This is a genomic window from Mycobacterium sp. IDUB_21 (genome assembly GCF_055419425.1).
Window position 1 is genome coordinate 115,343 of the sequence record NZ_JBVAXQ010000013.1, and the last position, 57,671, is coordinate 173,013.

Below are 57,671 nucleotides of genomic sequence, written 5' to 3' on the forward strand. Positions count from 1 at the left end.
CACCGGCGAGGTTGTCACCGCCCGGTTCTGCGTCATGGCCACCGGTCCCCTCTCGGCGGCGTTGACCCCGAATTTCCAGGGCCTCGACTCGTTCGGCGGCGAGATACACCACAGTGCCCACTGGCCGCACGACGGCGTCGATTTCACCGGCAAGCGCGTCGCCGTGATCGGCACGGGCTCCTCGGGCATTCAGATGGTCCCGGAGATCGCCGGCCAGGCCGAGCAACTCTACGTTTTCCAGCGCACCCCCAACTACAGTGTCCCCGCGGGCAACCGGCCGCTGAGTTCAGAAGAGTTGGCCGAGGTGAAGGCGAACTACGACGAACGCAGGCGGCTGTCCTGGCGCAGCGGCGGCGGCTCCCCCTACATCGGCATCAGCAAGAACACGATGGAGCACTCTCCCGAGGAACGCCGCGCGGCATTCGAGAAGCGGTGGCAGCTCGGCGGTGTGCTGTTCAGCAAGACCTTCCCCGACCAGATGACCGACCCGGAGGCCAACGAGGAGGCCAAGAAATTCTTCGATGAGAAGATTCGCGCCGTCATCGACGACCCGGAGGTCGCCGATCTGCTGATCCCCACCGACCACCCGATCGGCACCAAGCGGATCTGCACCGACAGCAATTACTACCAGAGCTTCAACAGGCCCAACGTGGAGCTGGTCAGTGTCCGCAAGACGCCGATCGCATCCATCGACGATGCCGGAATCAACACCACCGCAGCGCATTACGATCTGGACATGATCGTGCTGGCGACGGGCTTCGACGCGATGACCGGCACACTGGGCAAGATCGACATCGTCGGGCGCGGCGGTGCGATGTTGCGCGACGGCTGGGCCGATGGCCCGCGGACCTACTTGGGTTTGGGCGTGGACGGCTTCCCCAACCTGTTCCTGGTCTCGGGGCCGGGCGCGCCGGCGGTGCTGGCCAATATGGTGCTGCACGCCGAGGCGCATGTGAACTGGATCGCCGATTGCATCTCCTACCTCGATGAGCACGGGTACCTCGGTATCGAGGCCGAGTCGGATTCGGTGGAGGACTGGATCGCAGAATGCGCTCGGCTCGCCGACGCAACCCTGTTCACCAAGGCCGACTCGTGGTATCTGGGCGCCAACGTCGAAGGCAAGCCCCGAGTCTTCATGTTGTTCATCGGTGGCTTCGCCGTGTACAACGACATCTGTGACGACGTGGCCGACGCCGGGTATCGGGGTTTCCAGTTGATCAAGGCGTGCTGATGCGTCTCTTGGACCGGGTCGCGGTGGTGACCGGAGCCGGCCGCGGCTCCGGGCGCTCCCATTGCGCGCGGATGGCAGAAGAAGGCGCGGACATCATCGCCCTCGATACGCCGGCTGCCGCCGAGGATCTTCGCGTCACCGCCGCCGAGGTGCAGCGCCACGGTCGGCGCTGCGTCACCGGGCTGGCCGACGTCCGCGATCTCGACGCACTGGTCACCACGATCGATGCCGGGGTGACCGAACTCGGCCGGCTCGACGTCGTCGTCGCCAACGCCGGCATTCACCTGCCCGGCGCCCCCGCCTGGGAGTTGACCGCCGAGGCGTGGCAGCAGACCTTCGACATCAACCTGACGGGGGCCTGGCACACCGTCAAAGCCGCGGTGGGCCACTTCGGCCCCGACGGCGGGTCGATCATCATCATCAGCTCGACCTCCGGGCTGCGGGGCGAACCCAACGGTTCCCATTACTCGGCGAGTAAGCACGCGCTGGTGGGCCTGGCCCGGACGTTGGCCAACGAGTTGGGGCCTAAGCGGGTGCGGGTGAACACGGTGCATCCGGGCGCGGTCGGCACGGCGATGGTGTTGAACGAGGCCACCTTTGCGCGGCTGTGCCCGGATCTGGAGAACCCGACCGCCGAGGACGCCGCGGCCGTGCTGGCCGCGCGCCACCTGTTGCCGGTGGGTTGGGTCGACCCCGTCGACATCAGCAACGCCGTGCTGTTCCTGGCCTCCGACGAAGCTCGCTACATCACCGCTACCCAGTTGGTGGTGGACGCCGGACTGACCGAGAAGGTCTGACAGCGGATTCGGAGCCCAAGGTGCGGGCCGCGTCGACACCCGCGCGGCGCCCGCTGAAGATGCAGTCGGCGATGGACAGTCCACTGACGTAACTGTTCGAGCAGATACCCACCGCGTTGCGTCCCGCCGCGTACAGGCCAGGAATCGTCGCACCGTTGCGGTCAACTACGGCCCCGGTCCGTTCGGAAACGACGAGGCCTCCCAAGGTCAGGCCTGGAATGGGATAGAACATCGACGAATCGGCCGAGATGTTGATCGAGTAGAACGGCCCGGCCGACAACGGCGAACACAGGCTGGGCTCCTTGCGCGCTGGATCGCCGTCCCCACTGGTGATTCCATCGTTGAAGGCGTCGACGGTGCGGCGCAATCCCGCGGGGTCGATGCCGTTCTTGCGGGCGATCTCCTCGACGGTTGCGGCCTTCTTGTGTCCGGCGGTGAACAGATAGAGCAGTTGTAGGCGCTGGAACACCTTCGTCTGCTCACGAACCTGACTCTTGATCTTCTTCCAGGTGCGATCGTCGTAGATGGCCCACCCGGTCCCGCCGAACTCGCGCATCAGCACGTTGCCGTGGGTGGCTCCGTAAAGATCTTCATTGGCGATGCGCCGCCCGTCCGCGCCGACGGTGAGACCTTCCAGGAATGCGCTCGGCGGCGCCAAGAACCGCCACGCGGTGACGTTGCCCATCTTGGCGGCCACCCCGCCGGCTTCCAGGCCCAACGCGATTCCGGTGCCGTCGTCACCACTGGTGCCCAGCGGTGAGATCTTCATGAACTGCGGCGCATACTCCTGCATCCACTGCCGGTTGTACACGAACCCGCCCGCCGCCAGAACGACTGTGCGCCCGAATGCTTCGTTCTCTACCGCAGCGTCCGACCACAGTCGCTCGGCTCGGGCGACAACACCCCGGACGACCCCGGGCAGCCAGTTACCCACCTTCCCGGTGACTTTGGTGAGCGCTGAGTGCTGGCGCCTTTTCGGATGGCTGGGATCCATGCCCCGGTACCGGACACCGGTTATCCGGCCGTGGCTGTCCGTGATGAGACTGTGCACGCGTGCCAGCGGAATGACCTCAACCCCTTTGGATTCCGCGGACCGCCGCAGGTTCTCGAACAAAACCTTGCCAGAACTCATGCCGGGTGCCAGCACGCGATGGCCACGTGGCGCGGGCCGCGCGTGTTCGACGTAGGGATATGCCTTTTCGTTGCCGGAGTAGTACAGGTAGAAATCGTCGGTCGGGTAGGACGTCTTGTACGACGACACCGCACCGCCCCGGAACGGGACCCCCTGCGCTTTGAGCCACTCGATCAGTGCCGGGCTCTGCTGGCAGAATCGCGCGAGTGTCTCGTCAGAGACGGCATCGCCGACCTCCTGCTTGAGGTAGTCCAGCATGTCCTCGACACTGTCGGAGTAGCCCCCGGCATGCTGTTCTTCGGTTCCTCCGCCGGCGTAGACGATTCCTCCCGAAAGCGCCGTCGCGCCGCCGCCGTAGCCTCGGTCCAGCACAAGCACGCGCGCACCGTGGTCGGCGGCCTCGATCGCGGCCGCGGCACCGGCGGCGCCGAATCCGATCACGATGACGTCATATTCCGGGCTTGATGGCATCGGCTTTCCCGTCGGTGAGATCGGCTGGTGAGTGAAGCTCTCGTCGTCCGTAGTCACCGAACCGACTTGATCTGCTTGGCGACCAACGAGTGGTGCGTCGGGCGGATGTCCCCTCGCGACCGAGAGCAAGTCTGCTTCTGCCGTGCGGTGGGCCGCGACCCCGTGTCCCGGTCAGCGGTCAGCCGTCAGCCGTCAGCCGTCAGCCGTCAGCGGTCAGCTTGTTCGGCCTTGGTCTTGGTCTCGTATTCATCCCAGTATTCGCGCATGGGCCAAGGGGTCCCGCCTTCAGCGGCCTTCGTCGCCTCGGCGAAAGCCGCATCGGCTTCGTCGAGATCCTTGATCAAGGTCAGCGCCAACTCGCGTTCGGATGCGTAGTAACGCTCGGCCCATTGCAATGCAATCCTGGCGTAGGCCCAGGCCGGTTGATCTGCGGTCACCCGCGCTTCGATCGCCGCACTGCGCTGCATCTCGTCGACATTGGCGATGTGTTCCTGCAGGAGTTCCTTGAGCCGGCCGGGCTGGCTGAGATGCCCGAAGGTAACCCGCAGCAACGCGGTGTGTTTGAGCATCGGCGGCTCTAACGGTGCCTCGTTGGTCCATCGGGTGACGGCCGCCAGACCGGCTTCGTTGATCTTGTAAAGCCGCTTGCTGCGCATGGTGTCACCGTTGTGCACACGAGACGTCAGCAGTCCCAGCTGTTCCATCTTCTTCAGCTCGGAGTAAATCTGGCTGTAGGCCGGAACCTGATAATAGAATCGGACGACCCAGTTGATCCATTTCTTGATGTCATAGCCGGACAACTCGTCCCCACCCGACAACATGCCCAGCAGCGCCCAGCTCGTCGCAGACAACTTCGGCCTGTCGGGTGTTGCATCCACTACAAAAGGGTAGCAACGCGTACTGCCATCAGGCCCGCTTGCAACCGCTGACCGGGAGCAGTCGTTCCCGGACCGTGCCGCGGCGGCCACAGTAGGAACTACCGTGCACAGTGAAGGAGGAGCATGTCGGGCTACGACGAACTCGTCGATGTAGTGGTCGTCGGCTCCGGCGGCGGGATCACCGGCGCCTATACCGCAGCACGGGAAGGGCTTTCGGTTGCGCTGATCGAGGCAGCCGATAAATTCGGTGGCACCACAGCATTCTCCGGCGGCGGTGGGATGTGGTTTCCCTGCAATCCGGTGCTGAATCGCGCCGGCAGCGACGACGCCCCCGAGGCGGCATTGACCTACTTCCACGCGGTAGTCGGCGATCGCACGCCCCGCGACTTGCAGGATGCCTACGTGCGGGGCGGCGCACGGCTGATCGAATATCTCGAAGCCGACGCTCACTTCGAGTTCACCGTTCTACCGTGGCCCGACTATTTCGGTCGAGCACCCGGCGCGCGGTCCGACGGTCTGCGCCACATCGTGCCCGCACCCCTGCCGGCGGCCGCACTCGGCCCGCACGCGGATCACGTGCGCGGCCCGCTGGACACCGAACGGCTGGGGGCCCCCGCGCCCGACGTCCTGACCGGCGGGCGCGCGTTGATCGGCCGGTTCCTCGCCGCACTGCGCCAGTATCCGGACGCCTCAGTGCATCTGAGCTCTCGACTGATCGATCTGATCACCGAGAACGATGCGGTCGTGGGCGCTGTCGTGCAACGCGGCGATGACCGGGTGCGCATCGGCGCCCGGCGAGGCGTACTGCTGGCGGCGGGCGGCTTCGAACACAATTCACGGATGCGCACCCATTACGGTGTCCCGGGCCGCGCCGACGACACCATGGGGGCCCCGGCCAACACCGGCACCGCGCATGAGGCCGCCATCCGTGCCGGTGCGGACACCGACCTGATGGATCAGGCCTGGTGGTCGCCGGGACTCACACACCCGGACGGCCGCTCGGCGTTCGCCTTGTGGTTCACCGGCGGAATCTTCGTCAACAACCACGGACAGCGCTTCGTCAACGAATCCGCACCGTATGACCGGTTGGGGCGGGCGGTGATCGATCAGATCACCGTCGGCGCCATGGAGTTGCCGTTCTGGATGGTCTACGACGACCGGGAGGGCGAGGTGCCCCCGGTCAAAGCGACTAACGTGTCGATGGTGGAGACGGCACGCTACCGCGATGCGGGTCTGTGGCACACCGCCGATTCCCTCGAAGGCTTGGCCCGTGCCATCGGGGTGCCACCTGCCGCCCTGGTCGCCACCGTGGCGCGCTTCAACGAAGCGGTGGACCATGGCGTCGACGCCGACTTCGGGCGTGGCGACGAAACCTATGACCGGGCGTTTTCCGGCGGAAAGTCGCCGATGGAGCGCATCGTCAAACCCCCCTTCCACGCTGCGGCGTTCGGATTGTCCGACCTCGGCACCAAGGGCGGGTTGCGCACCGACACCCGCGCCCGTGTCCTCGACACCCGGGGCGAACCGATACCCGGGCTGTATGCGGCCGGCAACACCATGGCCGCCGTAAGCGGCACCACCTATCCAGGCGGTGGCTGCCCGATCGGGGCGTCAATGCTGTTCAGCCACCTCGCCGCCCTCGACATGGCCGCCGGGCACGCCGCCGGATGAGCGACCACTACGAACCACTCACCCAGTCGGTGCGCGACCTGATCGATGCCACCATCCGCTCCGAGGTGGACGCCGACGCCTTCGCGGCCGCCAAGGATCACATCGACCGGGCCAACGAATTGTTGCGCGGGCAGCTCATCCCGGACTCGTTCGGAGTCCGCGCCGCCGAAGAAGGCCGACCGGTTGCGTGGGGCAATGTCCTGATCGGACTGCGCAACCCGATCGCCCCTCCGTTGGACATCCAGCACGCCCCAGACGGCCGGGTCCACACCGACATCGATCTCGGCGCCCCCTACGAGGGCCCGCCCGGGCACGTCCACGGCGGGGTGGCCGCATTGGTCCTGGACCACGTGCTGGGTGCGACTGCACACCGGCCGGGCTCGCCTGCTTTTACCGGCACGCTGACCCTCCGCTACGTGCGACCGACGCGGCTGGGACGGCTGCGCGCCGAAGCCTGGGTGGATCGGGAGGAAGGTTCGAAAACCTTCGCGGTGGGCCATATTTCCGATTCCGATGGGGTGACTGTCGAAGCCCACGGCGTGTTCATCAGGCCGAGAAGAGACGCTGCCGGCAAGTGAGCGCCCACCGGCTTCCCGGAAACACCACCGTCAGATCGGGTCGAAAGCCGAGATAAGCCACGCGGCATCGACTTTGGACAGGCTGACATTGACAATGCTGGCTACCTGAACGGGGTCGGGCGCAGTCTTGGTCATCGTCGTCTGGTTGAGGAAGACCAACACCCGGGCCGAACCGGGGTGCAGCTCGGCGACGGCCGCCCGCGCCACCGACGCGGTGGTGTGGATCGCCCTCTCCCTGGCCGCCGGCTCCACAACCTCATCGACGAACTTGCTGTAGTAAGCCAGGAAGTCGCCCGTCAGGTGCGACTTCGCGGCCGCGAGATCGCCCTCCAGCTGATCCGGCGTGTACGACAACAACGCCACGCTACCGTCGGACGCCGCGGCGATCACCGCCTTCGCGGCGGTATCACCGGTATGTTGGTCGACTCGATACTGGCCGAAGTACAACCCGATGCTGGCGGCGGTAGAGGCCACCACCAACAGTGCCATGCCGATATTCGACCAATGGGACATCGCTCGCCGCGCCCAGCTGCGGCGGGTGCTCGCCGTCGCGTCCTCGATGCCCTGAATATCGTTGGTGGTCATGGGATGAACTCCATAGTCGACATCTTGAGCTGTCCGTCATCTCTGACCAGATGGACGCTCAGCCGCCAGGTGCGGGGCTCCTCTTCGGCGCCGGCCGCATTGGTGACGGTGGACTTGGCAGCCACGAGCACGACCGCCGTGTCGTCGGTCATCGAATCCACGGCCGCATCCTGCACGGTCGTCGTGGTGGAGACCTTCGCCTGCTGCGCCGTCTTGACGAAAGCCTCTGCCGCGTTCTGAAACTCGTCTCTGAACGCGCCGGTGGAACTGTCGATGATGCGCTGCGCGTCGTCCTTGGCGTTGGCGGCATCGATGGACATCAGCGTGACGACCACTTGGCGTGCCGCGGCGGTGAACTCCCCGGCGAGCTGTTGCTGATGCATGGCCTCTCGGTGGTGCCTGATCATCACGACTGCGAGGCCAAGCTGAACGGCCACGCAGAGGAGGGCGATCCCGAAAAGGACAGTCCTGCGTCTCGGACCCCGCCACCGGCGCGCCCCAGCTGCCGAAGACGACTCGGCCTCTGGTTCCTCCGGCTCCGCCGGCTCAGTGGCACCGGCCTGCTGTTGCAGCCGGATCGCCTGGGCCCGAGCACGAGCAGCATCGGCCAGCGCCTCGGCTTCGGCGGCAGCCGCCTCGGCTTCTTCGACGAGGGCAGCCACGTCGGCATCGATCAGAGAGTTCACTTCTGGCATGACATCCTCCCGTCCGTGTCCTTGTCCATCGCGGTGCCCGCTCACCAATGCCGTATCGAACACAGCGCACCCTTGGCGCCGCTGCTCGAATTCACCACGACACCGTCCACCGCGAGCGTGCAATGAAAGTTGGGTGTCTCCGGCGACAGCCCACTGGTGGCGGTGACCATTGCCCAATGATCCGGGTCGGCCAGCATGACGTCGTGGGTCCAGGGCTGGCCCGGCCCCACCCGAGCTTCGATCTTGGGGCTGAATTGGTACGGGTTGTGGCTGTAGTCCGCCCACGAGGGCGGGTCGGTGTCCCGGAAGTAGATGTCGGCGGTGAAGGCGCTGTCCGCCGTCACGACGTACTGCACCTGATGCGGCACGGCTTCCTCAGCATGCGCGGGCACTGACGCCAGTGCCAGCGGCGCCATCAGCATGATTGGCGCCAGCCACAGCACGGCCCGCCTGACATCCACCGTCACCCCGAGATTCATGTATCACCACGAACCCAGCGCGTCTCGCCGTCGATCGCCAGGCAGCTGAGAAACAGTCCGTCCGGTGCCTGCGCGACCCCGTTCTCGAAGCCCCCGCAGGTGGCGTTCTCGTCTTTGATCCCGTACATCGACGGGGAGCGGAAGTATCGGGGCTCGTACCGCCGCGGCGACCCGCAGAAGACCAGCCGGCCCCACGACGTCGTCCCGAACACGAAGTGGGTGGTTTCCGAGCACGGGGCCCCCAGCACGACGCCTCCGGTGATACCGGGGACGCATGACGGTTCGTTGCACGCCGACGGTTCGGCGGCCGCGGGCGCGAGAGGCGCACCGGCGAGCAACGCCACCACTGCCACCAGGGTCCATCGCACGGCGGCAGCTTAAGCACTGCGGCGACCGATGCGATCCGCAGTTCCCTCTGAGTGGACGATTTCGTTTCCGGCCCGCTCAGTGGACGGATGGGTGAGCAGCTCCCGTCGTGGGTGCTAACGTCCTGCACCCGAGTGGGCACCGCCCGACGTGTTGAGGAGCAGAGGAATGCGTAGACCTGGCGCGCTGGCGAGTGTCATGGCTGCGGCCTCGCTCGTGGGGATGGGCAGCTGCCCACCGGCTTCCGCGGAAGGGGACTGGGGCCTCAACGGCACCTATACCGCGACGTCGAACGGCGAATGGGCCAAGAAGAACGACATCATGCTCGACGAGGCGAGCGTCCGGAGCACCTGGACCATCACGACGGTGTGCAGCTACCCCACCGAGTGCACCGGGACCGTCACCAGCGACTGGGGCTGGAGCGCCCCGATCTACCAGAAGAGCGGTGTCTGGTATGTCAAACGGGCCGTGGAGAACTGGGAACCGTGCCCGGACGGTTCGGCCGGGCCCGGGCTACAGATCTTCAGGTTCTCCCGCCCGGGGGCCTACGACATCGGAGTCGATCCGACGTCGACCACCCTGGTCGGCGAAGATCAGACGACCGGTGCCAGCGGCACCTGCGGTATCAGCAGGCCGCTCTTCATCACCATGCCGTTCAAGCTCGTCAAAACGGGGTGACGGATCCGGCCGATCCATCGCATCCCGCACTCACGTCGGGAATAGCTCCTGCCACGACCGGGATTCGGCGCCGGTCACCAGGTCGGCCTGCCGGTACACCATGCCGTCGGGGGTGGCGTACTGGCCCGTTCGCGGGTTGTAGGTGGCGATCGCAACCGATGGACCCGAGGCTCCCCCGCCGCTGAACGAACTGGGCGCGGCAGCCGTACCCGGCGCCGGCGATGCTCCGTTCGGCGCGGCAGGAACTTTCGCGGGCATCGGCGTGCCCTCCGGCGGGCCGAAGATCTGGTCACCGAAGTCGACTCGGTCATCAGGCGGGATCCCCTGCGCGATGAGGTTCGGGTCGATCGGGTAGGGGCCGGTCATGTGCTGGCGCATCGCCAACGGCTCAAACGGCTTGTCGCTGTTGCAAATTTCAACGGTCGGCGCCCGCTTTCCGGGATTGCCCATGCACGGGTAGTTGCGGGCCCCGCGAACCCCGATCGGTGAATCCTGCGGCAGCTTGCAGTACAACCCGTCCGGTGTGTCTATCACCGTGGTGTCCTCCGGCGATCGCCACGAGGACGGCGGCAGGAACCCGACCGTGCATGCCGGCGGATCGCTCATGGAAAGCGTGAAGTCGCCCAACGACATTCCGGTCGGATTGTTCTTCGGTGCCCCGTACGACTGGGTAGATGCGACGACGGGTGGAAAGAGCACCAAGAGCTGCTCGATCGACGGGTGATAGGTCACCGCGACCTGCCCGATGGTGGTGAGGTTGGCCAGCAGTACGGGCAGCGTGGGTTTGATCTGGTCGAGGAGACGCGTCGCCTGATCTACGGCCCCCGGCGAGTTCTGCAGCAGAGTCCGCACCTGCGGGTCGTTGGTGACCAACTGTTCGCTGATCCCGGCGAGGCTGCGCGTCCACGTCCCGATCGCATCGACGGAATTCGCCTGGCCGTCCAGCAGCGGGCCGCTGTCGTCGATGAGCGCCCGCGCCTGATCGGCAGCGGCGCTCATGTCGCCGATAAGTCGCGACGAGGAGTCCAGCAGCGACCCGAACTCGTATCCCGATCCGTTGAACCCGTGGAATGTTTCGTCCAGCAGCGGGCCGATCCTGTCCTTGGGCACACTGGCGATCAGTGCGCTCACCTGATCCAGCATCGGGCCGACGGGCTGCGGAAGGGAGGTGTTGTCTTTGGTTATGACCGAGCCGTCGGCGAGGTACGGACCGGACCCGGTGCGGGGCATCAGGTCCACATACTGTTCGCCGACCGCCGAGACGCTGAGTACAGCCGCCTGCAGATCCGCCGGGATCTTCGGGGAGGTGTTCAACGACAGCGTTGCCACCGCGCCCTCGCGCGTGGGCCGCACATCGGTGACTTTACCGACCTGCACGCCGCGGTAGGTCACGTTGGAGAACTGGTAAAGCCCGCCGGTGCCTTGCAGTTCCAGCTTCACTGTCATGCGGCCGATACCGAGCAGGGTGGGCACCTGCAGGTAGACGATGGCCATCACTCCCATACCGATGACCGATGCGATCGAGAAGACGATCAGTTGGATGCGTACGAGGCGGGTCAACATCAGCTGCCACCCCCGGGCGCAGGTTGAGCCTCGGCTGCCGACGGCGTGTCATCCAGGGGCGGCAAGGTGGCGACCGCGGTCGGCGGAGCGGTAACCGGTGCTTTCAGCGGGTCTTTGCTGTAGGTGGTGTACCACGGGTCTCCGGGCGCCGGCACCAGTTCGGCACCCTCCTTTCCCCACCTGGTGCCCAGCATCAGACCGCGCTTGAGCCGGGGAATGGTGAAGTCGAAGGTGATGAACTCGTTCAAGTAGTCCCCCCGGATCGCCCGGTCGATGAAGTTCTGCGGATAGGGATAGGTCGGGGCGTAGGCCAGGACGGTGCCGAGGTTGGGTCCGACGTCGGCAAGGGCGCGGATGGTCGGCTCCAAGTTCTGCAGGTTTTTGACCAGATCGGCTTGAGTGGCGTTGATCAATCCGGTGGCCGTGTTGCTGAACACGCGGAATCGGTCCAGCGCCGCGGTGATGGTGGGCCGCTCGGTGATCAACACATCCAGTGCGGGTGGGATCCGCTTCAAGGCCGCAGTGATGACGCCATGTTGGCCGGCCATGGTGGCGGCCAACCTGTTCAGCGCCGTGATGGACGCGTTGATGTCGTCACGTTGCGCGGCGAGCATGCCGACGAAGTCGTTCAGCCGCGTCAGCAGATCGCGGATGTCGCCCTCACGACCGTTCAGCGCCGCGTTGAACTCACTGACGATCTCGCCGACCTTCCCCAGTCCGCCGCCGTTGACGATGACCGCCAGCGAAGACAGCGTCTGTTCGGTGGAGGGATAGGTTGCCGAGCGGTTCAGCCCCAGGGTGGCTCCGGGTTCGAGCCTGCCGGTGGGTGATTCGCCCAGCGGCGGGTTCAATGCCACGTGCATCGAGCCCAGCAGGCTGGTCTGCCCTACCGCGGCGATCGCGTTGGCCGGTACCACGACATCGGGCCGCACCGAGATCTCGAGGTCGGCGTGCCAGTCCCGTATCGTCATCTTGCCCACGCTGCCGACGACGGCGTCGTTGATCAGTACGGGCGAATTCGACTCCAGGGTGCCGATATTGGCGATCTCGACATGGTAGGTCGTCGCGTCTGAGCCGCGCCCCACTGTGCCCGGCAGCGGCAGCGAGTTCAATCCGTCGAACGTGCATCCGGTCGCGCTCAACGCAACTGCCAACACCGCCGTCGTCATCCGAAACAGCGACCGACGGCCCATCACGATGTCCCTCCGGTGGACTGCGACGGTCCGGGCGAGGACAGCGCTGCGTCCGGCAGCAGCAGGTCCGGCAGACTGGTCGGCGTCTGGGGCGGCGGACTTCCCGCAGGCCCAGGTGCGGGCGCTCCCGGTGGAATCGGCGCATTCGGAAACAATGCCGGCGACGGGATCGCGGGCAAGCCGTTGGGTGCGTATAGTCCCGGGGCCCCGGGAGGCGGTGGGGCCGCCGGCGCGTTCGCCCCCGCATATGCGGACACCGCGGGCGGGATTCCCGGCGCCGGAGGACTGCTGCCGTCGCCGCCCGGTGCCAACCTCTGCTCCGAATACACCAGGTTTTCCGGGCTCGGCGACTTGCGCAGGTAGGCGTTGAACGGGAATGGCAGCCCGTTGAAGCTGATCAGTCGTAGTGCGGGCCCGAGGTACTGCGCGCACAGCTTGGCGGTCTCCGGCGCGGTGGCGTTCTTCACCGCTCCGATGGCCGAGCACACCAACTCCACCGGGTTGGCGAAGTTCGCCATCGCGAACGCCCCGACGGCAGTTCCGCTGTCCGGGCTGTAGATGTTGTAGCCGTTGGCGATCGCGTTCGGCGCGACGTGAAAAAGGTTCTCCAAGACCATGCGGTTGTCGGCAATGTTGCGGGTCACGTTGCCGAGCCGCTGGATCTGCTCGGCGGTCTGGTCCCTGCTCCCCGCGATGAACCGATCGACTTCGCCGACCGCAACCGACAGGTCGGTCAGCGCGGAGTCCAGATCGGACCTGCTGCCGTCCACGACGGTGGTCACGCTCGCGAGTCGGTCCTGGAACGCGACGATCTGGGTATTGCTGTCACGCAGTGCTGCGACGAAGACCTGAAGGTTCTTGATGATGTCGACGATGTTTCCGCTGCCATCTGCGAGCACCCGGCTCACCCCGGACAGTTGCGAGATTGTCTCCCGCAGCTTGGGCCCATTGCCGTCCATGGCATTGGCCGCACTGTCGATGAACTTTCCGAGGGAGGTGGCCGATACATCGCCGGTCGGCCCCAGATCCGTGGCCAGCCGCATCAATTGTTCTTTCACCTGGTCCCACTCAACGGGTATCGCGGTGCGCTCCACGCCGATCACCGCTCCGTCGGGCATGGTCGGGCCACCGGCTGCGCCGTCTGCTTCGTAGGCCGGCGTGAGCTGCACATACCGCGCTGAGATGAGGTTCTGAGCCACGATGACGGCGCTCGCGTCCGCCGGGATGGGCACGTCGTGGTCGACGGCGAGCGTCATCTTGGCCTGGGTGCCCTGCGGTTCGATGGACTTGACGGTGCCCACCTTGACCCCCAGGACCCGCACGTCGTCGCCGGGGTAAATCGCCGTGGCGGAGGTGAAATACGCCGTGATGGTCTTCTGGCCGAAGAACATCTGGTGCGCCACGAACACCGCACTCACCGCCACCAGCCCAGCCAGGATTGCCAACGCCACCCTGGTGGACCACAACCGACGGACGATCCTCATCGTCATCCTCCGGGAATAGCGTTGTAGGGGAACGGGAATTCCGCCCGCGGACCGGCATTGTCGGGTGGCTGGCCGGCGTTGACGCCGCGCCGGAACCCGAAGACGTAATCGAGGAACGGTTGCAGAGCTTGCGCAGGTAGCAGGTTGCCGACGAAGGCGTTGTAGTAGAAGCCGTTGTTCACCGACTCGCCCTGCGTCACCATGTACTTCGCCAAACCCTTCATGGCCTTGGCGATGTTGTCACTGTTGCGCTCCAGCATGGCCGTCACCGAATTCAGCCGCTCCAGGGTCGGCGCCAGCTCCTTTTCGTTGTCGGCCACCATGTTCGAGATCTGCTGGGAGAGTGCGGAGGTGTTGGCGAGCAGGTTGACGATCGCGTAGCGGCGTTGATTCAGCACACCCATAAGGTCGTTGGCATTGAGGATGAGCGCATTGACCTCTTGGCTGCGCTGCGACACTATTCGGCTGACCTCGGATGCGCTCTTGAGCAGACTGGCCAGCGACTCGTTCCTGCTGTTCAACATCTGCGACAGTCGGCCCAGGCCGTCGAATGTCGGACCCAATTGCGGTGCGATCCGGTCGATCGTCTCTGACAACGTGTCCAGAGATTGATTGATCGACCCGGTGTCCGTTCCCGCGGTGTTGGTGGTGAAGTCGGTGACCGCATCGGTGAGTGAGTACGGCGAGGACGTACGGGATACCGGAATGACATCCAGCGCATGCATGGTGCCGCTGCCCGCCGGTTCCAGAGTGAGCATCCGCTCGCCCAGCACCGTCCCCGTCCTGATGTGAGCGGTGGTGCTCGAACCAAGACGCACCTTGGTGTCGAGGCTGAAGGTGACCAGTGCTTTGCCATGGCGCAGCGCGACGTCGGAGACGTTCCCCATCGTCACACCGGAAACTTTGACGTCATTGCCGACAGTCAGCCCACCGGCTTCGGCGAACACCGCCTGGTACCGGATGGAGGTGGCCATCGACAACAACTGCTGCGGCCGCAGGCCGACGATGATGACGAGCACGACGAGCACCGACCCGATGAGGCCGGCCCGAATCAGATTGGATCCTTGGTATTTCAGCATCAGGGCTCGCTGCACCTTCCGGTGTCCTGCTTGATCCAGGGGAAGACGGCGGTCCGGCCTTCCAGGTCGCTGACCCGGATGGCTATTCCGCAGAGGTACTGGTTGATGAAGCTGCCGTACGCGCCGAGCCGGACGATCTTCCGATAGTTTTCCGGCGCCTTCTGCAGCGAAAGATCAAGGCGTTGCTTGTCCTCGTCGAGCAACGGCGCCAACCTGTTCAGTTGGTCGATGCTGCCGGCCAGCGGTGTACGCGCCTGGGTGAGTAGGCCCGCCAACGACGCCGTCCCCTTGTCCAGCGCTGTTATCGCCTCAGCGATGGGATCGCGCTCCCGGGACAGGTCGGTGACGAGGTGCTCGAGGCGTTGGACCGCACCGGAGAACTTGTCACCGTCCTTGGCGACCGTGGCCACCACCACGTTGAGGTTGTCGATCAACTGCTGCACCGTTTGTCCGTTGTCGGCCAGCTCCTTGGAGAAGGTCGAGGTCTTGAACATCAGCGACTCCACGTCGCCGCTCTGGCCCTGCAGGATGTGGATCAGTGAGTTGGTCAGCGCGTTGACGTTTTGTGGGTTCAAGCCCTGAACTACCGGCTTCAGCCCACCCAACAGCAGATCCAGATCCAGCGCCGGTTCGGTGCGGTCGACCGGGATCCGCGATCCGGACGGTTGGATCCTGGTCGGGCCGGGGCTGTCCAGCAACTCGAGGTAGCGGTTGCCGACCAGGTCGAGGTATCGCACCGCGACCTTGGTGGCGGTGGTCAGCCGAACCCGCTGGTCAGCATCGAAGCTCACCAGCACCGTGTTGTCCGACTGCAGCGAGACACGGCGGACGGTGCCGGCCCGAATCCCCGCTACCCGCACGGAGTCACCGGATCTGAGGCTGGACGCGTCGGTGAACACGGCCGAATAGCTATTCGTCGAACCCGTGCGGTACTGACCGAGGATGACGAACAGGCAACCGCTCAACAGAGCCATCACCACGGCGAAAGCACCGAACTTCGCCGCGGTTAGCCACCGGCCCGTCATCCCGGCTGTCCGATCTGCGCGGTGTTGCGTGGGGGCCCGTCGATCGGGCCGAACAGCACCTGCTTGAGCAGGTCGGAGTTCAACAGCAGCCCCTGATTTCCGTACTGTGCCGGATCAGCCCCGATGTCGGTGACCACGAACGGTGGGCGTTCGCCGAAGCCCACATCCGGGAGGTTCATGCACTGCGGGCCACCGGTCGCGGCGACCTTGGGCAGGTTCTGCGGGTATCGGTAGCGTTCGGTGCCCAGCAGAAATGAATCCAGCAAGTTCACGCCCGGGACCGGCTGAGGGGGGCCCATCGCCAGCTTCTCCAGGCCGGCCAGGCTGCAGGTGATGGCCGGGTGGTACTCGTTGGTCAGGTCGGTGGTGGGTACCAGCAGGCGCATCGCGTCGGTCAGCGGCTGCGCATTGGCCGTCAGCACGTCGTTTCCGATGTCGGCCAGGCCGATTGCCCGCAGCAGCACCGTGTCGAGATCGCGCCGCTTGTCGACGAGGGTATCGCTGACCCGGGTGGTGTTCTCGGCAATCCGGACCAGGTCCGGTGCCGCATCGGCATAGGTGTTGAGTACGAGCGGTGCGGTCGCGATGTCATGACTCAAGTTGGGCCGGCTCGGGTCGAGTTTGGTCAGCAGCCCGTCCAGATCGGTAAGGGTCTGGCCGAGCTTTTCGCCCCGGCCGCTGAACGCCTGCGAGAGTGCGCCGAGGGTCTCGTTGAGCTTCGTGGGTTCGATCTGGGACAGCACCGAGACCAATTGCTGGAAAACCGTGTTGATCTCGACGGTTGTGTGTCGGGAATCCAGCACCTGCCCGGCGTACATCGACTCCTGCGATGGATCGGCGGGCGGGACCAGCTCCACGAATTTGGAGCCGAACACGGTGGTCGAAGCGATATCAACGCCGGTGTTGGCCGGAATGATGTGCAGCTGAGACGGATTCATCGCCAGGTGGACGGCAACCAGCCCGTCGGACAGGTTTTCGATCGAGGAGACCTTCCCCACCTGCGCACCGTGCAACTTCACTTTCGCTTCCGGGTTCAGCACCAGACCCGAACGCGCCGAGAGCACCGTCACGTGTGCTGATTCGGCGCCGCCGCCGCGAAAGAGGTTGACAGTTCCGACAGCGATCACACCGAGCACGACCACGGCGACCAGGCCCGCCAAGGGGCGAACGAGAGAGTTCATCATCGCTGTTCCCCTTCAGCCCGCCAGGTTGAAGTTGCCGTTGGCCCCGTAAATGGCCAACGAGACCGCCAGGGTCACCGAGACGACGACGATGAGCGAGGTTCGCACCGCGTTTCCCACCGCGATACCGACACCCGACGGGCCACCGGCCGCGAAATAGCCGTAGTACGTGTGGATCAGCAAGATGGCCAGGGCCATCAGGACCGCCTGCAGGAACGACCACAGCAGGTCGATCGGGTTCAGGAAGGTGGAAAAGTAGTGGCCGTACAACCCCGGGGATTGTCCCAGTAGGACCACGGTCGTGAATTGGCTGGCGATGAAGGACAAGATGACGGCAATGGAGTACAGCGGCGCGATCACCGTCATCCCGGCAATGATCCGCGTGCTGACCAGGTAGGCGATGGGCCGAATCGCCATACTTTCCAGTGCATCGATTTCTTCGTTGACCCGCATGGCTCCCAGTTGCGCAGTCACGCCTGCACCGAAGGTCGCCGCCAAGCCGATACCGGCGACAATCGGCGCCGAGATACGGACGTTGATGAACGCCGCCAGGAATCCCGTCAGCGCCTCGATGCCGATATTGCCCAGTGAGCTGTAGCCCTGAATCGCCAACGTGCCGCCGGTGGCCAACGTCAGGAATCCGACGATGACGACTGTCCCGCCGATCATCGCCAACGTGCCTGCGCCCATGCTGATTTCGGCGATCAGTCGGATGATTTCTCGTCGGTACCGAGCGGCGGCGAACGGTGCCCCCGCGATTGCCCTCCCGTAAAACAGGAAGTGGTCACCGATGCCTCCCAGCCCGGCGATGGGCTTGCCGACTTCACGCGTCAGGCGCGAATAGACCGTTGAGACCGTCATCGCCGGTCCTACTTCGCCGTCATCTGGATGCCGATGGCGGTCACCACCACGTTGATGACGAATAGCGACATGAACGCATAGACCACGGTCTCGTTCACCGCGTTGCCGACTGCCTTCGCGCCGCCGCCGTTGATCGTCAGCCCGCGATAACAGGCCACCAGCCCGGCGATCAGACCGAACAGCAGCGCCTTCACCGACGAGATGATCAGTTCGGGAACCCCGGTCAGCAAGGTGATGCCGGCCGCGAAGGCGCCGGGGTTGACGTCCTGGACGAACACCGAGAAGAAGTAGCCACCCAGGATGCCGATGATGCAGACCAGGCTGTTGAGCAGCAGGGCCACCAATCCCGAAGCCAGCATGCGCGGTGTGACCAACCGCTGGACAGGGTTGATACCCAGCACTTCCATCGCGTCGATCTCTTCACGGATGGTGCGCGAGCCCAGGTCCGCGCACATCGCGGTGGCTCCGGCTCCGGCCACGATCAGCACGGTCACCATCGGGCCGACCTGAGTGACCGCGCCGAACGCGGCGCCGGCGCCGCTGAGATCGGCCGCACCGAGTTCGCGTAGCAGGATGTTCAGCGTGAAGCTGACCAGCACCGTGAACGGGATGGCCACCAGCAGCGTGGGCATCAGCGACACCCGCGCAACGAACCAGGACTGCTCCAGGAACTCTGCCCACTGAAACGGCCTGCGGAAGACGAACTTCACCGCATCGGCCGACATCGCGAACAGCGCGCCAACGGCTTGGAGGGGCTTCGCCCCATCCCGGCTGAGCAGGGGGCGCCAGGCAGACCAGCCATTCGTCGCCTTGCTGACCACGCGCTTCGACTCCTCGAGAATTGTCACGACCGATCGGGGAGACCGCTCCCCAAGTGGCAACACGATGTCAGTCAAGAGAGACCCAGGACACAGCGATTCCCACTCACCGGGCACACCCGCGCAAAGGTGCGCCGCAGCCGAGGCAAGTGGCCACAGAGCGGGAGAAGGACCTGCCGTCGGCCGGCAGGTCGTGCATCGTCGTAAATCCAGTAGAGGGACGGAGTCAAACGTGAGGGCTGTGAGGGCTTCGGCGCTGAGCGTGGGGCTCGCACTGGCGGCGGCGGCATTCGCACCGGTTGCCCACGCCGACATGGTCCCGGGCAACTACGAGCTGCAACTCACCGGCCGATACGACTTCCACACCTGGGTGTGGGCGATCTCGTCCTGCCCATCCGCATGTGTCAACGTGACCGCGATCCCGCGGCCGGTGGGCAGGGCGTTCTCTTACACCGGCGCCGCCCGACTCGACGGCACCCGGTACACCTTGACCGTTGACGTGCCGGACGGTCTGCGCTGCGGCAACATCTACTACGGCCCCGTCATTCCCACCCACGACGTCTACTCGTGGGATGCGACCACGCTGGCCGGTTCGGTTGACTCCTCCTTCGCGGCGGGCTGCGATGGCGCGCCGGGCGGGACCAACACCTACCCCTTCACGCTCGCGCTGATGTAGTCGAAACCGGGGTCAGAACAGATAGATCACGAAGACCGTTGCGATCAGCGCGATCAGCCAGCCGTCGGTGGCACGCTTCAGCCACCGCGGCGCGGTGTGGACCTCCATGAAATGTCCGATGATCATGCGGGACTTGACGAACGTCAGCGCCAACGCCAGCGCGGTGAGCGGCACACTGGCCTGCACGGAGTGGGTGACATGCGCCGGAGCCAGGGTCCACGATCCGATGGTGATCGCCACCAGCACGATCCAGACCCAGGTCAACGACCGCGCGGAGTCGTCTCGATGTTGCCGGTAGCCGAAGACTGTCATGCTCACCTCATCACGTAGAGCAGGCCGAAGATGATGACCCACAACAGATCCACCATGTGCCAGTAGATCGCTCCCGACTCGATCACCGTCGCCCGCCGCCGGCCGGGGTTACCCAGTTCCCGGGCGACCGCGCCCAGCACGATCAGGCCGATCAACACGTGAACCAGGTGGACACCGGTGATCACGTAATAGAAAGAGAAGAACATGTCGGAGTTGGTGTGCCCGGCGCTGATCTTGGTGGCCCACTCGTAGCCCTTCAGGATCATGAACAACACCCCGCCGGCCCCACCCAGGTAGGTAAGGCGCACCGCCGAGCGATGGTTTCCGGCCCTGGCGGCCAGCACACTGCGGGCCACGAACCAGGAGCTGGTCAGCAATACGACTGTGTTGATCACTCCGATGTTGACGTTGAGATGTTGTTGTGCCGCCAGGAATTCGTCCGGATTCATGGCCCGGTAGATCATGTAGACGACGAAGTAGCCGGTGAAGATGACCAGATCGCCCAGCACCATCACCCAGATGTGGCCGTCGCCCGGCAGCCGCGTCCGCGTTGTGGCCGGGGCGTCAAGTTGCAGCATCAAAGCTTTCCTTCCGGTGCTCAGTCCAGGGCCGGCGAGTCGACCGGCTCACGCACGGCGGCCTGCCGAAGCACCACGATCAGCGCGCCCAGCCACACCGAGAACACCACGACCGCCCACCAGAGGGCGAGCGAGCCGTTCCAGGCGAACGGGCCGGAGTGGAACAGGAACATCTGCGTGGCGATGACCTCGGTGACGACCTGCCAAATTGTCACGTAGCCAAACCATTTCGGGAAAATATCGTTCTTGTCGTACAGGATGGCGATGGCAAGCACGACATAGGCGGCGGTGAAGCAGCCCAGCGAGCCGTTGTAGGACAGCAGGCCCACGTCGTAGAGCAAGCCGATGAGCTCGGGATCGCGGTCGACCCGAAAGGTCGCGGTCAGAAAGCAGGCGCCCACCAGGAGGAATCCGGGCAGGGCGCCGACGCTCATGCCGCCGATGTAGCCGTAGGCGAACACCGACCCCACCGACATCCGTTTCATCTGGTAGGCGACCAGGCCGTTGGTGATCGCCGCGCCGCCCAGCAGGATCAGCAGCACGACGAACCCGATCTGGATGGTCAGATGATGTTCGGCGAAGAACGAGACCTTGCCGGCAGTCGGGACATCCGGTCGCGGCGGCGGCGTCACCCGTGCCAAGAGGCAGATGATGACGCCGAAGACGGCGTACCAGGCCGGGAAAAACCAGGTCAGAAAGCGCACATCGGGTTTGCCGGCCGGGGCGCCCGCTGCGGTGGTGACATACCGGTCGGGGGTCAGGATGCTCACCCGGCCACCACTTCCTCAACGACCCCATCCGCAACGGCCTGGCGCAGCACGGCGCGACGCAGCACGAAGAACATCACCATGACGAATAGCGCGAACGCGCCGTTGCGCAGCCAGAACGACAGCAGCCCGTCCCACGCCAACGGTCCGGTCTGCCATACCGCGGCGCCTACGGCCGGGATCATCGCCACCCCGGTGGCCAGCGAATAGTGTCCGACCCAGCGTGGGAAGACCGGGTCGGGCCCGTCGTCGAAATGCACGGCGGCGGCCAGCAACAGGAACTGTGCCACCACCATCCCGACCGGTGCGATGAACACGATCCAGGCCAGGTCGTTGAGCAGCATGACCAGCTCGGGGTTGCGGTCCGGGCGAAACGCCGCGACCAGAAAGAAGATGTTCGACAGCGCAAAGATGGTGGCGCCGCTGACCACCGCGGTCAGATAGCAGTAGGCGAAGATGTGACTCTGGGTCTTCATGCGCTTCATCTGGACCACGATCACCATGAAGAAGGGCAGCACCATGATCCCGCAGAGGTCGAATGTCACCTGGCTGAACCGGATCCAGTCGGTGTGCTCCGCGTAGAACCGCGCGACCTGCTCGGCGGTCATCGTCGGAGACATCGGCGGCCAGAACCCGGGGAACGCCAGCATCGCCACCACCAGGACGGCGCCCACCGCCGGGCCCGTCCACAAGCTGACCCACTGGGCCTTGATGTTGCCTGCGCTGGGCAGGTCTTGCACTTCTTGGAGAATCTGCACCGAACCCCTCCGACATGACTTGAGTCAGCTTTCTGACAACGGTGCGGCCGGCTGCGGCATGCCGCCGGCCAGCGCAGTAGCCATGCTGTCCCCGTATTTACACCACCCGTACGGTAACGGGCTTCGTCACCGATGCCAAGACTATTTCTGATTTAAGTCAGTTTGTCGATCGTCTAGACTCGACCGAACCAGTTCGACGAGACCGGAGACGACCGCCGTGGCGAACCCGAAGTCCGACTACCGGGCCCGCAAGGGTCTGCAGACCCGTGAACGGCTGCTGGGGGCGGCCATCGGCGAGTTCAAGCGTGCCGGCATGGCGGCCGCTGACATCGGCGCCGTCGTCGCGGCGGCGGGGGTGGCCCACGGCACGTTCTACTTTCATTTCCCCACCAAGGAACATGTCCTGCTGGAGTTGGAGCGCCGTGAGGAAGAGCGGATGGCCGGCGAACTCGCCCGCTTCTTCCACGGCGAGCATGATGTGCGCGCCACCCTGGCGCAGATCGTGCACGAGCTGGAGAAGCTAGAACGTCGATTGGGTGGTCACCTGTTCAAAGACCTGCTGGTGCTGCACTTCTCCCCCAGCCGGCCGCCGGCGGAGGAGTGGCCCACGCACCCGGTGATCGTTGCGGTCATCGACGAGCTGCAGCGCGCCCGCGACCGCGGCGAGATCCCGGCCGAGGTCGACGTCATGCACAACGGCATCTCGTTTCTGGTCGGGCTCTACGCCCTGCTCATCACGATCCCCGAGGCCAAGGAGGTTCGGGCACCGGTGATCGACGAATACCTGACCACCTACCTCTACGGCCTGCGGGTGATCACAACCTGATCCGGGGGCCGCTCACACCGGCGAGTTGCGGGACGCCCCGGTAGCCGGCGGGCATCCTGGCCTGCGGTCGGATGTACCTGTCGACGGCCCACACCTCGACCGCCGGGTTTCGGCGCACGGCGGGCTGGTCCGCGGTCAGGGCAGCCAACTCCCGCTCGAGTTCGCCCGGTACGCCGGGGGTGCCCGTGCCGCGCAGCGAGAACCCGACCGTCTCCGGCAGGAACCGCAGCGCTACGAGTCCGATCACCGCGGCGAACACCAGGTACGCGGCCGGAAAGAGCTGCCACCCGGTGGCCTCGATGACCGAGTCGGCCAGGACCGGTGCGGTGCCGCCGAACACCGCCACCGCCGCGTTGTCGGCGATCGCGAATCCCGCGTAACGCACCTGGGTGGGGAACAGCGCCGGGAACGTCGCCGACACCGTCGCCAGCGGCGCGGCGAACAGCACGCTCAGCACCGTGAAACCCAGCACCGCGAGGGCGAATCCCTGACCCATCAGCCAATACATCGGCAACGCCAGCGCGGCGAACCCCAGCAGCGAGACGCGCCACAGCGGTTTGCGCCCGATCCGGTCCGACCACGCGCCGGCGAACGGGATGCAGGCCATCATCGCCAACTCCCCGATCAGCACCACCGTCGTCCGGCTGCGCTCGTCGAGGCCGGCCGAGGCGTGCAGGTAGGTCGGCTGGTAGGTCACCAGGGTGTAGTCGATGATGTTCAGCACGACGAGCAACGCGAAGGTCACCACGACCGGGCGGGTGTAGTTGGTCAGCAAGTCCACCAGGCGATCCCACGCCGAACCGGTGATCTCCTCGCAGGCGACACACTCTTTGTACACCGGTGTCTCGTCCATCCGCCGGCGCAGCACCAGGCCCACCACGCCCAGGGGCAGGGCCAGCAGGAACGGGACACGCCAACCCCAGGCCGTCATCTGCTCATGGGTGAGCATCGCCTCCAGCGCGAGCACGACCGCGCTGCCGAACACGAAGCCCGCCACCGCACCGAACTCCAGGAAACTGCCGTAGGTGCCGCGTTTGGCGTCGGGCGAACTTTCAGCCATAAATGTTGCGGCGCCGCCGTATTCGCCGCCGGTGGAGAACCCCTGGACCACCCGCAGGGCGATCAGCAGGCCCGGCGCCCACCAGCCGGCAGTGGCGTAAGTGGGCAGCACGCCGATCAGCGTGGTCGCCACCGCGATCAGCGCAATGGTCGCGACCAGCACCGACTTCCGGCCGAACCGGTCGCCGATCGGCCCCCAGACCATGCCACCCAGCGGCCGCAACACGAAGGACACCGCGAAGCCGAACATGGTGCCGAGATTGCCCAACGTGTCCGGAAAGAAGGCTTCGGTGAGGTAGGTCGCCACCACGGCGTAGACCCCGTAGTCATACCACTCGGTGGCGTTGCCGACTGCTGATGCCAGAATCGCCTTGCGCACCACGCGATTACGTTCGTCGGCAGCACTGCGGCGCTTCCCCGGGTTCAGCGCCGTCAGCGCCGGGGGCCGCGTGACCGGCCGCGGCGCCGGCAAAAGCAGGCTCATCGCGCCCCGTCGCTAAGACACACGCCATCCCCCTCGTCACACGGGCTCTGTAGACGATCCGCGCAGCCGGGAATCACGTTGCGGCCCCGGCCAATTGGAACCTCAGCGGTCAACCCTGTCCGGGATCGCCTGGAGGAAACAATAGTGGCTCTGAGGCAAAAGTTACTGGTGTTGCTGAAGCGTTACGCAACACTTACCCGCCCGAGACGGGGCCTGCAGTTCGTCTGGCCGGCAGGCGTGCCTAACGCGCCCCAGAGCCGAGCGTGCGGAAATACGGCTGGCGCATAGGCGTGTCGGCCGGGGACACGCACGCTCGCGCGAAAAAGGACGGAGCCTAGTCCGGGACCGCGAAGAGGCCACCCACCAGTGAGGACCACATCATGTGCGTCAGCCCGCCGAGCAGATCCTGCACCGACGCGTCCTCTCCACCCCCGATGCCCGCACCGGCTCCCGCCGCCAACAGGCCGGCCAGAGCAGGGTTGTCGACCAGGGTCGGGATCTCGTAGCTCGCCGGGTCCATCAAGTCGGCGACGAAGGCGTCCCAGCCGGTCTGCGTCGCCCTGGCAAGGGCATCGGAGACCTCGGCCCAGTCCATGTTCGGCATGTCCGTCGACACTGTCGTCGGCACGTCGGCCGGGCCGTCATTCCACCCGTGATCGATGTTGCCGTAACCCAGATTCACCAGAATCCGCATGCTCGGTTCCATCAGGTCGTAGAGCGGCTTACCGATCACCGGGACGAACAACAGCGGCCACAGCAGCGGGAGGTACTCGCTGGGGACCATGTAGGAGTTGATCAGGCTGTCGGGACTGGACTCCAGCAGCGTGGCCTGCGCCAGCTGCTCGGGAGTCAGGCCCAGGTAGGCGATGTGCTGGGTGGCCAGGCCCATCATCGCGTTCATGCTGGAAAGCAAATTCATCGGGTAGCGCGGGAAATCGGCGTAGCCGTCGTACTCCAGGGTGTAGATGTCGGTGGGGTACAAGTCGTTCGGCGTCGGGTTACCCAATGTGACGCCCGCTTGTTCCAGGGAGTCGGAGATGCCCGGCATGTTCTCGAAGCCGACCAGCATGCCGCCGTTGGGGTTTGCCGAATCACCGATCAACACGAAGTGCACGGCCGAAGTCGGCACACCGGCCTCATGGAGCTGCTGCATCGCCAGCGTCGTCAGGGCTGCGCTCTGCGAGTAGCCGAAGACCGTGACCGGGTGATCTGCGTCGGCCTGCCCGTCCGCGATCAGGTTCTGCACCCTGTCGACCAGAATCTGCGCGCCCTCGGCCAGGGAGCCATCCAGGTTGTAGGGCGACTCGGGCGTGGTCAGCACCTCGAGCTCACCGGCGAAGCCGTGCGGCTGCAGAAAGAGCGCATCCACGGTGTCGGCGTACTGCTGGCTCGGCGTCGGGATCATGCTGGGGCCCATGATCAGGGCGATGCCCGACGCTGCGAGGGAATCGGTGCCGGACAGCAGGACGCCGGCATGGTCGAGAGCCGAGGGCCACGGCGCCAGCTGCGGGGCACCGCTGAGGCCGACCACCAGCATGGCGGCTGCCAACGCGGCGCGCAGGCCGGGGGTGCGGCGCCCGGGTGCCGCTACTGCATCAAACATCAGACTTCCTCGCCGGAGTCTCAAGTCCGAATCAGTGCGGGGCGCTGTCGAACCTGGGTCGAACCTGGATGATTTCAATCACACTCTGTTATGTCAAATTCAGGTTCACTTCTCGACGAAACCCTATTTCACCAGGAAGATTAATTCGGCTCCCATAGCACAGACTTCACCGCAAGGGCTCTACTCTGAGCCTTAACTTAATGTGGGCTGGGCCGCTAGATGGGCAGCAGGCCGTGCTTGCGCTGCACCTTGGGGAAGTTCTGCTTGTCTCGCAGCAGGCGCAGCGACTTACGCAGCAGCAGCCGGGTCTCGTGCGGCTGGATCACCGCGTCGATGTACCCGCGCTCGGCGGCGGTCCACGGGATCGCCAGGTTCTCGTTGTAGCCGGCGATGAAGTCAGCCTTGATTTTCTGCACCTCGGGAGCGGTCGGATCCGGGAAGCGCTTGACCAGCAATTGGGCGGCGCCGTCGGCGCCGATCACCGCGATACGGGCCGTCGGCCAGGCGAAGTTCAGATCCGCGGACAGCTGCTTGGAGCCCATCACCGCATACCCGCCGCCGTAGGCCTTGCGGATGATCACGGTCACCTTGGGCACGTCGGCCTCGACGATCGCGTTGAAGAACCGGCCACCGCGCTTGATGATCCCCGCCTTCTCCTCGGCCACCCCGGGCATGGCACCGGGAGTGTCGACGACGAAAACCAGTGGGAGGTTGAAGGAGTCGCAGAACCGGATGAAGCTCGCCGCCTTGTCGGAGGCCTCGGTGTCGACGGCCCCGGCCACGAACATCGGCTGGTTGGCGATCACCCCGACCGGATGCCCATCGACCCGCGCGAACGCGGTGATCATCGCCGGGCCACGCTGCTCGGAGATCTCGAAGACGTCGCCGTCGTCGAAGATCCGCAACAGGATCTCGCGCATGTCATAGGCGGTGTTGTCCGCGTCCGGCACGATCGAGTCCAATTCCAGGTCGTGCGGGGTGATCTCCGGCTCCAGGCCGGGGTTGACGATCGGCGCGTCGTCGAAGTGGTTGGCCGGCAGGAACGACAGGTAGTCGCGCACGTATTGGAAAGCCTCGGCTTCGTCGGCGACCACCTTGTGGATGTTGCCGCGCTGCGCCTGCACGTCGGCGCCGCCGAGTTCGTCGAATGTCACGTCCTCACCGGTGACGTCCTTGATCACGTCGGGGCCGGTGATGAACATGTAGCCCTGATCGCGCACCGCCACCAATAGGTCGGTCTGGATCGGCGAATACACCGCTCCTCCAGCACATTTACCCAGAATGATGGAGACCTCCGGCACCAGACCGCGCAGCATCTCGTGGCGGCGGCCCAGCTCGGCGTACCAGGCCAGCGAGGTCACCGCGTCCTGGATACGGGCGCCGGCGGAGTCGTTGATGCCGATGATCGGGCAGCCCACCATGGCCACCCACTCCATCAGCTTGGCCACCTTGCGGCCGAACATCTCCCCGACCGAGCCCTGGAACACGGTCTGGTCGTGGCTGAACACCCCGACCGGGCGGCCGTCGATCCGGCCGTGGCCGGTGACCACACCGTCGCCGTAGAGCGCGTCCGGGTCGCCGGGGGTCTTGCACAGCGCGCCGATCTCCAAGAAGGTGCCCGGGTCCAGCAGCGCGTGAATGCGGGCGCGGGCGCTCGGAATGCCCTTCTTCTCACGCTTGGCGACGGCCTTCTCACCGCCGGGCTCCTTGGCCAGCTCCAGCTTTTCGCGGAGTTCGGCCAGAAGTTCGGCGGTGGTCTTGGGTTGGGTGGGCGGAAGCTGGCCAGTCACGCGCGCCTACTTTCCTTCGATACGGTTGAGCGCTTCGCTCATGTGCGCGCCCACTTTGGCAATGTACGGCTCGTCGATGGCCTGGATGTGCTCGCCCCCGATCGGCACGATCTCGAGATCGGGGACGTATTCGCCCCAGCCGCCGTCGGGCTTGCGGGTCGCGTACGCGGGCTCGAACACGATGGCGTCATCGTGGTAGCGGTCGGCCATGTACAACGTGACATGCCCGTCGTACGGCTGGATCTCGATGGTGTCCAGCGCGCGGTTGTCCAGGTACGACGTGCGCTGGTGCTCGATGATCCCGCCCGGGATCTGTACGCCGCTCTGCGCGACGACGTCGAGGACGAAGCGGACCTGACCTTCGTCGTCGAGCTTCTCGAGCTCCTCGTACGGGATCTCGGGGACCTCGACATTGAAGGTGCGCTCGGCGAACCGGGCGTAGCGGTCCCAGCGTGCGCGCATCCCCTCCTTGCTCTGGTCGATCGGCTCGCCTGGAAGCACCAGGTCGATCAGCCCGACGTAGCGCACGTCGGCGCCGGCGCGGGTGAGCCCGATCGCGCAGGCGTAGGCCAGCGCCCCGCCCAACGACCAGCCGGCCAGCGCGAACGGACCGTCGTGCAGCGCCAGCAGCTTGGGCACGTACTCGGCGGCGCGCTCCTCGATGGAGCCCTCGACCCGCTCGATGCCGTAGATCGGGGTGTCGGCAGGCAGGCGCTTCATCAGCGGTTCGTAGACCACGGTGGACCCGCCCGCCGGGTGGAACACGAACAGCGGAACGTGCGAGGTGCCCTCTTTCGGCGCCCGCAGGGTGCGGACGAAACCGTCTACCACACCTTCCTCGAGCTGATCGCGGACGATGGTCGCCAGGCCCTCGATGCTGGTGGCCGACTTGACGTCCTCGACGGTGATGATGCCTTCGGCCCGTTCGGACAACCGCGCCGCCATCTGCTCGGCCGCCGCGTCGTCGAGTGCGGGCAGTTCGTTGAAGATGCCGCCGGGTGATTTGCCGGTGACGATCGCCCAGGTCGCAAAGGTGACCCGCTCGGCGGCGTCACGCGGGGGCACGTCGGCGCCCAGCGCCTCGGTCACCGCCTCCTGGGTGAGGACCTTGGCGGCCGCGGCCGCAGCCGTCGCCTTGGCCACGCCGGACTGATTGCCGCCCGGGCCCTCGGGGTTGGTGGGAGGGGGCGGCACCGGGTCGGTGGCCGGCGGCGGGGTCGGGACCTCCGCGGGGGCCGGGGCAGCCTCGGCCGACTCACCCTTTGCAGCGGCCGCCATCATGGCGGCCTGCTCGGCGGCGATCTCGTCGGCCGTCTGGGTCTTCTGGTGTTCGTGCAGCGCCTCGATCTCGTCGCGGTGCTCGACCGCGTAGCGGATCATCTCCTCGACGTTGTAAAGGTTTGCGTCGCGGACCGCGGTCAGCTGGATCGGCGGCATGTCGAAGTCGTATTCGACCCGGTTCTTGATCCGCACGGCCATCAGCGAATCCAGGCCCAGCTCGATCAGCGGCACCTCCCACGGCAGATCCTCGGGCTCGTAGCCCATCGCACCGCCGACGATCGCGCCCAACCGATCGGCGACGCTCTCGCCGGAATCCGGTGACCACTTGGCGAAGCCGGCGGCCAGTCCCGCTCCCGCGGTGAGGTTGTCGCTCAGGATCGCGGCGTCATCGACCTCGGTTTCCACCGGTGCGGCAACGGATTCGGACGTGATCGTGGTGCCGGCGCCGACCGCCACGGGCAGCGCCACACCGCCCGCACCGCCACGGCTCACCAGGGCGTCATAGACCAGCGTGAAGGACTCGCCGATGCGGGAGTGCACCTGCACGGCCGCCCCACCCGGGTGCCGGGTCAGCGTCGTGACCAGCCGGGAACCGTCTGCGGGCACCGCACGCTGCTCGGAGGCCACCAGCGATGAGTCCGGAATGACCGCCGCCGCAGCCGATTTCACCAGCGCGGCCAGGTCCGTCTCACCGCGCGCGGCGTACTCGAAGACGTGCCGGCCGTCCGGGGTCGCGACGTGCGAGCCGGGCATGACACCGGTGGCGTCGCCGGAGAAGTGGGCGTCGAGCCAGTGCGGCTTGCGCTTGAAGTGGGTGGGGGGAATGTTGGCGAACTCCGCCGGGCTGATCGGGCCTTCGACGTCGCGCGGGAACAGCGTGCGGACGTCGAGGTCGTGACCGTGGACGTAGAGCTGGGCCATCGCGATGGTCAGGGCGTCTACATCGTCGGTCTTGCGGGCCAGGGTCGCGATCAATTGGGCATCGGGAAGGCCGGCGTCGGCGGTGGTCAGCCCCACCTGCATCAGAGCCACCGGGTTGGGCGCCAACTCCAGGAAGGTGGTGTAGCCGTTGTCGACGGCGTTGCGGACACCGTGGGTGAAGTAGACGCTGTGCCGCATCCCCTTAGCCCAGTAGTCCACATCGTGGATCGGCTCGCCGCCGGCCTTGATGTAGTTGCCTTCGTGCACGGTCGAGAAGATGCCGATGGCCGGCGTGTGCGGCTCGATGCCCTGCAACTCGGCGGAGAACTCGCCGAGCAGCGGGTCCATCTGCGAGGTGTGCCCGGCGCCCTTGGTCTGCAGCTTGCGGGCGAAGCGGCCCTCGGATTCGGCGCGCGCGACGATCTCGTCGATCTGGTCGGGCGGACCGCCGATCACGGTCTGGCTGGGCGCGGCGTAGACGCACACCTCCAGACCGGGGAAGTCGGCGAACACCGTCTTGAGTTCCTCGGCCGAGTACTCCACGAGCGCCATGAACCGGATGTACTCGCCGAACAGCATCGCTTCGCCCTCACCCATCAGGTGCGAGCGGGAGCAGATCACCCGGGTGGCGTCGGCCAGTGACAGGCCGCCGGAGAAGTAGGCCGAGGCGGGCTCGCCCAGCGACTGGCCGATCACCGCGGTGGGCCGCGCCCCGTGGTGCTTCAGCACCTCGCCCAGCGCGATCTGGATCGCGAAGATCGCGACGTTGGAAGTTTCGATGCCGTACTCGTGGGAGTCGTCGAGGATCAGCTCCAGCACCGAGTAGCCGCGCTCGTCCTGGATGAGGGCGTCGACCTTCTCGATCCACTCGGCGAAGACCGGGTCGCGCAGGTAGAGGCTCTTGCCCATCTTGCGGTGCTGGGCGCCGAAACCGGCCATCACCCAGACCGGCCCGTTGGTCACCGGTCCGTCGGCGGAGTAGACGTTGGGCTTCTGCTTGCCCTGGGCGACCGCGCGCAGGCCGGCGACGGCCTCGTCGTGGTCGTGGGCCAGCACCACCGCGCGGGAGCGGCCGTGGTTGCGCCGCGACAGCGACCGGCCGATTGACGTCAACGGGGTGGCCCGGCCCTCTTCGCTGTCGATCCAGTCCGCCAACTCGGCCGCGGCGACCTTTTTGCGCGAGGTCAGGAACGCCGAGATCGTCAGCGGGATAAGCTGTTTAACCGGCTCTTCACCGGCCAGCTCAGCGATCGCCTCGTCGCGCAGCCGCAGTGCTTCCTCGGTCAGACCGGGCAGTTCGTAGGCCGGTTCCTCGGTGAGGCCCCCGGGGTGGATGAACTCGCCGTACTCGTCGAAACGGGGCGTCTCGTGCTCCGCGAACTCATCGGACAGTTCCGAAACCTCTTCGGCAGCAGTCGCTTCGGGCTCTGCCTCCTTGGCTTCCTTTTCCACCACGTCGCGCGGGAGAACCTCACGCACCACCAGGTGCGCGTTCGCCCCGCCGAATCCGAAGCCGGACACCCCGGCCACGGCGTAGCCGCCGTAGCGCGGCCAGTCGGTGACGGTGTCAGCGACCTTCAGGTGGGTTCCGGTGAAGTTGATGTAGGGGTTGGGCCCGGCATAGTTGATCGACGGCGGGATCTTGTCGTGCTGCAGCGCGAGCACGATCTTGGCCAGGCTGGCCGCCCCGGCGGCCGACTCCAGGTGGCCCACATTGGATTTCACCGCGCCCAGCAGTGCGGGCTTGTCGTCGGCGCGGCCGCGGCCGACCACCCGGCCCAGCGCCTCGGCCTCGATCGGGTCGCCCAGGATGGTGCCGGTGCCGTGCGCCTCGATGTAGTCCACCGTGCGCGGGTCGATGCCGGCGTTCTTGTAGGCCTTGCGCAGCACGGCTTCCTGCGCGTCCGGATTGGGCGCCAGCAGGCCGTTGGAGCGCCCATCGTGGTTGACCGCGGACCCGGCGATCACCGCGAGAATCTGGTCGCCGTCGCGGCGGGCGTCGGCGACCCGCTTGAGCACCAGCACGCCGCCGCCCTCGGAGCGCGCGTAGCCATCGGCGTCCGACGAGAACGACTTGATCCGGCCGTCCGGCGACAGCACCCCGCCGACCTCGTCGAAGCCGACCGTCACCAGCGGGGTGATCAGCGCGTTGACCCCACCGGCCACCACCACGTCGGCCTCGCCGCTGCGCAGTGCCTGCACGCCGGAGTGCACCGCCACCAGCGACGACGAGCACGCGGTGTCGACGGCCACCGACGGTCCGCGGAAGTCGTAGAAGTAGCTCACCCGGTTGGCGATGATCGAACTGGCGTTACCGGTGATCGCGTACGGGTGGGTGACGCTCGGATCGGACAACGCCAGGTTCTGGTAGTCGGCGTTCGACGATCCCATGTACACCGCGACCGGTTGGCCGCGCAGGGACGACGCCGGGATACGGGCGTGTTCCAGTGCCTCCCAGGTCAATTCGAGCGCCATCCGCTGCTGCGGGTCGATGTTGTCGGCTTCCATCTTCGACAACGCGAAGAACTCGGCGTCGAAACCCTTGATGTCAGACAGGTATCCGCCGCGGGTGCGCGCTTTGGCGACCCGCTCGGCGATCCGCGGCTCCTCCAGGAACTCGCTCCAGCGACCCTCCGGCAGGTCGGTGATCGCGTCGAACCCCGCCAGCAGCTTGGTCCAGGTCTCCTCGGGGGAGTTCATGTCACCCGGGAAGCGGGTGGCCAGACCGACCACGGCGATGTCGTCGACATCGGCGTCCCGTGACCAGTCCTCGTCGCCCGAATGGTCGATGACCACTGGTTCGCCCTCGACGATCACGGTGGCCAGCGCCTCGATCGTCGGGTGCCGGAACGCCACCGTCGCCGACAGTGTCACCCCGGTGAAGTCCTCGATGTCGGAGGCCATCGCCACCGCGTCGCGCGAGGACAACCCCAGTTCGATCAGCGGGGCGGTCTCGCTGATCCGCTCCGGGGACTGGGCGGTGGCGTTGGCCACCCAGTTGCGCAGCCAGGCCCGCATGTCGGCGACGGTCAGATCGGTGCGGCTGGTACCGCGCAGGGTTGCGTCGTCGCCGTCCATAAACGGAGCCTCACTCATCGGGTTACACCTCGTCGGGGTAGGCGTTCGGGCCGGTGGTGCCACCGCGCAGGCTGCCGTCCAAATAGGCGGCCCGGCAGGCACTCCGGCCGATCTTGCCGCTGGAGGTGCGAGGCACCGAGCCCGCCGACACCAGCAGCACGTCGCGCACGGTCACGCCGTGGCGCACCGCGATCGCCGCCCGGATGTCGTCGGCGATGGGCTGGTACTCCAGCTTGTGGGAGCCCGCGGCGCGCTCGGCGACGATCACCAATTGCTCGGAGCTGTCCTCCGGGTCGAACTTGAGCCCGGAGTGCGGGTTGTCGAACGCCGACTGCGGCAGCTGGTTGGCCGGCACCGAGAACGCCGCGACATAGCCGGCCCGCAGCGCCCGGCTGGCCTCCTGCGCGGAGTACTCCAGGTCCTGCGGGTAGTGATTGCGGCCGTCCACGATCACCAGGTCCTTGACCCGGCCGGTGATGTAGAGGTCGTCGTTGTAGTAGGCGCCGTAGTCGCCGGTACGCACCCAGAAGCCGTCCTCGTCGGCACCCTCCGCGCGGGACGGGCTGTTCCGCGACTTCAGCACATTCTTGAAGGCGTCCTTCGTCTCCTCGTCCCGGTTCCAGTAGCCGCTGCCCATGTTGTTGCCCTGCAGCCAGATCTCGCCGATCTGACCGTCGGGCAGCTCGGTGGCGGTGTCGTAGTCGACGATGATCGTCCACTGGTCGACGCTCACCCGGCCGGCCGATGCCTGCGCGACCGCGTTCGGGGCGTCCGCTGCCACCTCGACGAACCGGTTCTCGTTGTTGAGCGCCTCCCGGTCGACGAAGATGATCTTCGGCTTCTCGCCGATCGGGGTGGTGGACACGAACAGCGTGGCCTCGGCCAGCCCGTAGGACGGCTTGATCGCCTCCTCGCGGAACCCGTACGGCGCAAACGCCTCGTTGAACTTGCGCAGCGACGTCGCCGAGACCGGCTCACTGCCGTTGAGGATCGCCTTGACGTTGCTCAAATCCAGCGGCGGGTCGCCCTCTTTGGGCAGACCGCGCGCCGCGGCGTGCTCGAAAGCGAAGTTGGGGGCCGCCGAGTAGACCTCACCGGTCTCGCCCTCCTTGCGGGCCATCTCACGGATCCACCGGTACGGCCGGCGCACGAAGGCAGCCGGGCTCATGAAGGTGAACTGCTGACCGAGCACCGACGACAGCAGGATGGTGACCAGGCCCATATCGTGGAAGAACGGCAGCCAGCTGACGCCCCGGTCCCCCTCCCGGCCCTGCAGTGTGTCCAGCAGCTGGACCACGTTGGTGGGCAGGTTCAGGTGGGTGATCTGCACGCCGGTCGGGGTGCGGGTCGAACCCGAGGTGTACTGCAGGTAGGCCACCTCGCTGCGGTCGACGTTGACCATCTCCCAGGTCGATCCCACCTCAGCGGGCACCGCGTCGACCGCGATGACACGCGGCCGGGCATTGGCCGGGCGGGAGCGGAAGAACTTCCGCACCCCTTCGGCCGAGTCACTGGTGGTCAGCACCGCTGCCGGGGTGCAGTCGTCGAGCACCGCGTGCAACCGGCCCACGTGGCCGGGCTCACCCGGGTCGAACAGCGGCACCGCGATACGGCCGGCGTACATGATCCCGAAGAACGACACCAGGTAGTCCAGGTTCTGCCCGCACAGGATCGCGACCCGATCGCCCGGCTGGGTGACCTGCTGGAGCCGGGCCCCGATGGCCCGGTTACGTGCGCCGAAGTCCGCCCAGGAGATGTCACGGGCCAGCCCGTCCCGCTCGGTGGAGTAGTCCAGGAACCGGTACGCCAGCTTCTCGCCGCGCAGCCCAGCCCAGCGCTCAACGGTCCGCACCAAGTTGGCGTTGTCCGGGAACCGGATCTTGCCGTCCTTGACGAATGGGTTGTGGTACGAGGCCTTTGGTGCCTGGGCCATGCAAAGTCTCCTGTCGCGAACATACGTTCTCAGCGGCTGCCGGGCGCGGCTGACCACTTGGTGTGGGTCGTCACGCGGGCCCGGAACCTCACAGATGGTAGCGAGATTCCGATACCCGGCGACGCGATGCTGGCCCCCCGGCAACCACGGGCCGCAAGCTCTTAAATTCTTCTTAATGTTAGAGGTCGGTGCGGCCTCTGCCAAATCAAACGGTACCGCGTGTGACCCCCGTCTCCGGGTCACGTAGCGGTTCCAGCTTCGCCTCTCCTTCGTCGAGCCTCGCTGAACCGCTCGAGTTGATGCGGCGGTTCCAGCTTCGCCCCTCCTTCGTCGAGCCTCGCTGAACCGCGGGTTCAAGCGGCGGGCTTCAGCCGTGCGGCGGATGCGGCGCGTTGTCGACGAGCTGGCGCGCCCAGTTGAGCGTCCACTGGGTGGCGGACAGCCCGTCCTGGCTCCAGACGTCGGTGGTGCCGTACAACGCGTGCACCGGCTGGCCGGCGCCGCCGGCCAGCGTCTCCAGGGTGGCGGGCAGTTTGCCGACGCTGAATGCCTCCTGCGGGGCGGCGCAGATCAGGTCGCCGCGCGCGCAGATCTCGTTGGTGCGCTTGTCGAGGTCACCGAAGGCGCCGTCGCGTGCACCGGTCATGGTCAGCCCCATCCCGGACAGGATCGGCAGCTCGTGCAGGGTCACCTCGGCGCCCTGACCCGGCGGGGTCGGCGGCACGTTCACACCGCTGGCCGGGCCCTCTTGACGGCGGCCGTCGGCGATCAGCGTCACGCCCAGCACCAAGTCCTCGTCGACCGGGCCGCGCCCGTTGCCGATGTCACTGGCGACATCACCGGCGATCACCGCACCCTGCGAGAAGCCGATCAGCACGTAGCTGGTCAGCGGGCAGCGCTCGTTCATCTCGGTCATCGCCTTGACGGTGTTGCGGAAGCCCTCGGCGCGACTGTCGTTGTAGCTCATCTGCTTGTCGGCCGACAGCGGATTGTGGAACTGTGCGGTGTAGGGAACCGTGTAGGTCTGCACCCGGGAGGCGTCGAACTGCTCGGCGATCGGGCGGGTGACGGTGAGCAGCAGCGCAATGGGGAACTGGGTGGGGTTCAGCGGATCGTCGGTGGGCGAGGTCTCCCAGGTGCCGGGCACCGACACCAGTTGCACGTCCGGGCAGCCGGCGTCCTGATAGGCCGGGCGCGGCTTCTTGGCCCGCGGCGGCACCGAACCGGTCGGCGGGACGCCCGCAGACGGCTGCTCCGCGATCGGCGGGGAAGCCGGGTGACGGATCCAGATCACCACCACCACCGCCACCAGTGCCACCGCCAGTGCCATCGCACCGGCTGCCAGCCACGCCAGCAGGCGACGACGATCGCGCACTGACTTCCGCGGAGATTTCGTCGCTTTTCGAGGCGATTTCGCCGGTGACTTCCGGGGGGAATTCGGGGTCTTCTTGTTGGCCATATCGCCTATAACGGTACAGATCAGCGCTAAGGCTCATTGACTCTGCGCCTACCAGGCGATCTACTCACACTTCTGCCTGGTGGACGCAGAGTCAATGGGCTGTCCTGCCGCCGCGCTAGCGGATCGCGCCGACGATGTCGCCGGACATCGCCCCCAGCTGCGACGCCCACGAACCCCAGCCGTTGTCACCGCCGGAGAAGTCGAAATGCCCGTTGCGGCCGTGCACCTGGCGGTACTGCATGTTGAAGAACCGGCCGCTGCCGGCCGCCTCGGAGGGGTCGCCGATCATCGCGGCCGGGTTGGAGGCACCGCCCAACGGGCTGTAGATCCACACCCGGGTGTTGTTCTGCGCCAGCAGGGTGGCGTGCACCGTCGGGTCGTGCCACTTCCAGCGGCCCAGCTGCGGCGCACCCCACATGGCGTACGGCTCGACCCCGCCGAAGTTCTCCAGGCCGGCGCTGATGACACCGCTCTCGGTGGTGTTGGACGGGCCGAGGAACCCCGACATCGACCCGGCGAAGCCGAACCGGTCCGGGTGGAAGGTGGCCAGCGCCAGCGCTCCGTAGCCGCCCTGGGACGCGCCGACCACGGCGTGACCGCCCGGTGCCAGGCCCCGGTTGGCCGCCAGCCAGTCCGGCAGCTCCGCGGACAGGAAGGTGTCCCACTGCTTGCTGCCGTCTTTTTCCCAGTTGGTGTACATGCTGTAGGCCCCGCCGGCCGGTGCGACGACCGAGACACCCTTGCCGGCCAGCGTCCCCATCGCGTTGCCCGCGGTCACCCAGTTGCTCACGTCGGGGTGGGCGTCGAAGGCGTCGAGCAGGTAGACCGCGTGCGGGCCCTGGTTGAGGAACGCCACCGGGATGTCACGGCCCATTGACGGCGACGGCACCATCAGGTTCTCGAACTGTGCGGCATGCGCACCCGGCGCGACGATCGTGCCGCCGCCCCACATGCCCAGAGTCAGTACGGCCACCCACAGCGTCCGCAACAACTTCGACAGTCCGCTCATACCCACCTCGCTCGTCGGCACTGATTTCGTGGTGATCACCCGCTGCTGGTCGCGCGCCCTGATCCGCCGAAGGTAGTCAATCACACGGCACCGGCGGGCCGGGGCGGAAACCACGACGGCGGCGACCCGCAGGTCGCCGCCGTCGGCGGTGTGTTTCTCGGCCGGCGTTACTCGGCCGGAGCGCTCGCGGTCGTCGGCGAAGCGCCCAGGTGGCTCTGCAGGTCCGGCTTCATCGCCTGCAACTGCTGGCCCCAGTACTCCCAGGAGTGGGTGCCGTACGCCGGGAAGTTGAAGATGGCGTTGCTGCCACCGGCTGCGGTGTAGAGCTCCTGGAACTTCTTGTTGGCGCCGATCATGAAGTTCTGCTCCAGGAAGACGGCCGGGATGTTGTCGCCACCGAGCTCGTTGGCCTTGCCGTTGCCGCAGAAGACCCACAGCCGGGTGTTGTTGGCCACCAGCTTGTCGACGTTGACCGTCGGGTCGTTGCGCAGCCACGCCGGGTCGTTGTCGTCGCCCCACATGTCGTTCTTCTTGTAGCCGCCGGCATCGCCCATCGACAGCCCGATCCAGCCCTTGCCCTGAGACGGGTTGAGGTAGCCCGACAGCGAACCCGCGTAGGTGAACATGTTCGGGTGGTAGATCGCCAGCGTCATCGCCGACGAGCCGGCCATCGACAGGCCGACCGCCGCGTTGCTGCTCTGGCTCACGCCGTACTCCGAGGCCAGGTAGGCCGGCAGCTCACTGGTGAGGAAGGTCTCCCACTTGTAGGTGGAGCAACCCGCCTTGCCGCAGGCCGGCTTGTACCAGTCGCTGTAGAAGCTGGACTGGCCACCGACCGGCATGACCACCGAGATGCCCGAGTTGAGGTACCACTCGAACGCCGGGGTGTTGATGTCCCAGCCGTTGAAGTCGTCCTGGGCCCGCATACCGTCGAGCAGGTACAGCCCCGGGGAGCCCGAACCGCCGGGCTGGAACTGGACCTTGATGTCGCGGCCCATGCCCGCCGAGGCCACCTGCAGGTACTCGACCGGAAGACCCGGCCGGGAGAAGGCGTTCGCCTCCGCGGTACCACCGACGACACCGACCAACCCCGCCAGCAGGGCCGCGCCAGAGGCGGCGACCATCAACCTGTCAAGCAGCTTCATCCTGGGAATCCTCATTCGTCTTGTTGCCGTGCTCTGAAATAGCGTGGCCCGAATCGGGCCCGATCTGCCGTCGCTCAGGCGCGGCAGTGCCGGTGTAGTCAACCACAGAAGTCGGCCACCGAGCTCTGACGGTCCTGCCACTCGACCGGCGAATCGGCCCGACACCGGGTTTTCCCGCGGTCTCCGGTCTGCGCTCTGGGGCCATTCCAGCCGGTGAGACCGGACGCAGTCGGTAGCTGTGGCCGGGAGGGCATGACGTCTGTCACATTTTCGGCGTCGAGGGTACCTGCCGTCACGGGACGTCGGGCGGCATCCCGGTGTAGGGCGGGCGAGTCGGTTCGGGCACGGCCAGTCCGCATCGGATCAGTTCGTCGCGCGGCACCCGCTCGATCCGGTACCCGGTGTAGCCCGCGGAATGCAGCACGTTGGACAAGAACCGGCGCGGGCCCATCGGCGCGCGCACCGAGCCCAGCACCGCCGCGGTGTCGGGACAGCGCAGGGCCGCCTCGGCCTGGGCGATCCCGTCCTGGTCCAGGTAGGCCGGAATCAGCGGATACCACTTGACCCACGGACCGTCGGCCACCACCCAATCCCGGAACAGGTCCTTGTCATGGCCGATCCGGCCGTGGTCCACCCGTTCGGTGTGCGCCGCGATCGGATTGGCCAGCCCGATCTGGTCGAGCAACCGGACGTCCAGACCGGTGTTCATACCCAGCATGCCCAGGTTGGTGAAGAAGACGGTGTGAGGCCCGGTTCCGCCCGGATCCGGATCTGTCGGGACACCGATTCCCGGGGGCACCGGCAGGATGACCGGGACGACATCCCACTGGTCGTAGTTGCCCGACGGCAACAGCAGCGCCCCGGCCGGGGTGGCCTCGATCGTGGCCAACACGGCGCGCATCCGCGGATAGCCGAGGTAGTCCGCGGCGGTCAGCGGGTGGGCCTGACCGGTCGCCTGCGAATAGAACCGGCGCTCGTCGACGATCCCGGAGTAGGTGACGCGAGTGGCGTCATCACCCATTCCGTGCGAGTTGGCCGCCCACAGCGCCCAGCCGGCCACCGCCAGCCACAGCACGCCGACGGCACCGCTGAGCGGGTAACCGGCCTCCCGGTGATAGCGCGCACCGTCGGGCAGCAGCACCGGAATGACCGCCACCGGGGCCACCATGCAGAACAGCGGCACCAACAGCACCCGGCCGTGCATGAAATCGCCGCCCTGGCGGATCCAGTAGGCGCCCTGCAACAGTCCGCTGACCACAAAGAAACAGACCACCGCCGCCGGGCTCTGCACCAGCCGGGCCCACGGGCCGACACCGCGCGGCACCGGACGGCGCGGACGGTAGCGCACCGCGGCGCCCACCCACAGCGCCGCACCCAGCGCCGTCAACAGCACGGCGGGCACCCACAACGCGTAGGGGGCATTGAAGTTCGCCAGATAGATCATGCCCTGCGACCACTTGTCGCCGGCGGCGTCCTTGGCCAGCGCGGTGCCCGGCACCAGCAGCCCGTAGTAGCCCATCCGGAAAATCTGGTACGCCACCGGGAGCGCGCCGCCGGCCACCAGGATCAGCGCCCGCGGCCGCCAGTCGCGCGCGGCGATCAGCAGCATGATCAGCGCGCCGCCGCCGATCAGCGCCAGCTCGGGACGGACCAGCACGCTGGCGCCGGCCACGAACGCCAAGCACCCGGTGAACCGGGTTCCGCGAGCGCGGGACCGGGGCATCCGCAGCGCCTGTGCCCAGCAGACCAGCATCCACCACAGCAGGCCCAGGTAGGCCAGCACCAGGCCGCTCTCCAAGCCGGAGGTGGCGAAGTCGCGGGCGGGCGGCACCGCGATGTAGACCAGTGCCCCGGCCGGCAGCAACAGCGCGCGGCGGCCCTGCAGGCCGGGCGCGTACAGCCGGGCGGTGCCCAGCATCAGCAGGGCCACCCCGGCCAGGCTGAGCGTCAGCGCGAACGCCAGCGCGATGTACTCCATGCGCATCGGCCCGCCGAGCCAGCTGCCGACGTACATCAGATAGGTCCATGCCGTGGAGGTGTTGGCCTCCACCCGTTCGCCGGCGTTGAACACCGGCCCGTTGCCGGCCAGCAGATTGCGCACCGTGCGCAGCACGATCAGGCCGTCGTCGGAGATCCAGCGCCGCCGCCACGCGCCGACGCCGTACAGCAGCGCCACCACGGCCACCCCGGCCCACGAACTCAGCCGCACCGACGGGCTGTAGGCGACCGCCGGCCAGCCCAGCGGCCGGACCCGGGGGTCCGGTGTCGCACCTGGTGCGCGTCGGCTAGCCGAAGGCGACGGCAGCACCGATGGTTCCGATCCAGGCCAGCGCCATCAGCTGCAGTACCCGGTCACGCCGCAGGATGTCCTCGGCTTCACCGGCCATGCCGCCGTCGACATCGACCGCATAGCGCAGGATGGCGATCGTGATCGGGATGATCGACACCGCGTACCAGGAGCCGGACCCGCTGTCGCGCTCGAAGGCGAACAGGCTGTAGCAGACCAGCATCGCGGTGGCCGAGGCCGTCCACACGAAGCGCAGGTAGGTGCTGGTGTAGCTCTCCAGCGATTTGCGGATCTTGGCCCCGGTCTGCTCGGCCAATTGCTTTTCGGCGTAGCGCTTGCCGGCCACCATGAACAGCGACCCGAACGCCATCACCAGTAGGAACCACTGCGACAGGTAGATATCGGCGGCCACACCGCCGGCGATGGCCCGTAGCAGATACGCCGACGACACGATGCAGATGTCAAGCACCGCTTGGTGTTTGAGCCCGAAACAGTAAGCCAGCTGCATGGCCAGGTAGATGGCGATCACCAGCGCCAGGTTCGGAGTCAGCCACCAGGAGATACCCAACGACAGCACCGCCAACACCGCCGCCAGGGCGTAGGCCAGTCCTACCGGCACCACCCCGGCGGCGATCGGCCGGAACCTCTTGGTGGGATGTGCGCGGTCGGCCTCGACGTCACGAGAGTCGTTGACCAGATAGATCGCCGAGGCCGCCAGGCTGAACGCCACGAACGCGATCAGCGACTTGCGCGCCAGATCGGCGTAGTCATAGTGGACGCCGCCGCCGAGTGCTGCCAGGGGCGCCGCCACCACCAGCACGTTCTTCACCCATTGCCGGGGCCGCATCGCTTTGATGACCCCGGTGGCCAGGTTCGCAGGCGGGCCGGTCTCCGCCGCTCGGTGTTCGGCTTCTGCGCTCATCAGGCGCCTCCAGAATTGTCCAGGCGGGTCGCGGCTGCGGCGACTGCGGCTCCAACAAGTACACCGGCGGCAACATCACTGGGGTAGTGCACCCCGAGCACCATGCGCGACAGCGCCATCGGCGGTACCAGCACCACCGGCAGGGTCGCTGCCGGCAGTCCGGCGGCGCGGCCGAGGAGGATGGCCGCCGCGGCGGTGGAGGTGGCGTGCGCCGAGGGGAAACTCAACTTGCTGGGCGTGCCGACGTTGATCGCGATCGCCGGGTGGTCCGGGCGTGAGCGGCGCACGACGCGCTTGATGACGACCGCGGCGGCGTGCGCGGCCAGTGTTGCGGCGCCGGCCACCAACCAGCTGCGGCGTCGTTGCGGCTGGATCAGCGCACCGAGCGCCGCCACCGCCAGCCAGCCCAGGCTGTGCTCACCGAAGTGCGACAGCGCCCGCGCCGTCGGCAGCACACCGGCCCGGCCCGCCAGTGCCGACTGCACGGCGACCAGCACGGCGTCCTCGCCGTGCGGCGGGCCGGTCACCGGCTCAGCCATGGCTCTCAAGCAGCACTGTCTCCCACTGCTGCTTGCTGGAGAGTTGCGGCAGTGCCCGGCGGTAGGCCCGACGCAGGTCGTCGAACCGGCGCGACAGCTGGTACTGGCGGCGCAGCGACTCGCGCAGCAGGGTGAACATCTTGTCGCGGTCCCGCTGCCGGTAGACCACGCCGCGTCCATCGGCAGTGGTGACCGTGACCCCGTCCTGGGTGCACAGCAGGAACCACCGGGCGTCCTGGGCGGGCACGTTGAGCTGCGGGCGCGCATGGTGCTCCGGCACCGTGCCCTTGAGGTTGTGCAGGATGCCGCGGGCCAGCCGGTAGCCGATCGACAGCGGCTGCACCGGCGGCCGCATCGGCTTACGGCGCCGCGACGGGGTGGGCAGCGCGCTGGCCGCCGGCAGCACCACCGCGTCCGGATAGGTCTTGCGCAACGCGTGGATGTCCGGCAGCGCCGACTCCAGGATCGAGAAGATGTGTTCGGGGCCGGCCATGAAGTCGTCCAGCGCCTTGTTCTGCACGGCGACCGTCGAATACTCAAGGCAAGCAAGGTGTTTCAGGGTTGCCTTGAGGTGGCTGCGGATCAGTCCGGCGATGTTGCCGTCCCAGTGCAGCGCCGCCACCATCAACCGGTTGCGCAGGTGGAAGTAGGCCTGCCAGTCGATCGCGTCGTCTTTGTCGCTCCAGGCCATGTGCCAGATCGCCGCACCCGGCAGGGTCACCGTGGGGTAGCCGTGTTCGCCGGCCCGCAACCCGTACTCGGCGTCGTCCCACTTGATGAACGACGGCACCGGCTGGCCGATCTCCTCGGCGACGGAGCGCGGGATCATGCACATCCACCAGCCGTTGAAGTCGACGTCGATGCGCCGGTGCAGCTCGGGGGTCTCGGCCAGCGAGTCGGTCGCGAAGTTGTGGTCGTACTCGGTGTGCGGGGCGTTGGTCCACATGAAGACCTCGGGGTCGACGACCTCGCCCATGATGTGCAGGTGCGACGGCTCCTGCAGGTTGAGCATGTGGCCGCCGACCAGGGTGGGCGTCTTGGCGAACCGGTTCAGTGCCAGCGCCCGCAGGATCGAGTCCGGCTCGATGCGGATGTCGTCGTCCATGAACAGGATCTGTTCGCAGCCGGTGTTCTTCAGCGCCTCGTACATCACCCGGCTGTACCCGCCGGACCCGCCGAGGTTGGGCTGGTTATGGATCGACAGCCGGTCGCCCAGGGCTGCGGCCGCCGCGGGGAAACCGGGATGGTCACGCACTTTGCGGGTGCCCTGGTCCGGCACGATCACCGCGCTGATCACCTCGTCGACGCACGTGTCGGAGGTGAGCGCGGTCAGTGCGTTGACACAGTCGTCGGGCCGGTTGAAGGTCGGGATGCCGACGGCGACGTCGGCCCGCCCGGGTGCTTCGGTCGGCGCGTACCAACCGCCGCCGATCAATGTGACCGCGGTGTCGGTGGTGATGTCGAACCAGATCCATCCGCCGTCCTCGAACGGCTGCAGGCCGACCTCGAACTCGATGATGGCGGGCGTACCATTTCCGTCGAACGGCTTGCCGTCCACCGCAATACGTGCACCGGTCGCCTTGGATCGGTAGACGTCGACGCGGCCGGACCCGGTCAGTTCCAGATGCAGCACCACGGACTCGACCGTCGACCAACGGCGCCAGTAAGAGGCCGGGAAGGCGTTGAAGTACGTCGCGAACGACACCTCCGACTCCTCGCCGATCTCCAGGCTGGTGCGGGTGAGCGGGTGCGCTCGACGGTTATTGGTCTCCGACTCCTCGATGTAAAGCTTGCGGACGTCCAGCGGCTCACCGTGGCGCGGCAGAATGATCCGCGAAAGTCGGCTCACCGCAAGCGAACTCTTGGGGGGCTTGGTCATCGGTTGTTTTCCCTGTTGTTCTCGTGCAGCGAAACACCCTCGGCGAGATGCGGAGCCAGGATGTTGTCGTACATGCTCAGCGCACTGGCGATGGCCATGTGCATGTCCAGATATTGATAGGTGCCCAGCCGCCCGCCGAAGAGCACCTTCGCAGACTCCATCTCGGCCTTGGCCAACCCGCGGTAGGCCTCGACCATCGCACGGTCGTCGGGGGTGTTGATCGGGTAGTACGGCTCGTCGTCGTCGCGCGCGAATCGCCCGTACTCCCGCATGATCACCGTCTTGTCGGTCGGGTAGGACCGTTCGGGGTGGAAGTGCCGGAATTCGTGGATGCGGGTGTACGGAACGTCGGCGTCGTTGTAGTTCATCACCGAAGTGCCTTGAAAGTCACCGGTGTTGAGCACTTCGAGCTCGAAGTCCAGGGTGCGCCAGCCGAGTCGGCCCTGCGCGTAGTCGAAGTAGCGGTCCAGCGGTCCGGTGTACACCACCGGCGCCTGCGGGTTCGCGGCACGGAGTTCGTCACGGACGTCGAACCAATCGGTGTCAAGGCGGACGTCGATGCGCTCGTGCGCCGCCATGTTCTCCAGCCAGGCGGTGTAGCCGTCGACCGGCAGACCCTCGTAGGTGTCGTTGAAGTAGCGGTTGTCGAAGGTGTAGCGCACAGGCAGCCGGGTGATGTTGGCCGCGGGCAGCTCGGTGGGATCGGTCTCCCACTGCTTGGCGGTGTAGTGCTTGACGAACGCCTCGTAGAGCGGGCGGCCGATCAGGCTGATCGCCTTCTCCTCGAAGTTGGCGGCTTCGGTGGCTGATATCTCCGAGGCCTGCTCGGCGATCATGGCCCGGGCCTCGTCCGGGGTGAAGTAGCGGCCGAAGAACTGCGACACCAGGCCCAGGCCCATCGGGAACTGATAGGCCTGCCCGGCGTGCATCGCGAAGACCCGGTGCTGGTAGCCGGTGAAGTCGGTGAACTGCCGCACGTAATCCCAGACCCGCTTATTAGAGGTGTGGAACAGGTGCGCGCCGTATTTATGGACCTCGATGCCGGTCTGCGGCTCGGCCTCGGAGTAGGCGTTACCGCCGATGTGCGGGCGCTTCTCGACGACGAGGACGCGCTTGCCGAGCTGCGTAGCCACGCGCTCGGCGATGGTCAGGCCGAAGAATCCGGAACCCACAACATAGAGGTCGTAGCGACTAGCAGATGAAGTCATCGGCGCCAAGGGTATCTGAACAGCGGCCGCGAGCATCGTCGGCGCCCCGCCGCTCCCCCCGTTCGCCGAGGACCGCCACCGGCCGGCGCCTCGTCCGCAGCGGCGTCGGCACCGCGAGATTGCGATCATGCAGGGAAAACACGCCGATTCCCTGCACCAGTGCAATCTCGGCACCCGGTCGGCGCCACCGGCCCCGAGGAAGGGTTGGTCGCGGTTTCCTCACGATTCGATCTCGTCACTCTTTTCACATCAGTCACACGCGTACCGTCGATCGGGTAGGCAGTAAACGCTCGACGGCCCCTTGGGACTGAAGGGCAAAACATATTGAGGAGACTTCCGTGCCGAACCGACGTCGACGCCGGCTCTCGACGACTATGAGCGCAGTCGCCGCCCTAGCGGTCGCAAGTCCGTTTGCAGTTGTCGCAGTATCCGAGCTGGCCGCCCACAACAGCGCCCCGCAGCACCACGACTTCGTCGCGGCCTCATCGGTGGCCGACCTGCCCAATGAGCTGATCTCGGCCCTCTCGCAGGGTCTGTCCCAGTTCGGGGTGAACCTTCCCCCGGTCCCCGGCTTCGGCGGCGGGGCGGGCTCGATGCCCGGCGCATATCCCGCCTCACCGGGGATGTTCCCGGCTTCGCCGGGCCTGACCTCGCCGGGCATGTACCCCGCCTCCCCGGGCCTGACCTCGCCGGGGTTGACCTCGCCGGGGCTCACCGACCCGTCGCTGGCTGCGCCGTCACTGTCCGCGCCGCCGCTGGGCACCCCCGGTGTCTCGACCTCGGGCTTGACGTCGCCGGGACTGACCACGCCGTCGCTGGGCACGCCCGGTCTGACCTCGCCGGGTCTGACCACGCCGTCGTTGTCCGACTCGTCGCTGACCAACCCGGGGTTGACCAGCCCCGGCTTGACCAGCCCCGGCTTGACCAGCCCGGGGTTGACCAGCCCCGACACCGGCCTGCTGGGCTCCGGTGACATGCCGCTGACCTCGCCGGTGGGCCTGGACCCGGGCCTGGACGGCACCTACCCGATTCTCGGCGACCCCTCGCTGGGTATGCCGGAGAGCAGTGGCAGTGGCGGAGTCGTCAGCGACCTGATGAGTGCGGCCAATCAGCTGGGTGCCGGACAGGCAATCGACATGCTCAAGGGTGTGGTGATCCCGTCCATCGCGCAGGCCGCGCAAGGCGCCGCTCCCGCCGCCGCAGCAGCACCCGCCGCAGTGCCGGTCCCGTAATCAAGGAACCTGTTTCCCAAACGGCACCGCAGAGTCAGCCCGCTCAGCCGGGCAACGTGAGACTCTGCGGTGCCGTTTAACAATCGGCCGCCTCGGGTAGACGCGTGTCGCATCACTAACAACACGAGACACATACGTAACATCAGCACGTGCCAACCCGTCGTCCACCGCCGACGATCAAGCTGACCGCTACCGTCGCGACCGTGCTGATCCTGCCGTGGGCACTGGGCTCCGGGCCGGGATTCAAGGCGGCTGGGCCTGCACCGACTCCCCCGAGCGCCGCCGCGACCAAGCTGAGCCAGCAACCGCTGGAGGGCTTGGAACCGGGCGTCACCGTTCGCGAGATCACCCAGGACGAGCCGTTCACCATGGTCGCGCTCACCGGCGCCGACCTGCGCGGCACCTCGGCAAAGGTCCGCGCCAAGCGTGTCGACGGGTCGTGGGGCCCCTGGTATGCCACCGCCCACGAGGTCAAGGATGCGACTTCGCAGGCCCGCCCGGCCGACGCGCCCGCCCCGGGGCCGGACGGGACCGAGCCGGTGTTCGTCGGGCGGACCACTGCGGTGCAGATCGCGGTCACCCGGCCCGAGGCCGAAGCTGCCGGCGACAAGACAAAGACCACGACCGGATCGAAGACGCCGCAAAAATCCCCACCCGAGCCCCGCGCCGCCCTCACCGGGCCCGGCCTCGGCTACATACCGGCCACCGCCGCACAGCCGTTCGCCCAGAACATCTCCGCGGTGCTGATCACCCCGCCAAAAGCCCCGGTCGACGCGCAATGGTCCCCGCCGAGCGCGGTGCTGGCCCCGGGCCAGCCGCCCAACATCATTCCGCGTAGCCAATGGGGTGCGGGCGCCTACGGCCGGTGCGGCAAGCCGGTGGAGAGTGGCCCGCTCCAGGCGGCGGTGGTGCATCACACCGCGGGCTCCAACGACTACTCCCCCGAGGACTCGGCGGCGATCATCCGGGCCATCTACGCCTACCACACCCGCGCGCTGGGCTGGTGCGACATCGGCTACAACGCGCTGGTGGACAAGTACGGCCAGGTGTTCGAGGGCCGGGCCGGCGGCGTCACCAAGGGCATCGTGGGCAGTCACGCCGGCGGGTTCAACAAGAACACCTGGGGGGTGTCGATGATCGGCACCTTCGACGAGGCGCCGCCACCGCCGATTCAGCTCGAGACCGTCGGCCGGTTGCTGGGCTGGCGGTTGGGGCTGGACCGCGCCGACCCGCGCGGCGTCGTCCAACTGACCTCGGGCGGCGGTTCCTTCACCCACTTTCCCCGCGGCGCGTCGCTGGCGCTGCCGGCGATCATCGGCCACCGCGACGTCGACGAGACCGAGTGCCCCGGTGAGCAGGGATATGTGGCACTCAACGAGATACGGGAGATCGCGGCCCGCTTCGGCGAACCCCCCGGTCCCGAAGACCTCGCCAGGACGATGCAGGGCGGCGCCATCCACACCCGCTGGCTGGAGTTGGGCGGCGCCGAGGGCATGCTCGGCGGCCCCACCTCGCCGGAGGCGATCGGCGAGGGTTCCACAAAGTACGCGACCTTCGAGCGCGGCGCGGTGTACTGGTCACCGGAGACCGGCGCCCAGCCGATCACCGGGGCGATCTACGACGCCTGGGCGTCGCTGGGCTACGAGCGCGGGATGCTCGGGCTGCCCACCAGCGCCGAGATCCCCGAACCGGAGTGGGTGGGCCAGAACTTCCAACACGGCACGCTGAACTACAACCGGGCCAGTGGCACCGTCATCCGGGTCATCGACGGCAACGCCGAAGAGCTGCCCCCGCCCCCACCGGAGGGCCCGCCGGTGCAGTTGGAGCGCTTCTCCCGGGTGATCGATCCGTTCACGGTGAGCTGATCTCGCTCACTCGCAGCGTCAACGGGCGAAAATCCGCTCCAGCACCCGCGCCAGGCCGTCGTCGGTATTGGGTGTGGTGATCTCGGCGGCGGCGGCCAGCACCTCGGGGTGCGCATTGCCCATCGCCACACCGTGGCCCGCCTGCAGCAACATCGGCAGGTCGTTGGGCATGTCCCCGAAAGCCACCACCTGCTCGATACCGATCCCCCGCGGCGTTATCAGCTCCTGGATGCCGCTGGCCTTGGTGATACCCGCCGGCACCACCTCGACGAGACCGTGGTTGGTGGAATAGGTGAGCTCCGCGGCGCTGCCGATGTGGGCCGCCAGTTCCGCCACCATATCGGCGCTGGAGGCCCCCGCCTTGCGGATCAGCAGCTTGATCGCCGGCTGGGACAGCAGGTCCTCGAGCGAGACCTCGGTGTTGTCCGGGTTGAGCCAGGCGTGTTCGTAGCCCGGGGAGCTGACGAACTGCGGCGTCGCCGCGTCGTGGGCGCGCTCGCCGATGCGCTCCACCGCCAAGCCCGCGCCGGGGATGACGCGCCCGACGACCTCGGCCAGTTTGACCAGGCTGTCGGCCGACAGCGTCCGCGCCGAGATCACCCGGTCGGCGGCCGGGTCGTAGAGCACAGCCCCGTTGGCGCAGACCGCCAGCGGGGCGAAACCGAGCGCGTCGACGACCGGGGCGATCCAGCGCGGCGGACGCCCGGTCGCCAAAATGAAGCCGGAGCCAGAATCAATGGCCGCGTGCACCGCCGCGCGGGTGCGCGCGGTGATGTTCTCGGCGTCGTCGAGCAGGGTGCCGTCGACGTCGCTGGCGATCAACGCGGGGACCGGGTGTGTCATCAACGTCGCCCAAGCCCGGCCAGTGCCCGCCGCAGCCGGCCGCCGTGCGCCTTTTGCATGCGTTTGCGGTCGCGTTCGGCGAGCTCGGCTTCGCGCAGCGCCATGGCTTCGGCCATGGTGGGTGCGCCGCCGCCGAGCCGCCGCGGCACCCAGTACGCCCCGGCGGGGTGGGGATACTCCAGTTGCGCCTCTTCGAGCATCGCGGCCATCGTATTGCGCAGCTCTGCGGTGGCCGCCTCGATGTCGTCCGAGACGGCCATCGGCCGACCGATCTTCGCCAGCACCGGAATATTGTTGCGCCACAGATGCTTCGGGTGATCCTTCGCCCAGACCCGTTGCATACCCCAGACGATGACCGGAATGATCGGGACACCGGCGGCATGGGCCATCCGCGCCGCGCCGGTCTTGAACTCCCGCAGTTCGAAGCTACGGCTGATGGTGGCCTCCGGGTGCAGTCCGACCAGTTCGCCATCGACCAGTCGCTGCACCGCCACGTCGTAGGAGCCGGCCCCGGCGGAGCGGTCGACCGGGATCAGCTTGATGTGCTTGATCACGTAGTTGATCACCGGCACCTGCGTCATCTCGGCCTTGATCATGAACCGCAGTCGACGGTGCCGCCGCAGGGCCGCGAGCGAGGCCGGGTAGAAGTCCAGGTAGCTGGTGTGATTGAGGGTGAGCACCGCCCCGCCGCGTTCGGGGATGTTCTCCAGACCCTCGAACGTCGGGTGCGGCCCGTTGGCGCGCACCAGCGGCGGGATCACGATCTCCAGGGTTCGGAAGAAGGGTTCCGCCATCCTCAGTGCCCCGTGTGCTTGCGCATCCGCTGCGTCAGCTCCCGCTCGTCGAGAATCTTGGCCTCCTCCGGCGTGGGGGCGGCGCCGCCCATTCGTCGCGGCACCCAGTACTGGCCCGCCGGGTGCGGATACTGCTGCTGCACTTCGGCCAGCAATGGTGCCATCTGCGCACGCAACTGCGCGCTGAGGGTGGCGACGTCGCCGGTCGGGGCCAGCGGCGGGCCGGCCAGCACGGTGATCGGCATCCTGCTGCCGATCAGCCGCGCCCTCGGGTGATCCTTGGTCCACAACCGGTGAGCGCCCCACACGATCAGCGGGACGATCGGCACCTGCGCATCGACGGCCATCCGGGCGGCCCCGGACTTGAATTCCTTCAGCTCGAAGCTGCGGCTGATCGTCGCCTCCGGGTACACCCCGACCACCTCACCAGAACGCAGCGCGGCCACCGCATGCCGGTAGGCGCCCGCACCGGCCCCGCGATCCACCGGGATGGTGCCGGTGTGGTTGATCAGAAAATTCACCACCTTCACCTGCTGCATCTCGGCTTTGATCATGAATCGCATCCGGCGTCCCCGGCGATACACCGCCAGCGCGGCGGGCAGGAAGTCCACGTAGCCGGTGTGGTTGATCGCGATCACCGCGCCGCCGTCGGCCGGGATGTGTTCCAGGCCGACGAACTCGAGCCGAGCTCCGGTGATCTTCACCAAGGTCACCGCTGCGAGCTCCAGCGCCCGGAAAACCGGCTGCATGCCAGCCCTACTCCGCGGCGCCCGTCGCACCCGGCAGCTGCCGGTTTCGGGCGGCCCGCTCGGCGGTTTTACGCGCGGCTTCTTCGGCGTCGAGTTGGGCCGCCTCAGCAGGTGTGGGGGCGCCGCCGCCGAGGCGATGCGGCACCCAGTACGCACCGGCCGGATGCTCGGGATAACCGTCCTGCACCTGCTCGAGCAGGTGCTGCATGCGGGTGTGCAGCAATGCCCGCAGGTCATCGACCGGCAACGTCGGCGGTATCGGCTCGCCGACCGCGACCGTGATCGGCACCTTGGTCCGACCCAACTGCTTCGGGTGGTCCTTGGTCCAGATCCGCTGGGCGCCCCAGACGATGTGCGGGATGATCGGCACCTGTGCCTCGATCGCCATCCGGGCGGTGCCGCTCTTGAACTCCTTGAGCTCGAAGCTGCGGCTGATCGTCGCCTCCGGGTAGACCCCGACCAGCTCTCCCGCCTTGAGGTATTCGACGGCAGAGGTGAAGGAATCCGCGCCCTGGCCGCGATCGACCGGGATGTGCCGGCAGCCGCGCATCATCGGGCCGGTGAACCGGTTGTCGAAGGTCTCCTTCTTCGCCATGAACCGCACCCAGCGGTGCGGGCGCAAACTGTAGGCGGGCAGTCCGGCGAAGGTGAAGTCCAGGTAGCTGGTGTGGTTGATCGCGATCACCGCGCCCCCGGCGGCAGGCACGTTCTCCGCGCCGCTGATGTTGATCTTCACGCCCTGAAAGCGCCACACCATGCGGGTAACTCTGGCGATCGTCGCGTACCACGGCTCCACAGCACTAAAGCCTAGGCGATGGCGCCGACCGCGCCGCCGTTAAGCTCGGGAGGAATCGCCTACAGCGTCGAGGAAGGTACAAGTGCGGGTCACCAGCGTCGGACACGCCGGCTTCCGGATCGAGACCGCCGCGGGCAGCATCCTGTGCGACCCGTGGGTGAATCCGGCCTACTTCGCGTCATGGTTCCCGTTCCCGGACAACTCCACCCTGGACTGGGACGCCCTGGGCGACTGCGACTACCTCTACATCTCCCATCTGCACCACGACCACTTCGACCCGCGGCACCTGGCGGCCCACGTCAACAAAGACGCGGTGGTGCTGCTGCCCGACTATCCGGTGCCGGACCTGCGCGGGGAACTGGAGAAGCTGGGCTTTCACCGGTTCTTCGAGACCACCGACTCGGTGCGGCACACCGTGACCGGGCTCAAGGGCGAGTTGGACGTGATGATCATCGCGCTGCGCGCCCCGGCCGACGGTCCGATCGGCGACTCCGGGCTGGTGGTTTCCGATGGTGTCACCACCGTTTTCAACATGAACGACTCACGCCCGATCGACCTGGACGTGTTAAAGGCCTTCGACGCCATCGACGTGCACCTGGTGCAGTACTCGGGGGCGATCTGGTACCCGATGGTCTACGACATGCCGGCTCGGGCCAAAGAGGCGTTCGGCATCCAGAAGCGGCAACGCCAGATGGACCGTGCCCGCCAATACATCGCCCACGTCGGCGCGACCTGGGTGGTGCCGTCGGCCGGCCCGCCGTGCTTCTTGGATTCCGACCTGCGTTACCTCAACGACGACCACGGCGATCCGGCCAACATCTTCCCCGACGAGATGGTGTTCCTGGATCAGCTGCGGCGTAACGGCCACGACCGCGGACTGCTGATGATCCCCGGCACCACAGCCGGTTTCACCGGGGCGCAACTGGATTCGCTGACCCACCCGGTGGGCGACGACGAGGTCGAGACGATCTTCACGACCGGCAAAGCGGATTACATCGCCGCCTACGCCGATCGGATGGCTCCGGTACTGGCCGCCGAGAAGGCATCCTGGGCGCCGGCGGCCGGCCCGGCGATGCTGGAGCCGCTGCGCGCGCTGTTCGAGCCGATCATGGCGCACAGCAACGAGATCTGCGACGGCATCGGCTATCCGGTCGAGCTGGTGCTCGACGGGGATGGCCATGCCGAAACCGTGGTGCTGGACTTCCCCAAACGCATGGTGCGCGAACCGGTTCCGGGAGAGAAGTTCCGCTACGGATTCGGAATTCCTCCCGAGCTGGTGCGCACCGTGCTGCGCGACGGCGAACCCGACTGGGTCAACACCATTTTCTTGTCCACCCGTTTCAAGGCTTGGCGGGTCGGCGGCTACAACGAGTACCTCTACACGTTCTTCAAATGCCTGACCGAGGACCGGATCGTCTACGCCGATGGCTGGTTCGGCGAAAGCCACGACGACTCGGCGACGATCACGCTGGGTGACTGGCAGATTCAGCGCCGCTGCCCACACATGAAAGCCGACCTGTCGAAGTTCGGGGTCGTCGATGGCACCACCTTGACGTGCAATCAGCACGGCTGGCAGTGGGACCTTAACACCGGCCGCTGCTTGACCGCCAAGGGCCACGAGTTGCGCTGCGAGAAGCTGTGAGCGACTCCTACGATGACGGGCTGGTAGCCCTGGACCACAGCGCGATAACGTTGCGTCGCTACCACTTTCCGTCCGGCACGTCGAAGGTGATCCCGCTGTCGGCGATTCGCGGCTATCGTGCCGAGTCGCTGGGCGTGGTTCACCGGTTCCGGATCTGGGGTAGCTCGGACCTGCGACGCTGGCTCCCGCTGGACGTCAAGCGGCCGTTGCGGAGCACGCTGATCACCCTGGATCTTGACGGCAGCCCGTGGCCGCGGCCGGCGTTCACCCCGGCGGACCCGGAGACGTTCCGCGAGTTGCTCGACGAACTATTGGCGGTCCAGTAGCTAAAGTGGATCAATCCGGAAGACAACGGCGTACCAGGAGCGATCACCGATGACCGCTACCGCTGACCGCAGGTGGCGCTTGGCCGGGCCGTTGCTTGCACTGGCACTCGTAATTGGAGGGTGCGCGATGTTTCCCCACGACCGACGAAGCGAACTCGAAGGGCCGGAACTCACCGACGGACAGACCCGGGCACAGGTCGTCGAACCGGCCAAGGAGATCGTCAAAGCCGCGGGCCTGGAGGGGCTATTCGCTGCGTTCCGGTTCGAATCCTGCAATGACCAGAACGAAGCGCCGTATCGGGGCGTGGCGGAGGTCGGTTTCACGTTCCCGACGGACGCCGACGTGCAGGCCTATGTCGAGCGAGTCGCGACGGCGATGGTCGGCATCGGCTGGAGCGACGGCCCGCCGCCGGGCAAGCTGCCCTACGGCCGAGTGCTTCACCAAGGACAGTTGATGGCGATCATGGCACCGCTGCCCGACGACCATCGGTACGGGAACGTCAAGATCTACGGTGAATGCGGCAACCTGACCGACCATCGCAAAGACCAGGGCCCGGTATATCAGGACATCACCGAAGAAATCACCCGGTGACCCACGACCACTAAAAGCCTGAATTGACGCTGGTCATGGCGGTGGTAGCGTTGATCGCCGCTGGACGATAAGGGGTGATCGGTGCACCTGGAGTCGATCAGCATTCCCCTGCTGGTCGCCGAGGCCGGCGGTGATCCGTGGGCGATCAACGCCGCGCTGCAGCACGGCCGGCCGTCCCAGATCGACAATCTGGCCCGGGCGTTTCACAACGCCGGGCAGTCCGCCACCGAAGCCGACGCCACCTTCGAACAGGCGCGCAAGCGGTTCGAGGGCGCCTGGAACCGGGAGAACGGCGATCATCCGATCAACGACGCCGCCCAGGTGCAGCTGGTCACCACCTCACTGGGGGTGCAGGCAGCCCAGCTGCCGAAGATCGCCGCCGACCTCGAGACCGTCGCCGCCGCCCTGGCCGAGGCGCAGAAATCGTCGGCCGGCTGCATCTCGGAACTCGAAACGGTGCTCGAGGGCATCGACGCCAACCTGACGCATCTGTTCGAGGTGGACAAGAATCCGGACCTGACCGCCGAGCAGCGAAGGCAGGTTCACGACCAGATCGCCGATCTTCAGCAGGCGGCGATCGACGACACCAAGGAGACGCTGCGCCGCATCAAAGTCGTTCGCGACGCCTACCTGGCCACCTTGCGCGCCGCCGAGGCCCGGCTGCGCGCTGAGGGCTACGACCCGGGCCTGATCAAGAACCTCGACCAGCCGACGTCCCCGCTGGGTGATCCGCTGATGCCGATTCCGCCGGCCGACACCGACCCGCAGACAGTCACGAACTGGTGGAATTCGCTGACCCCGCAGCAGCGAGCGGCCTATATCGCCCAACACGATTCGGGGTTGGGCAACCTCAACGGTATTCCGGCCGACGCCCGCAACGAGGTGAACCTCGCGGTGCTGCACGACGACCTGAACCGAGTCCGCGACCTAGCCAACCTGCGCGGGGTGTCCGTCGACGACGTGCTGAACAATCCCGGTGCCTACGGATTGTCGGCCAGTGACGTCAGCCGGTACGGCAATGCGGTGCAGACCGAAAAGGGATTGATCAGCGAGGGTGGAAAGACGAAGCCGGATGGCAGCACGGAGCGCCCGGCGTTGTTGTGGGCCTACGATCCGCTGGCGTTCAACGGGCAGGGCAAGGCGGCGGTCGCGATCGGCAACCCCGACCATGCCGCCAACACCGCGGTGGTGGTTCCCGGCACCGGCAACAGCGTTCAGCAGGGCTGGCTGGAAAGCACCGACGCCACCAACCTCTACGACCAGATGCGGTTGGCCAATCCCGGTGAGTCGACGTCGGTGATCGCCTGGATGGGATACGACGCCCCGGACGCACCCGATGATCTGCGTATCGCCACCCCGGATCTGGCGCGCGACGGCGGGGCGATGCTGGCCGGCGACGTCAACGGGTTGTCGGCCACCCATGACGCCGGGTTGTCGTCGCATGTGACGGTGATCGGCCATTCCTACGGCGCGACGACGGTGGCCGACGCGTTCGCCAACAGTGGGATGCACGCCAATGACGCGGTGCTGATCGGCTGCCCCGGAACGGATGTGGCCAAAAGCGCCGGCGATTTCCATCTCGACGGCGGCCAGGTCTACGTCGGGGCGGCATCCAGCGACCCGGTCTCCTGGCTGGGTGAATCCGGGCTGGTGCCGGACTTCATCAATCACACGATGCACCACCCGCTGGGCGACATGGCCGGGCTGGGCACCGACCCCGCCGGCGATGGCTTCGGGTCGGTGCGTTTCCACGCCGAAGCGGTCGGCCACCAGGGCTTGGCGTTCGGTGATCATTCCCGCTACTACGACATGGGCAGCGAATCGCTGCGGGCGATGACCGACATCTCCTCGGGCAAGTCGTCGTCGCTGGCCGACAGCGGCCTGATCGGGGAAGGCCGCCGCCAAGCCCACATCGGTCTGCCGGAGAAGGTTCACATCCCATTCGTCGGGGACGTCGACCTGCCGCACGTGGACACCCGGATTCCCGGTACTCCGGCACTGATCGACCCGGAAGGCAAACGTGCACCACCGACGATCACCGACGACCACCGATACCGCTGACCGCAGGCGCCGCGGTGCGACAAGGCTTGCGGCCGGGTGACCTATTGCCGGTCGGCCAGCACCTGATGAGCGGCGTTGTAGCCCGGAATGAACGTGATCCCGGGGCCACCCTGACAGCCCGCACTGCCCAGATACAGCCCGTCGACCGGTAGCGGTTGCCCGACGAAACCCCGCGCGCCGGGCCGGTTGGGCCCGATCTGGTCCGGGTTCAGCAAGCCGTGGCAGTAGTCGCCGCCGGGCGCACCGAACATGGTGCCCATATGGCGTGGCGTGAAGGTGGTGTGCCGGGTGATGCTGCGCTCGAAATTCGGTGCCAGCCGGGTGATCTTGTCGATCACCCGTTGACCCATCTCGACCTTCATCTCGCCGTAGTTGCCGTCACCCTCGATCGGGAACCACAATGCGAACGCCGAGGCGGCGTGCTTGCCGGCCGGGGCCAGATCGGCGTCGTGCAGCGACGGGATCTGCAGTACGACCGTCGGATCGGCCGGCACGATGCCGCGCCGCGCGTCCTCCCACTGCTGCTGTACCTCCTCGGGCGTGCAGAAGATCCCCAGCGAGGCCTGCATGGCGGGGTCGTTGAGCGCCTCGTAGGGAGCGGCGAACTCGGGTGCCTCGTCCAGCGCGAAGTGCATCTGTAGGTAGGAGCCGCGGTGGTCGGTGCGGGCGTATCGGGCGCGGACATCCTCGGGCATGCCGGCCGGGTCGATCAGCCGGGTGACGGTGACGTCGGGGGCGATGGCCGACACCACCACCGGTGCGGTGACGGTGTCGCGGAGCCCACGCGACGGTCCCAGCTTCACCTCTCCTCCGTCGAGCCTCGCTGAACCGCCGGCGTCGGTGCGCACCCCCGACACCCGTCCGTCGGCAATGACGATCTCGGCCACCTTGGTGCGCAGCCGTAGCTCACCACCCAGACCGGTGAACGTATCGGCCAGATGCCCGGTGAGCGCCCCGATCCCGCCGCGCAGCTTCTTCATCAGCACGGTGTTATCGTCGGGGACGCCGAGACCGTAGGCCAGGGCGGCGGCGCTGCCGGGGGTGGCCGGTCCGCGATAGAGGGTGTTGACGGCCAGCACGGTGAAGGATCCGCGCAGCGCCGCGTGTTTCTCCCGGTCGGGCAGGTAGCGGTCCAGCACGTCGGTGACCGAGCCGAACAGCATGTCATCGATCGCTGAGCGTTCGAATTCGTTTGTGGCACACGCATACATCTCGTCGAGAGTCTTCGGCGGACGGCCGGCCTCGAAGCGGCCCAGCGCCCGGGTGGGGGCTTGGCTCCAGGCCAGCAGCCCCGCCATCCCGTTGACCGCCTCGGCGCCGTGCACCTCAGACAGGTGGGTGAACAGCTTCATCGGGTCGGTGTACTGAATCAACGGGTCGTCGCCCACACCGCGCATCGCCACGGACATGACCTCGAGATCGATGCTGTCCAGGGTGTCCAGGCCCAGCTCCGCGCTGACCGCGGCCGACGTCGGGAACTGCACCGAACCTG

At 66.9% G+C, this 57,671-nt stretch carries 49 protein-coding genes (2 of these 49 running past the window's edge); 13 read left to right on the plus strand and 36 right to left on the minus strand.

The features are described from left to right. Both ACZYY4_RS18430 and ACZYY4_RS18435 read left to right on the plus strand, forming a co-directional pair. Positions 1–1,231, plus strand: partial view of a flavin-containing monooxygenase gene (locus ACZYY4_RS18430; RefSeq protein WP_463811443.1) — the 3' portion only. It extends 392 nt beyond the left edge of the window; only the last 1,231 of its 1,623 coding nucleotides appear in the window; its start codon lies off the left edge, out of view; it ends in the stop codon at positions 1,229–1,231. Then, positions 1,231–2,028: a mycofactocin-coupled SDR family oxidoreductase gene (locus ACZYY4_RS18435; protein WP_463811444.1), complete on the plus strand. Its 798-nt coding sequence runs from the start codon at positions 1,231–1,233 to the stop codon at positions 2,026–2,028. The genes ACZYY4_RS18430 and ACZYY4_RS18435 overlap by 1 nt, the downstream gene beginning before the upstream one ends. On the opposite strand, the gene ACZYY4_RS18440 is transcribed toward ACZYY4_RS18435, so the two are convergent. Continuing rightward, a complete protein-coding gene (locus ACZYY4_RS18440; protein ID WP_463811445.1) occupies positions 1,985–3,631 on the minus strand; it encodes an FAD-binding protein in 1,647 nt (548 codons plus the stop codon). The genes ACZYY4_RS18435 and ACZYY4_RS18440 overlap by 44 nt on opposite strands. A gap of 206 nt (positions 3,632–3,837) precedes the next feature. Beyond that, positions 3,838–4,452, minus strand: a complete 615-nt coding sequence (locus ACZYY4_RS18445) for a PadR family transcriptional regulator (protein ID WP_463811495.1) — start codon at positions 4,450–4,452, stop codon at positions 3,838–3,840. A gap of 180 nt (positions 4,453–4,632) precedes the next feature. On the opposite strand from ACZYY4_RS18445, the gene ACZYY4_RS18450 reads away from it, so the two are divergent. Together ACZYY4_RS18450 and ACZYY4_RS18455 are read left to right on the plus strand one after the other, a co-directional pair. Then, positions 4,633–6,180, plus strand: a complete 1,548-nt coding sequence (locus ACZYY4_RS18450; protein ID WP_463811446.1) for an FAD-binding protein — start codon at positions 4,633–4,635, stop codon at positions 6,178–6,180. Continuing rightward, positions 6,177–6,758 (plus strand): PaaI family thioesterase, encoded by a 582-nt coding sequence (locus ACZYY4_RS18455; RefSeq protein WP_463811447.1) that lies wholly within the window; start codon positions 6,177–6,179, stop codon positions 6,756–6,758. The genes ACZYY4_RS18450 and ACZYY4_RS18455 overlap by 4 nt, the downstream gene beginning before the upstream one ends. 30 nt (positions 6,759–6,788) lie before the next feature. On the opposite strand, the gene ACZYY4_RS18460 is transcribed toward ACZYY4_RS18455, so the two are convergent. From ACZYY4_RS18460 to ACZYY4_RS18475, 4 genes are read right to left on the minus strand one after another with little or no spacing between them, the layout of a single operon-like run. Next, the gene (locus ACZYY4_RS18460) at positions 6,789–7,343 is read right to left on the minus strand and encodes a twin-arginine translocation pathway signal (RefSeq protein ID WP_463811448.1); all 555 of its coding nucleotides are present in this window, start codon (positions 7,341–7,343) and stop codon (positions 6,789–6,791) included. Beyond that, positions 7,340–8,038 (minus strand): hypothetical protein, encoded by a 699-nt coding sequence (locus tag ACZYY4_RS18465; RefSeq protein ID WP_463811449.1) that lies wholly within the window; start codon positions 8,036–8,038, stop codon positions 7,340–7,342. The genes ACZYY4_RS18460 and ACZYY4_RS18465 overlap by 4 nt, the downstream gene beginning before the upstream one ends. A gap of 41 nt (positions 8,039–8,079) precedes the next feature. Beyond that, positions 8,080–8,454 (minus strand): hypothetical protein, encoded by a 375-nt coding sequence (locus tag ACZYY4_RS18470; protein ID WP_463811496.1) that lies wholly within the window; start codon positions 8,452–8,454, stop codon positions 8,080–8,082. A 59-nt stretch (positions 8,455–8,513) separates the two neighbouring features. Next, on the minus strand, positions 8,514–8,885 hold the full coding sequence (locus tag ACZYY4_RS18475; protein ID WP_463811450.1) for a hypothetical protein: 372 nt from the start codon (positions 8,883–8,885) through the stop codon (positions 8,514–8,516). Between the two features lie 166 nt (positions 8,886–9,051). Between ACZYY4_RS18475 and ACZYY4_RS18480 the strand changes: the two genes are divergently transcribed. Further along, entirely contained in the window at positions 9,052–9,561 is a 510-nt protein-coding gene (locus ACZYY4_RS18480) for an Rv2253/PknI dimerization domain-containing protein (protein ID WP_463811451.1), read from the plus strand. Between the two features lie 30 nt (positions 9,562–9,591). On the opposite strand, the gene ACZYY4_RS18485 is transcribed toward ACZYY4_RS18480, so the two are convergent. From ACZYY4_RS18485 to ACZYY4_RS18520, 8 genes are read right to left on the minus strand one after another with little or no spacing between them, the layout of a single operon-like run. Beyond that, complete coding sequence (locus ACZYY4_RS18485) at positions 9,592–11,124, minus strand: MCE family protein (protein WP_463811452.1); 1,533 nt, start codon at positions 11,122–11,124, stop codon at positions 9,592–9,594. After that, positions 11,124–12,320 carry an MCE family protein gene (locus ACZYY4_RS18490; RefSeq protein WP_463811453.1) on the minus strand — a complete coding sequence of 399 codons (1,197 nt, stop codon included), beginning with the start codon at positions 12,318–12,320 and terminating at the stop codon, positions 11,124–11,126. The genes ACZYY4_RS18485 and ACZYY4_RS18490 overlap by 1 nt, the downstream gene beginning before the upstream one ends. Beyond that, positions 12,317–13,807: an MCE family protein gene (locus tag ACZYY4_RS18495; RefSeq protein WP_463811454.1), complete on the minus strand. Its 1,491-nt coding sequence runs from the start codon at positions 13,805–13,807 to the stop codon at positions 12,317–12,319. The genes ACZYY4_RS18490 and ACZYY4_RS18495 overlap by 4 nt, the downstream gene beginning before the upstream one ends. Further along, positions 13,804–14,880 carry an MCE family protein gene (locus ACZYY4_RS18500; RefSeq protein WP_463811455.1) on the minus strand — a complete coding sequence of 359 codons (1,077 nt, stop codon included), beginning with the start codon at positions 14,878–14,880 and terminating at the stop codon, positions 13,804–13,806. The genes ACZYY4_RS18495 and ACZYY4_RS18500 overlap by 4 nt, the downstream gene beginning before the upstream one ends. Further along, entirely contained in the window at positions 14,880–15,905 is a 1,026-nt protein-coding gene (locus tag ACZYY4_RS18505; RefSeq protein ID WP_463811456.1) for an MCE family protein, read from the minus strand. The genes ACZYY4_RS18500 and ACZYY4_RS18505 overlap by 1 nt, the downstream gene beginning before the upstream one ends. Further along, the gene (locus tag ACZYY4_RS18510) at positions 15,902–17,089 is read right to left on the minus strand and encodes an MCE family protein (protein WP_463811457.1); all 1,188 of its coding nucleotides are present in this window, start codon (positions 17,087–17,089) and stop codon (positions 15,902–15,904) included. Before ACZYY4_RS18510 ends, ACZYY4_RS18505 begins: the two co-directional genes overlap by 4 nt. 12 nt (positions 17,090–17,101) lie before the next feature. Continuing rightward, complete coding sequence (locus ACZYY4_RS18515) at positions 17,102–17,947, minus strand: ABC transporter permease (protein WP_463811458.1); 846 nt, start codon at positions 17,945–17,947, stop codon at positions 17,102–17,104. A gap of 8 nt (positions 17,948–17,955) precedes the next feature. After that, positions 17,956–18,672: an MlaE family ABC transporter permease gene (locus ACZYY4_RS18520; protein WP_463811459.1), complete on the minus strand. Its 717-nt coding sequence runs from the start codon at positions 18,670–18,672 to the stop codon at positions 17,956–17,958. 334 nt (positions 18,673–19,006) lie between these two features. Between ACZYY4_RS18520 and ACZYY4_RS18525 the strand changes: the two genes are divergently transcribed. After that, positions 19,007–19,441, plus strand: coding sequence for a hypothetical protein (locus ACZYY4_RS18525; RefSeq protein WP_463811497.1), 435 nt, complete (start codon positions 19,007–19,009; stop codon positions 19,439–19,441). Positions 19,442–19,453: 12 nt separating this feature from the next. On the opposite strand, the gene ACZYY4_RS18530 is transcribed toward ACZYY4_RS18525, so the two are convergent. From ACZYY4_RS18530 to ACZYY4_RS18545, 4 genes are read right to left on the minus strand one after another with little or no spacing between them, the layout of a single operon-like run. Then, complete coding sequence (locus ACZYY4_RS18530) at positions 19,454–19,753, minus strand: cytochrome C oxidase subunit IV family protein (protein ID WP_463811498.1); 300 nt, start codon at positions 19,751–19,753, stop codon at positions 19,454–19,456. A gap of 2 nt (positions 19,754–19,755) precedes the next feature. After that, entirely contained in the window at positions 19,756–20,331 is a 576-nt protein-coding gene (locus ACZYY4_RS18535; RefSeq protein WP_463811460.1) for a cytochrome c oxidase subunit 3 family protein, read from the minus strand. A gap of 20 nt (positions 20,332–20,351) precedes the next feature. Next, on the minus strand, positions 20,352–21,101 hold the full coding sequence (locus ACZYY4_RS18540; protein WP_463811461.1) for a hypothetical protein: 750 nt from the start codon (positions 21,099–21,101) through the stop codon (positions 20,352–20,354). After that, the gene (locus ACZYY4_RS18545) at positions 21,098–21,856 is read right to left on the minus strand and encodes a hypothetical protein (protein ID WP_463811462.1); all 759 of its coding nucleotides are present in this window, start codon (positions 21,854–21,856) and stop codon (positions 21,098–21,100) included. Before ACZYY4_RS18545 ends, ACZYY4_RS18540 begins: the two co-directional genes overlap by 4 nt. Before the next feature lie 217 nt (positions 21,857–22,073). Between ACZYY4_RS18545 and ACZYY4_RS18550 the strand changes: the two genes are divergently transcribed. Next, on the plus strand, positions 22,074–22,682 hold the full coding sequence (locus ACZYY4_RS18550) for a TetR family transcriptional regulator (RefSeq protein WP_463811463.1): 609 nt from the start codon (positions 22,074–22,076) through the stop codon (positions 22,680–22,682). Here the strand turns inward: ACZYY4_RS18550 and ACZYY4_RS18555 are convergent. The 13 genes from ACZYY4_RS18555 to glf form a co-directional block, all read right to left on the minus strand. Beyond that, positions 22,672–24,225: an MFS transporter gene (locus tag ACZYY4_RS18555; RefSeq protein WP_463811464.1), complete on the minus strand. Its 1,554-nt coding sequence runs from the start codon at positions 24,223–24,225 to the stop codon at positions 22,672–22,674. The genes ACZYY4_RS18550 and ACZYY4_RS18555 overlap by 11 nt on opposite strands. A gap of 334 nt (positions 24,226–24,559) precedes the next feature. Next, complete coding sequence (locus ACZYY4_RS18560; protein ID WP_463811465.1) at positions 24,560–25,828, minus strand: PE-PPE domain-containing protein; 1,269 nt, start codon at positions 25,826–25,828, stop codon at positions 24,560–24,562. Positions 25,829–26,043: 215 nt separating this feature from the next. Next, the gene (locus ACZYY4_RS18565; protein ID WP_463811466.1) at positions 26,044–27,618 is read right to left on the minus strand and encodes an acyl-CoA carboxylase subunit beta; all 1,575 of its coding nucleotides are present in this window, start codon (positions 27,616–27,618) and stop codon (positions 26,044–26,046) included. A gap of 6 nt (positions 27,619–27,624) precedes the next feature. Next, positions 27,625–32,898, minus strand: a complete 5,274-nt coding sequence (pks13, locus tag ACZYY4_RS18570; RefSeq protein ID WP_463811499.1) for a polyketide synthase Pks13 — start codon at positions 32,896–32,898, stop codon at positions 27,625–27,627. 22 nt (positions 32,899–32,920) lie between these two features. Beyond that, positions 32,921–34,831, minus strand: a complete 1,911-nt coding sequence (gene fadD32, locus ACZYY4_RS18575; protein WP_463811467.1) for a long-chain-fatty-acid--AMP ligase FadD32 — start codon at positions 34,829–34,831, stop codon at positions 32,921–32,923. Between the two features lie 367 nt (positions 34,832–35,198). Further along, on the minus strand, positions 35,199–36,290 hold the full coding sequence (culp6, locus tag ACZYY4_RS18580) for a carboxylesterase Culp6 (protein WP_463811468.1): 1,092 nt from the start codon (positions 36,288–36,290) through the stop codon (positions 35,199–35,201). Between the two features lie 115 nt (positions 36,291–36,405). Next, positions 36,406–37,299 (minus strand): esterase family protein, encoded by an 894-nt coding sequence (locus ACZYY4_RS18585; RefSeq protein WP_463811469.1) that lies wholly within the window; start codon positions 37,297–37,299, stop codon positions 36,406–36,408. Positions 37,300–37,466: 167 nt separating this feature from the next. Beyond that, entirely contained in the window at positions 37,467–38,444 is a 978-nt protein-coding gene (locus tag ACZYY4_RS18590) for an esterase family protein (protein WP_463811470.1), read from the minus strand. 292 nt (positions 38,445–38,736) lie between these two features. After that, positions 38,737–40,752, minus strand: a complete 2,016-nt coding sequence (gene zomB / locus ACZYY4_RS18595; protein WP_463811471.1) for a flagellar motor control protein ZomB — start codon at positions 40,750–40,752, stop codon at positions 38,737–38,739. Further along, a complete protein-coding gene (locus tag ACZYY4_RS18600; protein ID WP_463811472.1) occupies positions 40,730–41,653 on the minus strand; it encodes a decaprenyl-phosphate phosphoribosyltransferase in 924 nt (307 codons plus the stop codon). The genes zomB and ACZYY4_RS18600 overlap by 23 nt, the downstream gene beginning before the upstream one ends. Beyond that, positions 41,653–42,180 (minus strand): phosphatase PAP2 family protein, encoded by a 528-nt coding sequence (locus tag ACZYY4_RS18605; protein WP_463811500.1) that lies wholly within the window; start codon positions 42,178–42,180, stop codon positions 41,653–41,655. Before ACZYY4_RS18605 ends, ACZYY4_RS18600 begins: the two co-directional genes overlap by 1 nt. Before the next feature lie 4 nt (positions 42,181–42,184). After that, positions 42,185–44,071: a glycosyltransferase gene (locus ACZYY4_RS18610; RefSeq protein ID WP_463811473.1), complete on the minus strand. Its 1,887-nt coding sequence runs from the start codon at positions 44,069–44,071 to the stop codon at positions 42,185–42,187. Next, positions 44,068–45,279: a UDP-galactopyranose mutase gene (gene glf, locus ACZYY4_RS18615; protein WP_463811474.1), complete on the minus strand. Its 1,212-nt coding sequence runs from the start codon at positions 45,277–45,279 to the stop codon at positions 44,068–44,070. The genes ACZYY4_RS18610 and glf overlap by 4 nt, the downstream gene beginning before the upstream one ends. 338 nt (positions 45,280–45,617) lie before the next feature. Here glf and ACZYY4_RS18620 point away from each other — a divergent pair, with 338 nt between their 5' ends. Beyond that, on the plus strand, positions 45,618–46,511 hold the full coding sequence (locus tag ACZYY4_RS18620) for a hypothetical protein (RefSeq protein WP_463811475.1): 894 nt from the start codon (positions 45,618–45,620) through the stop codon (positions 46,509–46,511). A 149-nt stretch (positions 46,512–46,660) separates the two neighbouring features. After that, positions 46,661–48,376, plus strand: a complete 1,716-nt coding sequence (locus tag ACZYY4_RS18625) for an N-acetylmuramoyl-L-alanine amidase (RefSeq protein ID WP_463811476.1) — start codon at positions 46,661–46,663, stop codon at positions 48,374–48,376. An 18-nt stretch (positions 48,377–48,394) separates the two neighbouring features. Here the strand turns inward: ACZYY4_RS18625 and ACZYY4_RS18630 are convergent, their stop codons facing one another. From ACZYY4_RS18630 to ACZYY4_RS18645, 4 genes are read right to left on the minus strand one after another with little or no spacing between them, the layout of a single operon-like run. After that, complete coding sequence (locus tag ACZYY4_RS18630; RefSeq protein ID WP_463811477.1) at positions 48,395–49,219, minus strand: HAD family hydrolase; 825 nt, start codon at positions 49,217–49,219, stop codon at positions 48,395–48,397. Beyond that, a complete protein-coding gene (locus ACZYY4_RS18635; RefSeq protein ID WP_463811478.1) occupies positions 49,219–50,013 on the minus strand; it encodes a lysophospholipid acyltransferase family protein in 795 nt (264 codons plus the stop codon). The genes ACZYY4_RS18630 and ACZYY4_RS18635 overlap by 1 nt, the downstream gene beginning before the upstream one ends. Positions 50,014–50,015: 2 nt before the next feature. Beyond that, entirely contained in the window at positions 50,016–50,762 is a 747-nt protein-coding gene (locus tag ACZYY4_RS18640; protein WP_463811479.1) for a lysophospholipid acyltransferase family protein, read from the minus strand. Positions 50,763–50,769: 7 nt separating this feature from the next. After that, positions 50,770–51,558, minus strand: a complete 789-nt coding sequence (locus tag ACZYY4_RS18645) for a lysophospholipid acyltransferase family protein (RefSeq protein WP_463811480.1) — start codon at positions 51,556–51,558, stop codon at positions 50,770–50,772. Between the two features lie 82 nt (positions 51,559–51,640). On the opposite strand from ACZYY4_RS18645, the gene ACZYY4_RS18650 reads away from it, so the two are divergent. The 4 genes from ACZYY4_RS18650 to ACZYY4_RS18665 all read left to right on the plus strand — a co-directional run bounded on the left by ACZYY4_RS18650 (position 51,641) and on the right by ACZYY4_RS18665 (position 56,179). Next, on the plus strand, positions 51,641–53,200 hold the full coding sequence (locus ACZYY4_RS18650) for a Rieske 2Fe-2S domain-containing protein (RefSeq protein ID WP_463811481.1): 1,560 nt from the start codon (positions 51,641–51,643) through the stop codon (positions 53,198–53,200). After that, positions 53,197–53,526 (plus strand): PH domain-containing protein, encoded by a 330-nt coding sequence (locus ACZYY4_RS18655; protein ID WP_463811482.1) that lies wholly within the window; start codon positions 53,197–53,199, stop codon positions 53,524–53,526. The genes ACZYY4_RS18650 and ACZYY4_RS18655 overlap by 4 nt, the downstream gene beginning before the upstream one ends. Before the next feature lie 127 nt (positions 53,527–53,653). Continuing rightward, positions 53,654–54,118 carry a hypothetical protein gene (locus ACZYY4_RS18660; RefSeq protein ID WP_463811483.1) on the plus strand — a complete coding sequence of 155 codons (465 nt, stop codon included), beginning with the start codon at positions 53,654–53,656 and terminating at the stop codon, positions 54,116–54,118. An 81-nt stretch (positions 54,119–54,199) separates the two neighbouring features. Continuing rightward, positions 54,200–56,179, plus strand: coding sequence for a putative alpha/beta hydrolase (locus tag ACZYY4_RS18665; protein ID WP_463811484.1), 1,980 nt, complete (start codon positions 54,200–54,202; stop codon positions 56,177–56,179). Between the two features lie 41 nt (positions 56,180–56,220). Here the strand turns inward: ACZYY4_RS18665 and ACZYY4_RS18670 are convergent, their stop codons facing one another. Next, positions 56,221–57,671: the 3' portion of a phytoene desaturase family protein gene (locus ACZYY4_RS18670; protein WP_463811485.1), read on the minus strand. It continues 175 nt past the right edge of the window; the window shows 1,451 of its 1,626 coding nt (coding positions 176–1,626); the start codon falls outside the window, past its right edge; it ends in the stop codon at positions 56,221–56,223.

What these genes read in the sequence shown, in the direction of transcription:
- culp6 (WP_463811468.1), bottom strand. Translation starts at nt 36,290, where the DNA reads ATGGCCAACAAGAAGACCCCGAATTCCCCCCGGAAGTCACCGGCGAAA.
- ACZYY4_RS18510 (WP_463811457.1), bottom strand. Translation starts at nt 17,089, where the DNA reads ATGATGAACTCTCTCGTTCGCCCCTTGGCGGGCCTGGTCGCCGTGGTC.
- ACZYY4_RS18440 (WP_463811445.1), bottom strand. Translation starts at nt 3,631, where the DNA reads ATGCCATCAAGCCCGGAATATGACGTCATCGTGATCGGATTCGGCGCC.
- ACZYY4_RS18630 (WP_463811477.1), bottom strand. Translation starts at nt 49,219, where the DNA reads ATGACACACCCGGTCCCCGCGTTGATCGCCAGCGACGTCGACGGCACC.
- ACZYY4_RS18590 (WP_463811470.1), bottom strand. Translation starts at nt 38,444, where the DNA reads ATGAAGCTGCTTGACAGGTTGATGGTCGCCGCCTCTGGCGCGGCCCTG.
- ACZYY4_RS18530 (WP_463811498.1), bottom strand. Translation starts at nt 19,753, where the DNA reads ATGACAGTCTTCGGCTACCGGCAACATCGAGACGACTCCGCGCGGTCG.
- ACZYY4_RS18455 (WP_463811447.1), top strand. Translation starts at nt 6,177, where the DNA reads ATGAGCGACCACTACGAACCACTCACCCAGTCGGTGCGCGACCTGATC.
- ACZYY4_RS18560 (WP_463811465.1), bottom strand. Translation starts at nt 25,828, where the DNA reads ATGTTTGATGCAGTAGCGGCACCCGGGCGCCGCACCCCCGGCCTGCGC.
- ACZYY4_RS18640 (WP_463811479.1), bottom strand. Translation starts at nt 50,762, where the DNA reads ATGCAGCCGGTTTTCCGGGCGCTGGAGCTCGCAGCGGTGACCTTGGTG.
- ACZYY4_RS18460 (WP_463811448.1), bottom strand. Translation starts at nt 7,343, where the DNA reads ATGACCACCAACGATATTCAGGGCATCGAGGACGCGACGGCGAGCACC.
- ACZYY4_RS18515 (WP_463811458.1), bottom strand. Translation starts at nt 17,947, where the DNA reads ATGACGGTCTCAACGGTCTATTCGCGCCTGACGCGTGAAGTCGGCAAG.
- ACZYY4_RS18485 (WP_463811452.1), bottom strand. Translation starts at nt 11,124, where the DNA reads ATGTTGACCCGCCTCGTACGCATCCAACTGATCGTCTTCTCGATCGCA.
- ACZYY4_RS18480 (WP_463811451.1), top strand. Translation starts at nt 9,052, where the DNA reads ATGCGTAGACCTGGCGCGCTGGCGAGTGTCATGGCTGCGGCCTCGCTC.
- pks13 (WP_463811499.1), bottom strand. Translation starts at nt 32,898, where the DNA reads ATGGACGGCGACGACGCAACCCTGCGCGGTACCAGCCGCACCGATCTG.
- ACZYY4_RS18600 (WP_463811472.1), bottom strand. Translation starts at nt 41,653, where the DNA reads ATGAGCGCAGAAGCCGAACACCGAGCGGCGGAGACCGGCCCGCCTGCG.
- ACZYY4_RS18505 (WP_463811456.1), bottom strand. Translation starts at nt 15,905, where the DNA reads ATGACGGGCCGGTGGCTAACCGCGGCGAAGTTCGGTGCTTTCGCCGTG.
- ACZYY4_RS18635 (WP_463811478.1), bottom strand. Translation starts at nt 50,013, where the DNA reads ATGGCGGAACCCTTCTTCCGAACCCTGGAGATCGTGATCCCGCCGCTG.
- ACZYY4_RS18465 (WP_463811449.1), bottom strand. Translation starts at nt 8,038, where the DNA reads ATGCCAGAAGTGAACTCTCTGATCGATGCCGACGTGGCTGCCCTCGTC.
- fadD32 (WP_463811467.1), bottom strand. Translation starts at nt 34,831, where the DNA reads ATGGCCCAGGCACCAAAGGCCTCGTACCACAACCCATTCGTCAAGGAC.
- ACZYY4_RS18450 (WP_463811446.1), top strand. Translation starts at nt 4,633, where the DNA reads ATGTCGGGCTACGACGAACTCGTCGATGTAGTGGTCGTCGGCTCCGGC.
- ACZYY4_RS18470 (WP_463811496.1), bottom strand. Translation starts at nt 8,454, where the DNA reads ATGGCGCCGCTGGCACTGGCGTCAGTGCCCGCGCATGCTGAGGAAGCC.
- ACZYY4_RS18660 (WP_463811483.1), top strand. Translation starts at nt 53,654, where the DNA reads ATGTTTCCCCACGACCGACGAAGCGAACTCGAAGGGCCGGAACTCACC.
- ACZYY4_RS18610 (WP_463811473.1), bottom strand. Translation starts at nt 44,071, where the DNA reads ATGACCAAGCCCCCCAAGAGTTCGCTTGCGGTGAGCCGACTTTCGCGG.
- ACZYY4_RS18500 (WP_463811455.1), bottom strand. Translation starts at nt 14,880, where the DNA reads ATGCTGAAATACCAAGGATCCAATCTGATTCGGGCCGGCCTCATCGGG.
- ACZYY4_RS18555 (WP_463811464.1), bottom strand. Translation starts at nt 24,225, where the DNA reads ATGAGCCTGCTTTTGCCGGCGCCGCGGCCGGTCACGCGGCCCCCGGCG.
- ACZYY4_RS18435 (WP_463811444.1), top strand. Translation starts at nt 1,231, where the DNA reads ATGCGTCTCTTGGACCGGGTCGCGGTGGTGACCGGAGCCGGCCGCGGC.
- glf (WP_463811474.1), bottom strand. Translation starts at nt 45,279, where the DNA reads ATGACTTCATCTGCTAGTCGCTACGACCTCTATGTTGTGGGTTCCGGA.
- ACZYY4_RS18495 (WP_463811454.1), bottom strand. Translation starts at nt 13,807, where the DNA reads ATGACGATGAGGATCGTCCGTCGGTTGTGGTCCACCAGGGTGGCGTTG.
- ACZYY4_RS18585 (WP_463811469.1), bottom strand. Translation starts at nt 37,299, where the DNA reads ATGAGCGGACTGTCGAAGTTGTTGCGGACGCTGTGGGTGGCCGTACTG.
- ACZYY4_RS18535 (WP_463811460.1), bottom strand. Translation starts at nt 20,331, where the DNA reads ATGCTGCAACTTGACGCCCCGGCCACAACGCGGACGCGGCTGCCGGGC.
- ACZYY4_RS18445 (WP_463811495.1), bottom strand. Translation starts at nt 4,452, where the DNA reads ATGTTGTCGGGTGGGGACGAGTTGTCCGGCTATGACATCAAGAAATGG.
- ACZYY4_RS18520 (WP_463811459.1), bottom strand. Translation starts at nt 18,672, where the DNA reads ATGTCGGCCGATGCGGTGAAGTTCGTCTTCCGCAGGCCGTTTCAGTGG.